The organism is Thalassotalea psychrophila (assembly GCF_031583595.1).
Lineage (GTDB): Bacteria > Pseudomonadota > Gammaproteobacteria > Enterobacterales > Alteromonadaceae > Thalassotalea_A > Thalassotalea_A psychrophila.
Window position 1 is genome coordinate 519,043 of sequence record NZ_CP134145.1, and the last position, 57,671, is coordinate 576,713.

Consider the following 57,671-nt stretch of genomic DNA (forward strand, 5'->3'; position numbering starts at 1 on the left):
TGAAGTGATAGTGGTCACTGGTTTTCGTAGCAGTGCTAGTCAGCAGCGTTTCAACAAAAGAAACTCAGATAATATTTCCGATTCTATTTTCGCAGAAGACATGGGTAAAATGCCTGATGAAAATATCGCCGAAGCCATGCAACGCATTACCGGTGTCGGAATCGACCGTGTTGATGGTGAAGGTTCTACTGTTACCATTCGTGGTATTGACCCAAGTCTTAACGTGATCACCTTGAATGGTCAAGTAATGACCAATGGTGGTGATGATAATGCTATTGATTTATCCACTATGTCGGCGGATATGTTAAAGTCGATTGAAGTTATAAAAAGTCCCAGTGCCGACCATGACGAAGGCAGTTTAGGTGGTTCAATTCTCTTAAAAACTTCTCGCCCTTTACAAGCGAAAAAAAGAAAAATTAGTGCCTCAGTGCAATTACAAAGTGATGAGTTAGCCGACGAACAAGATGTCTTGGCAAAACTTGGCTTTATAGATAATTTTGATAATACCTTTGGTGTTGCCTTTTCATTATTTTATGATGAAAAATCAACTCGCCAAGATTACTTTAACAGTACCCAGTGGAATGTTTTTGATCTTACCTCAGCGCAAAGCGCCCAAACAGGTAAAGACTTAGGTAGCATTAAAAGTTATGAGCCAAAACAGTTTGATTTAGGGATCAAGTTTAAAGAGCGAGTACGCGTAGGTGGCGGCGTAACGTTTGAATATCTACCTGACGATGTTAGTTCGCTGGTGTTAGATATGTCTTTTACTAGAAAAACTGATGATTCCATTAGCCATCAAACACGTGTTCAAGGTGTACGTACTGATGCTATTTATGACGAAGTTAGCGGTTCTGCAGTGGTCGCTAGTGCTAATGCTAACGGCAATGAATTGTCTAGACAAAAAGAAGTTGAAACGGATACTACAACGATATCTTTGGCTTATGATCGCGAATTTGGTGATTGGCTATTCACCACTAAGCTAGGTTACAGTTTAACTGAAGCAACAGATGTACTAAATCGTCGAATTACCTGGAAACCCGCCAAAACAGATGTCACCACTGATTGGCTCGGTGAAAATGGCGGTTTTCATGACATTCCAACCATTCAATGGCATACCGAGTCGGGTTGGTTTGACCCCGCTCAATTGGAACTAAATTCTTTTTTTGACGATGACAGAGATGTTAAAGATGAACTCGTTTCTATCAGTTTTGATCTCGAGCATGATTTGGACTTTGGCCCGCTAACGGCGATAAAATTTGGCGCTAAATATTTTGAACGTTCCAAAGATACTGCCGATACTCAAGGCAAAATTAAATATAGTGATATTAGTGACGGCGAAAAGGTTTACTTGGCAGATCATAGCCTTGATTTCCCCGTGGATGACTATTTTGACGGTATCGTTGATAATGTGATTCCTGGCTTTGACGTGCCAAATATGGACGAAATATATGATACTTATCTTCCTGAGGGGCATGAACCGATAGTTGATCCTAATAACACCCATTTAATAGATACTGAGGCCGCCGCTGCATATGTAAAACTAAACTATGCTTGGTTTGATGATCGACTGTTAGGTGATTTCGGTGTTCGTGCGGTTAATACCAAAATTTCCGCGGAAGGGCATGGCGGTATCAACTATCCAGATGAGATCTTAAGCGCGCCTATTTACGAAGAAAACGACTATACCAATATTTTACCCAGCTTTAACGGACGCTTTATCATTAATGAAGAGATGGTGTTACGCTTTAGTGCTGCGCAAGTAATGGCGCGCCCAACTTTTACTGAAGTTAGACCGGGTTTTGTCTTTCAAGCCACCAGTAATGTTTTGCGGGGAAATCGAGGTAACCCTAAGTTAGATGCATACGAAGCCAATCAGTTTGATATTTCTTGGGAGTGGTATTATGGAGAAACAGGCATGGTTTCGGTAGCCGCTTTCTATAAAGATATTACCAGTTTTATTTATAAAACCACCACAGAGTTATCTCAAAAAGAGGTTTTTGGTGACCAATTTGGTCCCGGACCTTGCCCAGAATATCTTGATACCATACCTGAAGGTGCAGATCCTGACGCCGCTGAACTTTGTCGAAGGGTTACTGATGTACCAGTGCGGGGATCTTCTAATGGTTCTAACGGTACCGTTGAAGGTATAGAGTTAAGTTACCAACAAGACTTTACTTTTTTACCGGGCTTTTTAAGCGATTTTGGTATTGTTACCAATTATACCTATACCGACAGTGAAGCGCCTTACTCAACGGAAGAAGAAGGCAGTGATGTCTATTTTGACGGCTTTCCGTTCTTAAATACCTCAAAAGATACCTTTAATAGCACCTTGTACTGGGAGAAAAATGGCCACTCGTTACGTCTTGCCTATAACTATCGCTCACCACGTTTAACCAATGCCGTGCAGTTAGAATCTTCACAGTGGACAGATTCACGTGAATCGTTAGATTTTTCCGGTAATATCGCGCTTACTAAGCAAATTAAGTTAACTTTTGCCGCTACTAACCTAACGAATGAAAGCAATCGTATGTTCGTCACCCGCACCATTGGCAAACAAGGGGAATATAGTGATGGTACTGCTTGGAACTTGCCAGGAGAAGGTAATGCCTTAACTAGTGATGCACCAGATTGGCGTACCGCGAGTTATCAGCATAATGGTAGAACTTACCGCATAGGTATTTCGGCAAAATTCTAGAAGAGATAAGTGAGTAGTTTCATATTACCGCGTTGATATGAAACGAACCATGTGCTTAAAATAATAGTAAGCACCATAAAAGTATTTCAATGAAATATAGATTGGAGAACGAACATGACAATTAATAATAAAAACAAGAAAAAATTGAGCAAACTAGCCTTACTTGCTCTGCCTTTTACCTTAACTGCGCTAAATAGCGCACAAGCCGCAGAGTTTCCGATATTTGGCGAAGATGAATTATATTATAACCATATTTCTTCCAGTGTTCGGGGTAGTAATTTAATCGTAAACCCCTCGTTTGATATCTTATCTTGCGCTGACTATGAAGCCGCGGTGTTAGCGGCAAGTGTTGAAGAGTGTACCGACGGACAAACATGGGGCTGGACAAACGCAACTCAACAAGGACAAGGTCAAGATAATGCTAACTATGCCCCTGTGAATGATGCTGGCGAGCAAGTGAATGTGAGTGGCGGCAAAATCGGTAAAGCAAGTATAAACAAAACTGTCACCCTGAGTCAGGCTGTTACTGTCGTTGAGGCTACAGAAATTTATGTTAAATATTACCTCTTGCATAATGATGCTGATGGTGGCACTGAACCTAAATCTTCAGTTTATTTAGTGGTAGATGGTGCCGAAGGGGCAGTAGTAAAACACTTTATCGAAGAGTTAACCGAGCATAATACCAATAATGACAGTACACCATCTTTTGCTTTTGATGTCAGTGATATTGTTGGCATTGAGTTAGTTGATGGCCTGTATACCGGTTCAATTAATTTGGAATTTGTTAATACTAACACTAAGAAAACACTCTTTGATAATGTGTTTTTAGGCAGTAATGCTGTACCAGCTGACGAAGATGAGGATGGTGTTCTTGATGACAAGGATGCCTTTCCTCGAGATGCAGCAGCCAGTATTGATACAGATGAAGATGGTATGCCAGATGATTGGAATGACGATAAAACCGCAGAAGATTCAACTTCAGAACCTGCTTTGGTTATAGATCTCGACGATGATAACGATGGTGACAGCGATGTTGATGAATTAGCTGCCGGTGCCGATCCACTGAGTGTAGATAGCCACTTAGCCGATATTGATGGCGATGGCTGGTTTAATGCCAATGATAATGAAACTGAGTTTCCAAACACAGATGCTTACCCTAGATTATCTTATGTGCATCAGTCAGGCTTAACCAATGTATTAGCCCCTAATGGCATAACTGATTATTCTCCCGATGCTGAAATTGCAATACTGGTAGAAAACAAGTTGAGTGCAGCGAACAACGAATGGGAATGGTTTACTGCAAAGGACACTACGGCAGTGGTTACTCATGAAGTTGCCAATGGCATCACTGGTCATGACGGCGAACTAACCAATGCCTATAGATTATCGATAGATGCTGGCACTACCGAAGGTAAAACAATCCAATTCGCTAGCCCGATCCTCACCACAGAAAATATTAATGTCAATATAGTCCGCGTTGCTGGTTGGATGAAAGTAACCGGCCCAGAAGTTAATGACACTGTCGATGCTGTTACTGTTCAAGTAAGATCAAATAACTCTACTGATAAAGAGGTAAGTGCTAATACTTGGACCTTTAGTGCTGAATCAGCAGATACGGCAATATACAACAAAGATCTTGCTGACAACAATGGCTGGCATTACTTTGAAAATCAATATTTGCTTGCTAATGACATTGAAGACATTAGAATTCAATTGAAAATAAAAGCGGATGTTGAAGGCGTTGTCGCGTTATTTGATAATTTAGAAATTAACTTTATCAATAACGGTGATTTAGACGAAGACGGTATTTTAGATGCTATCGATCGTGATGATGACAATGATGGTATTCTAGATGGACTTGATGATATGCCATTAGGAGAGTACGCAGGAAATAGTGATGATGATTTACTATTAAATGGCTATGATGATGACTTTGATGGTGATGGTATTGCCGATGCTTTTGACGACACTTTGCCAGCAGTTACCAGTGTAGATGCACCTTATGTTTATGATAATGATGTAGTAAGCATTGAGGTAATTGCATCAGCCCTTAATATTGATGACGCAGTTCTTACCTATAGATGGACCCTTAATGGTATTCTTTTACCAGAAGAAACATCATCAACCTTGAATTATAATGTAGTTGATATTTCAGGTGAGGATATTGCCTTTGAATTAACGGCAACTGCAGGTGGTGTATCGAGTAGTCAGTCATGGAGTCTGACAACCAACACTTGGCCGACAGTGGGTATCACCTCTGATAATAGCAGCGGCGAAGGGGTAACATTTACCGCAACGCCAAACGATATAGACGGTGATACGGTAAATATCGAATGGTTTGTTGATGGACTAAATGTTCAAGTAAGTCCGGGGGCTGAAAGTTTCACCTTGTACTATGCCGATTTTAATGACGAAGTATTACCTAGCATTGATGTCTATGCGATAGTAACTGATGTAAATCGCCCCGTTCATAGTGGAACATCTGATACAGTAACCGTTTTCATTCCGCTTAAAGAACCACTTGATCAACAACCTAATAGTGGTGGCAGTACCCAACTAGGGATGTTAGCGATGTTAGTTCTTGGCTTAACCAGAAGGTTTTCAGCGCGAACTAAACTGAAATAGAAATATAGGTTTCACCATATAAAGGTGATATCTAGTTCTTAAAAGAGCCACATGTTTTAAATACAGTGGCTCTTTTTTTATGTTCACGACTGCATGACCGCTCCTAGGCATCCATGCCTTCATGCCTTCATGCCTTCATGCCTTCATGGCATTAGTGCATCCATTCACGTCGATGCAGGAGGTAGAGCACTGTCGGGAACAAGTGCCGTGAATAACGCAGGAGCAGTTATCGAGGACGCCCTAGCCGAGGATGAACGGTTATGACCGTTCTTAGGCATCCTGCCTTCACGGCATTAGTGCCTCCATGCACGACATTTTAGTTCCAGACAAATCATAAGTACCTACGTCCATGTAGGCAATATCGCGGTGCCATAAAGTCACATAGATGTGACTTATTAGGAGCACATTATTCTGAGCATATTGTCAGAAAGGAGAATGATAAAGGCAACCAACCATAACAATACCAAGCAGCGGTAATATAATTAGTATAAATGTAGATTTAACTACTACTTAGCTGACATTTCTGAAGGTTCAACTTGAGCTAAACGTCTTATTTTTATTGTGCGAAAATGCACAAGATCGCCATGATCTTGTAACAAAATAGGACCTTTTTCCCATTCGCCAAAATTTGGCTTTTTAGCATATTTACTCTTAGCAACTAACTCGCGAAACTTTTGGCTATGACGGTCAAACTCAAGGGTTTGCAAACCATTTAACCAATGCTGAACTTTACCTTTGCGAACAACAATACGCGCACGATTCCACTTACCGATACCGTTAAAACGCTTTGTAGCTCCGTTACCCTCGGTTAAGTTAGCGGCAGTGATCAGGTCGTAAAGAGAACCAAGAGTACGGTTACCAGCTGTGCCTCTTTTAGCATCTTTATGATTTTTATCGTCTAAAATTTGAAACTCTAATCCTACTGCTGAGCCTTTGCCTTTAAGTGAGCTTGGGTCAACAAAATACTTGATACCAGAATTTGCACCTTTGGTAATATTGAAATCAATTTCTAATTCAAAGTCACTAAACTCTTCTAAGGTAACAATATCACCGCCATACTTGCCAGCCCCTGCGCCACCTGAAGGTAACACGCTGAACACGCCATCTTTAATCTGCCAACCCTTGTCAGGGAAATCATTGAGCTTTGCACCACGCCAGCCTTTAGTTGTTTTACCATCCCAAAGTAATTTCCAGCCTTCGGCCTTTTGGCTCGGTGATAACTGATTCGGGATATAATTTATCTCTGCGATACGATTACTCATTGACCAAAGTTCATTAGCCAAATCATCTGTTTTGACACGAAGATTACGCCAGCGAACTTGCTTGCCTACTTTTGATTGGTTTCGTCCAATGGAGTGCACTTGTAGTGCAATGAAGCCTTTAGCCGTTTCGTCGTCAACCAGATTTGCCGTGGCAATGCCGTTAACATAAGTTCGCAAACGTGTGCCAACGGCTTCGATACGAAACTTATTCCATTGCTCTGGCAGATAAGCTTGTCGCCCTTGTTCGTTACTACCCAGGGTGTATAACCATTTTCTGCGCGCCTCATCGTAAATCCCACCGGTCCAGGCACGAGCACTGGTATCCATTTCCATTTGGTAACCATGAACACGTCCGTTCATGTAGGTCTGATTGCTTAAACTTCTAAATTGCACACCAGAATTAAGTGTATTGTCTACTTTAGCTTCAAATTCCAAAATGAAATCGCCATAGTTGATATGAGTGGCAAGGAAGCTGTTTTTAGGCGTTAACACCGAAGTTCCAACAATGACGCCATCCTCAACTTGGAAAGTAGCCTTGCCGCCAATTTGATGCCAGCCATCAAGGTTTTTGCCGTTAAATATATCCTGCCAGCCTGCTTCAGGGCTTGACTCGACAGCAAAACAGGCAGAAATACCGCCGATAATATAAAAAGCAGTAACCACAATGAATTTTTTCATTATTCTAATTTCCAATTTATTTGCCAGTAACGAGTGTATGTTTATATTTATTAAAGCATTTTAGGGTTTTTGTTTCAAGAACAGCTGAAAAATTCACGTCAATGATAGGAAATAACCCCGTAAACTATTATAAAGGTTATGAAAAATCGCCGTTATCTTGCTTAGCTATATACAATTACTTTGATAAGTATAAAAGAATTCCATCTATTGAATTAAACTAGGCCAATTTAATTGTTCAATAGAAATATATAACCAGAGTTAACGTAGTCGATGTATATTGGACTTTGCATCTTGGTCTGCTTGTGTTCCCATGTTTTAGAGGGATTTAAGCTTGGCGGTTAGAGAGTCATAAGGTATTTAACTGCCTGCCTATTACAGTTAAAAAACATTTTCCGTGGATGGTTTTCCTTGCGGTAAATTCAGTTGTTTTACTGTACTTTGGTGGTATTTTAAATATAATGGAACAGTACCTGAGGTTTAAATAAATAATAAAAAGAGAAACTCCGTATGTTAAGAGTTTTCCTGCAACTGATAAAATTTACCGAAGTGAAAAGTTGTTAATGCAAAAACATTAATCTGTTCTATAAAGGAAAAGTAAATGAAGCACTTTAAAATAATAATCCTCTTAATAACGAGTAGCTTGGTTTTATCCGCTTGTGGATTTTCTGGAAATAGCGCTGAAAACGCTGATATGTCAAGCCGAGCTATTAAAGCAATAACTTACTATGTCTCGCCCATGGGGAATAACACCAACCTTGGAACTTCACCTGAAAAGCCATTTAAAGCGGTGCAGCATGCGGTCAACCAAATGTCGTCCGGTGATACCTTGATCGTTTTAGACGGTTTATATACCGGTACCTTAACCCTTAAGTCGGGTATTACGGTTCGTGCACAAAGCCCAAGAAAAGCTATTTTTAGTGGTGTAGAGCAATTAAATGTTACTTTTGAGCACCATGCTTCAGGCGTGTATAAAGCCAAAATTGAACAAAAAGTCAGTCAACTTTTCTTTGATAACCAGCCAATGAGTTGGGCGCAGTGGCCAAATACCCAATGGTCAGAAAACTGGATTGAAGATAAAAAGTGGGCGAGTGCAACCGATGGCACCGGACCTGGAGTGCTGACCTCTGAGGAATTTGAAAGTATTAAAAGCTTAAACTTAACTGGTAGCTATGCGTTTATTCGTTACGGTAAAGGCAATAGTAACTATAGCCGTCGTATTGAATCGTTCGATGGTAAGGTTTTACATTGGAATGATGATAACTTTTACAATAAAAAATACACGGGTGAAGACGGTCGACGTGGCTCAGTACAAGCGTTAAAAACAATGTCGAAAGACCACATCTGGCACCCGAATAAATCTAAGTTTTTTCTAGCAGGTAGTTTAGACTTGCTCGATGCTCCCGGTGAGTGGGTCGTTGACGGCGATCTCTTGTATCTCTATCCACTCGACGGCAAAGATCCAAACAAGGCAAAGTTACTGAGTAAAACCCAAGACTATTGCATTAACCAAAGCAATACATTAATGGATGTGACTATTTCTGGTATTGATTTTTTTGCCTGTTCATTAAAGCTCGACAATGAAGATAATACTAATATCGCATTACGTAATACTCACTTTAGCTATATTGGTGGTGAGTTACTATTTCCTGACCGAGTGAGTTCCGCGCGTTTAAATAAACCGATTGAACTTGTTGGCAAAGATATTTTAATAGAAAAAAGCTTATTTGCAGGTGCACAAAATACCGCACTTACAATAGCTGGCGAAAACCTTACTGTACGTAATTCTGTATTTATGGAGAATAATCGTCATGCGAACTTTGAAAGTAGATCAGTGATTGTTTTGCCTACAGGCAGGTACGACATAATTAATAACACTTTTTTCAATAACCATTCTGATGCTATTTCGATAAAATCAAAAGTAAAAGGCACTCCATCAGTTAGTCCGCAAGTCTCTTATAACAATATCTTTAATAGTGGTAAATACAACAGTGATGTTTCAGGTATTTACATGCCTTTGGGATCGCAAGCTTTTGCTGATGTGCACCATAACTGGATTCATAATATTAATGGCAATGCCTTTCGCCTAGATCTTGCTGGCAGTCAACTCAATTTGCATCACAATGTGTTTTGGGCCTCTAAACGCGGTATTAATGTTGAAGGGTATGGCGAATTTAACATTTATAATAATACTGATGTACTTAATCATACTGCAAGCCTTCTCACTCGAAATGTGTTGAATCATGGCCGACAAACCAAAGCTAGCCTAGATAAAACCTTTCCCCCCATTGATGATTGGAATGTTATTAATAACCTGAGCGAAGGGCTTGACGACAGAGTAGGACCGCGAGAAAAGGCGTTATACAGGGCTCAGTTCAAAAAAGGCAAAGTCTATGCGGAAAGAACGAAGAATAGTAATATGGCAATTGTCGATAGAGGTTCAATTCAAGGTAACTTGACTGGCAAACGTCGAGAGTTATTTATTAATAGCGAGTTATCTGCTTTAGACTTAATGCCAATTGATTCCCGCGTTCAAGGTGGTGTCGTTCAAACTGATGAATTAGTTGCACAAGGTGTTACCTCTCTCGGCAGCTACCGCGGCGCTTATGATTATAAAGAGGCAGGCTGGACTGCCGGAAGCGATTGGATGCCTTACGGTTTAGATGTCATTAAAACAGTGGCAGCGTCAGAGCAGTTTGCTAAAAAATATAACATGGTTTCCATTGTGCCGGAAATAAATACAGTGGCTCTGGAGCAAGGGGAATTGAGTAAAAGTGTAACACCAAATAATTAATAACTATTGCATTGAACCATCCATTGGATGTGAACAGCAGAGCTAATTGCTCTGCTGAATTTATTAATCAATATCGGTGATAGTTACAGATGTTCGAGTCCAATTGGCTAAATCTTTTTTCCAACCACTCACATCCCAACCATAGTCATTCCCTAATGCTATTGCTTGGCGTATATTCTTAACGGCTAAGTCGAGTCGTCTATCTGTAGGGGAATCCTTATGGGCTACCGCACGTAAATAAAGATAATCAGGTTGTAATTCTTCACCTTCTATTTGAGCTAATAACTTCATTGCTTGTTCAAAATTATGCAGTTCTTTATTTTCTGCTAATAACCTTAACTCGGCTGCTTTCTTAATTGCAGCAATATGGTTTTGTTGAGCGGACTTTTCAAGCCATAATAGTGCTTTATTTTCATCTTTTTCTATCCAAGGGCTGCTCAGTAATAACTGGCCTAATCTATATTCGGCTTGCATTAAACCTCTACTTGCAGCTTTGCTCAGCCAATAAGTAGCTTGTCGAATATCTGTTTGTTCACGATAGAGTTTTAAACCTAATTCGTATTGTGCATTTACTTGACCACCTTTAGCCGCAAGAGTTAACAGCTTGTTGATTTGCTCGTCTTCAGCTTCTAACCATGGAAAATACATGTAAAGCAGCGCTAATTTATATTGATGGCCCGCTTGATCACTGTTTTTTAATCTACGTACTTGTAATCTAGCCATTTGATAAATGTAAGGAAATTCTTGGCGAACCCTTTTGCGATCGTATGTTGAAATGCCTTGGTAAGCTCGGTGAATAAAGTGACTAGGCTGTTGATTAAATTCGGGTGATGGCATTGGGTTGGTATGCAAATTATACATCGCGAATCTTTCATCGCCAATGGCTCTTTTGACTTCACCATGGCGAAGTGAACCGTCTTGAGCGATATCAAAGTCAGCGACTAAAGAAGAGATACTTGCTTCTTGTAATTTATTGCCAAGACTTGCAATAGCGGGATCATCACCGAAGTCATCATCACCGAATTCATCATCACCGAAATCATCGTTGTAGCCTAATTCAGCATCTGTATCGGTGGAAATATCACTAAAGGAATATGTAATATCACTTAATGATGATTGCGGGTAAATTAACTGCTGCTCACCATAACGAATGACTTCATTGACGTGATCGGTGATCAGTTTTGGGAAATGTTTTTCTTTAATTGAAGCTAAGCCAAAGCGTTGTTGAAACTGGCTAATGCTACTAAGTACCAGCGCTTTATCCTTGGCAGAAATATCGTTTAATAACTGATCGTATATTTGTTGTGCATTTTTGTGCTTATGTTCAGCAGCTAAAGAAAACCAGATAATGGCTTTAAAGTTATTTATTGATTGTCCTAAGCCTTTTAAATGAATAACGCCCAATTGATATTGTGCTTCTGCATCACCTATCTTTGCAGCTTCCATATATATATCAAACGCGGCTTGATACTTTTTATGATAAAGCAGTCCATCAGCCTGTAATGAAGTCGCGGCATTAGCAGGTAAGCAATACATTACGCCTGCTAAGCTGATTATTGTTGATAAGACAACATTTCTAATTGATATTATTTTTTTCATAAGCTTCTTTAAAAATTATTTCACACCATAAGTAAATAAATAGGCTAATCATATTGGCTGTTTATATATAGTAAGCTATAAGGTTGGTCTTTAAAAGAGCCCCGTAATACTAAAGGTATTATTCAAGATTTATTTACTGATTTGTTTTTACATTCTCTTTGTTTATGTGGTGTTAAGGTTGGTTTGTTGTGATTGTAAAGTTGAGTAAAGATAGTCTTATAAAAACCTGTTGGTTGTTATGTTATATTTAGAAATACATCGGTAGTGGTAGTGTGTTATGGTCAAAATAATAAGTTAGGAAAATAACATGAAGCTTAATATAAAATATTTGTGCGCAGTTATAACTGGAGCAATACTTGCGGTGTCTTCTGTAAACAACTTCGCCTTTGCAAGCAAACAAAATAATGTTACTAGGGACAAACCCAATATTATCTTTATTTTTGCAGATGATTGGGGCTGGGGGGATATATCTAAACACGGTCATCCTGACATTCGCACACCAAACATTGACCGTTTAGCCGAAGAAGGCTCAGAGTTTTATCAGTTTTCGGTATCAAATCCGGTATGCTCTCCAAGTCGTGCGGGAGTATTAACAGGACAATATCCCGCAAGAAATAACGTTCATCGTCACTTTTCCAGTTTTGCTCATCACGATAATATGGGCATGGCCGATTGGTTAGATCCTAATGTTGTTAATATGCCAAAGGTGATGAAATCTGCCGGTTATAAAACTGCTCACTTTGGTAAATGGCATTTAGGTAATAACGGTGGTGCACCACAAGCTGTTGAATATGGTTACGATGAGGCGAAAGTGTTTAACGGTACAGGGCCGCAGACCACCTTTGTAGGGCTATTTGATGATGCTGTCGACTTTATGGCCCGTCATAAAGACCAACCATTTTTTATTAATCTATGGATCCATGAAACCCATTTACCTCACGACCCAACTAAAGAATCTTTAGAAAAATACCAGCATTTAAGTGAGCAAGATCGCGTGTATGCCGCCGTTGTTGATGGTGCAGACCAGCGCATTGGTAAAGTATTAAAAGCATTAGATGATTTAAATCTTGCTGAAAATACCTTGGTTGTATTTTCAACCGACAATGGCCCCGAGCATACCGGTAATGATAAACAATTAAACCATGGCAATGGAAAAAGTGACTATATGCAAGGTGATTATGCCTATGGAAAATATTACAGCACAGGTTCATCAGGAGGTCTTCGTGGTGGCAAGCGAGACACTTATGAAGGGGGCTTACGCGTGCCATTTTTGGTACGTTGGCCTGCTCAAGTGCCGGCGGGTATTACCAATACACAAACCATTGTTACCGCGGTTGACTTATTACCGACTTTTGCTGAGGCCGCGGGTGCAACTTTGCCTAAAGGTTATCAATCAGATGGGCAAAGTGTATTGGAACTATTAAAAGGTGGCACCATTGAGCGTGAAAAACCTTTATTTTGGGAATGGCGTTACGGCAAAAAAAATGGCCAAGAACCGATGCTCGCGGTGCGAGAAGGCGCATGGAAACTATTTGTACACCAAGATACTAATAGCGTAGAACTTTATAACGTGATGCGCGACCGTGCAGAAACCATGGATGTCTCCAAGCAACACCCGGAAATGATTAAGCGTATGAAAAAATTGGCGTTAGAGTGGAAAGCCACACTACCAACAGCACCAGCGGCTCACACACTTTCGCCTAATCGCGAGAACAAAGCGGCAAAGACGAAAAAACCTAAAAAAAACAAGAACAAGAAAAATATTAAAGCATAAACTGCTTTTATTTATCGTCAATAACAAAAAAATAGGTTTTCGCTAGTGTTTGATAAATCATTGCAACGAAGAAGATTTTTAAAATTTGCCGGTGGCAGCATTGCTTCTGCGGCCACTTTGCCATTAGTTAGTCACGCTAATAGCAGGCAAAATTCATTGTTAATATCAACAAATCAAGCTGACTATTATGTTGCTACCAATGGTAACGATGCTTGGTCTGGTACAACAGCTGCGCCAGATAATAAGCAATCTGATGGACCTTTTGCATCTTTGGCAAAGGCCCGTGATGCAGTTAGAACATTAAAGAAAAGCCGTATAAATCAAAGGCAACCGAGTAAAAATATAACCGTATTGATCCGTGGTGGTTTGTATCAATTAGATGAAACTGTTGTTTTTGGGGTAGAAGATTCAGGTATGGCTAAAGCGACTGTTACTTATGCCGCTTATCCTAATGAAAAACCAGTGTTTAGTTCAGGCAAAAAAATAACAAACTGGCAACCGCTAAGTGACGAGCTACCCTTGTTACCACAAGCCGCAAAAGGGAAAGTTTGGCAAGCTGATATTAGTGCTGAATTTTCACAAGGATTTACCACGCTTTATGACAGCAAAGGCCGATTGCAACGGGCGCGCTCAACAGGCTTTATTCCGCTAAAGGGTGGTACAAAGGATTCTATTAATGTGCCCGATGGCATAGTTAAAAATTGGTCTAATGTTGAAGACATCGAGTTAATTGTCAGGCCGCACCATGCCTGGATTGTAAATATTTTGCCTTTAAAGTCGGTAGATGCAAACAAGGGGAAAGCAACCACCAAGGTTGTCTCAACTTACGCGATGAACCATTTGCACTTTTTAAAAGAAACCGATAATGCTTGGTTTGAAAATATCCCTGAAGCGCTGAACTCACCGGGTAACTGGGTGGTAAATAGCCAAACAGGCAAAGTGTATTTATGGCCAAGAGGCGAAAAACCGAGTGACGATATTGTCACTCCTAAACTTATTGAGTTGCTCCGTATTGAAGGTCAAGTAGATACGCACGGGCCTAAAGATAATCCGGTTAAAAATTTACATTTTGTTGGTTTAACTTTTATGCACGGCAAGCGTTATAATTTGGAAAATGATGATGCTGGTTTGCAACACGATTGGGATTATCTTGATAAATCGAATGCTTTGGTTCGGCTGCGTGGCGCTGAGCATTGTCATATAGAACATTGTCATTTCAGCAACAGCGGCAGTGGTGCCGTGCGCGTTGATTTACACGGACAATATAATCAAATTAGTAATAACCATATAGAGTACCTAGGCGGTGCGGGTGTGTTGTTGGTGGGTTATGGTCCAGGCACAAAGGATGTGAACCATCATAACAAAGTGTACAACAATCATATTCATCATATTGGTGAAATTTATTCTCACTCAGCCGGAATTTTTGTGTGGCAAAGTGGCCAAAATAAAGTGGCCAATAACCTGATACACCATACCCATTATTGCGGCATGATCATATCAGGTTGTATGAGTCATTTTTTTGACAAAACAGATCTTCGAGAATTAACACGGACAATACGCTGGCATGAAGTGCCCGGCAATGCGCCAAGTGGAAAAGTTAAAGGGAAAAGCAAACGCCGTTTCAATCGTAGCAAAGCGTTGCCGTATTTGCACAGTGTCGACAATATGATCGAAAATAACGAAATCCATCATGCGATGATGTCGATGGGTGATGGTAATGGTATTTATATTCGAGGTGCTGGCGAGGGCAATGTTATTCGTCGTAATTATGTGCATCATTTAATACAGCCCATGCAAATGCAAGCAGCTATTCGCACCGATGGCGGACAAACCAGCACATTAATCACTGAAAACATCATTTATAAATGTACCTCGCAAGGGATCATCTTAAAAGTGAATAATAAGGCGGTAAACAATATTATTGCCGATATTATCGCACCACCGCGTGGCTATTATTTATCATTGCGTGAAGGTCCATCAAATGAGGCCGCGATAAAACATAATATTTTCTATTCAAGCTCTGCTAAATGTCAGTTTATTAACGAATTGCCGCCGGATAAAGCGGGTAAGTCTGAAGACAGACGCGGCCGAAAACTGGCACGTTCAAAAGATGCAGATACCGATAAGAATATTTATTTCTGTCAAAGCACACCATCAATAGGCGAGCAGTTTTTGGCAAAACAACAAGCGAATGGTGTCGACAAAGAAAGTTTAGCAGCTGACCCTGTATTTATGGATATTGCTAATGCTGACTTTCGCCTTCATCCACTATCTCCGGCACTTAGTCTTGGATTTACGCCGATTGATATGTCAAAAATCGGTTTGCAAAAATGATAAAAACAAATAACGCTAAAGTCCGCGTTAACGATAAGTATTAAAGCAACAGTAGAGAAAGGGAATAATGTTCCTGATAAAAAGCTCTAACAAATGCTCCAGAATATGAATTAAAACAATAAACAGAAAAGAGAATAATAAATGAAAATATACATGTTAATTTTTGTAATGTTAAGCATGTTTAGCTCGGTTACTTATGCTGATTCTGTAAAGGATGCTTGGCTTGAACTTGTCGGTGATAAATTCAATACACGAGCAGAGTTTGCTTTTGTTGAAAATAATCCAGAGCTTCCTAATGTGCTTATTTACGGTGATTCTATTTCTATTCACTACACACAAGCAGTTCGCGCAGAAATTGAAAACAAAGCCAATATTTATCTCTTGTATTTAAATGGTGGCGACTCTTCTTCATTTATTACTAAGATGACTAAGATGCATACTACTATGCAAAATTCAGCTTTATCAGATCCTTGGACATTTGAATGGGATGTTATCCACTTTAACGTGGGTTTGCATGATCTTAAATACACCAAAGATAGAAAGCTTGATAAAGCCAATGGAAAGCAAGTTAGTTCGATTGCAGAATATGAAAGCAACCTTAGAAATATCGTAAAATATCTTAAAACAATAGCGCTTTCAGCCAAATTAATATTTGCAACAACAACACCAATACCATCAGGAGAACCTGGACGCATTGTAGGGGATGCAGCTAAATACAATGCAGTCGCATTAAATGTACTCAAAGATCACCCTGAGGTGATCATTAACGATTTATATCACTTTATCAAACCTAATCACCAAAAGTGGTGGGCAGGTGTTGGTAATGTCCATTACAACCAATTAGGTAGAAAGGCTCAGGGTGGCAAAGTCGCAAGTGTGATCCTTTCTCAACTACCGCTACAAATAAATACGGATTAGGGCAATAATGAAAGTATCTAGAAATAGAATCACCACCGTACTTACTAGTTTATTATTATCATCTGCAGCGCTCTCATTACCGACTGTTGCTGAAGAAACAGCGAAAGATAAACAACAAACCATGGATGAGCTATGGGGCGACAGTAGCTTAGATAAAATAAAGCATGCTAGTGCAGTGCGTGGTGCCTGGTTTTCTCAAGACAAATATTCAATGTTTATTCATTGGGGCCTATATTCAATGCCTGCAGGTGAATGGAAAGGCAAAACCTACTACGGTATTTCAGAGTGGTTAATGTCAAATCGCGTTGCTGATATTGCTGTTGATGAATACAAAAAATTAGCTGAACAATTCAACCCAACGGACTTTGATGCAAAAGCTATTGTTAAAATGGCCGTTGATGCCGGTATGAAAAATATTGTGATAACCGCAAAGCACCATGAAGGCTTTGCTATGTATCATTCTAAAAGCAGTGCATATGATATTGAAGATGCTACACCATTTAAGCGTGACCCACTTAAAGAGTTAGCTGGCGCTTGTGCTGATGCTGGAATTGGTTTGGGATTTTACTACTCGCAGATGCAAGATTGGTATGAACAAGGTGGGGCACATTTACCTTGGAATAGCTCCAAACAAACTCGCAGTTTTGATAAGTATTTTGATGAAAAAGTGGTTCCGCAAGTAACTGAGTTATTAACTGAATATGGTGATATTCGCACCGTTTGGTTTGATACTCCAGGCTCTATGACAAAGGTGCAGTCGCAAAAACTCGTTGATTTAACCAGAAGCTTGCAGCCTAAAGCCATGATCAACAGCCGTATTGGTAACGGTGTGGGTGACTTTAAAACGTTAGGCGATCATAGTCTGTCACAAGTAAATCACCCTGGCCTTTGGGAAACAATTGATACTACCAACAATAGTTGGGGTTATGCTTGGTATGATAAAAACTGGAAGTCGGGTACTGAAATACTACATCGATTAATCTCAACCGTTGGCCGCGGTGGCAACTATATGATTAACATCGGCCCGACAGGTACAGGTGAAGTTCCAAAAATGGCTGAAAAGGGGCTGCTAAGTGCTGGTAATTGGCTAAAGCAGTACGGTGACACCATATATGGTGCAAAAGGCTCACCTTGGGGCCGTGCACAGGCTTGGGGCGACATTACCACAAAAGCAAACAAGCTGTACTTACATGTATTTGATTGGCCTGCCAATGGAGAAATCCAATTATCAAATTTAAGCAACAAGATTGTTTCTGCTGAACTTTTAAATGATACAAAGCAAAAAATAGTGAGTGAAAAGCAAAGCAATGGCTGGACAAGCATTAGCGTTCCTATTAAAAAGCCAAATGGTTTAATCCCTGTAATCGCGTTAACACTTGAAGGTGAACCAAAAGTTGATGGTACCCCAGGTATCGATCCTAGTATCAAAACAACACTAAATTCAGCATTTGCTAACTGTAATATCGGTTGTACAAATAAAGAAATTCGCTGGATGCAAAAATTTGGTGATTGGAACTATGCCAATAACTTGTTGAATTGGGAAGATAACGGCAAAGGAGAATGGAAAGTAGATGTGGCACAAGCTGGCGATTACTACTTTGAAGTGTCTTATTCAGCCGATGAGGTAGTTGATTTCAGTGAGTGGATTTTCTCATTTAATGGTGAAGAAATGATGTTACAAGCGCTTGATACTGGTGAGCGTAAAAACTCAAAGCGTCAGGGTAAAGGTCGTACTTTATATCGTTATAGAACGGATGCTGTGGGTGTTGTAAACCTGAAAGCGGGTAAGCAATCAATCACTGTTATTCCTAAAGGTAAAGTTGTTGGTGGTGGCATTAATTTAAATGCGATTCATTTAACACCTGCACAACTTTAATCAGTTCAACGTAGAGCAGCATGGCAAGGTAAATTATAAGATGTTTTATTCGACCGTTATCAAATTAGTTTTAGTATCCTTGGTATTCTTATGGTCAACTGCTCCACGGCTGCAAAATAATTAACAATAGTATCTCTAAAGTGCAACCTACATAGGTCGCACTTTTTTGTTTCAGGGAATAAATAACGTAGAACTGCCAAGGCTGACTTAAGTTCTGTTATTGCTGTTATATTCTTATTTTCGCTATAAACTGTATTGATAAAACTCTAAAAAACTTAGCAAAAAATGAAATCAATTACAGGCAGAAACATTCGTTGGGGTATTATCGGGCTTGGTGGTATTGCCCATAAATTTGCAACTGATCTAATCAACGTTGATGGTGCCGAGCTATATGCCGTGGCTTCAAGAACTCAAACCAAAGCAGATGATTTTGCCGACAAATATCAAGCAAAAGTTTCTTACGATAGTTATCAAAAATTAGTCGAAGACGAACAAGTGGATGCAATTTATATCGCCACCCCGCATGCCTTACACCAAGAAAACAGCCTGTTATGTTTAGAGCATGACAAAGCGGTTTTATGTGAAAAACCTTTTGCGATGGATAGTCAGCAAGTAAATACCATGATTGCTTGTGCACAAAAAAATAACACATTGCTAATGGAAGCGCTCTGGACATTTTTTCTTCCCCATTATCAATTTGTGTTAAAAGAGCTGGCCAATAAAACCTATGGCAATATTTTAAAACTGGAAGCAAACTTTGGTTTTGTTCGTGAATTTAATGACGAGTCTCGATTATTTAATAAATCACTCGGCGGTGGCAGTCTTTTAGACATAGGTATTTACCCAATATTTGCAGCCCTTTCAACTCTTGGCAAACCGAAGTCCATAAATGCACGGGCGAGTTATTTTGCCAATGGCGCAGACTCATCTTGTGCAATGGTATTTGAGTATGATCATGCAACAGCGCTTCTTGAAAGTAGCTTGTTAGAGCAAACGTCTAATCAAGCGATATTTTATTGTGAAACAGGCGTTATTAAACTTAACAGCCCCTTTCACGGACCTACAACGGTAACGGTTATTGCTAACAATGATGAAAAGGTGTTTGATTTCGGTTATTGCACTAATGGTTACAACACTCACGGTTATAATTATGAAATTGAGCATTTTAATGAGTTATTACGACAAGGGAAAACTGAAAGCAATATTATGAGCTTTAGTTTTAGCCAACTGTTAATTAATACTCTGGATGAAGTGCGGAGCATTATTGGCTTGAACTATTAATTGCCATAAATCATCAACTAGCAACGCACTGTTTTAGGGCGTCGGCACTCTTATCGTACAGACAATCTTAAGTCATTAAGTGTAACCTATTGTTTAATCGGGTTTTTATTTTTGGTTTGAATTTTGCAACTGCACTATTAATGCAAAGCTATTCATTCTCAGGATTCATCTATGTTGTTTGGGCGTAAAAACAGAAAGCCTATTTCTATTCCTAGTAAAAAGGTTGAACAATGGAAATACACCACGTGTAACTATTGCTCTACCGGCTGTTCTATTGAGATTGGTTTAGACACCAATAAAAAAGTTGTTACGACTCGCGGCCACGCCGGCGCGGATGTAAATCGCGGTAAATTATGCATAAAGGGCATTTTAGAACATGAGCTTTTTGACAGCCCAGGTCGAGGCAGTGAACCACTTATTCGTGACAAACATTATGAAGCCTTTGAAAAAACTTCATGGGATAACGCGTTAGACGTTACCAGCGACAAAATAAAATCTATTCAAGCGCAATACGGTAAAGATTCTTTCGCCATTGTTTCAAGTGGCCAGCTTATGACTGAAGAATTCTACACCCTTGGAAAATTAGCCCGAGGTTGTATTGGCACTAATAACTATGATGGTAATACCACGCTTTGTATGGCGTCTGCGGTTAGTGGTTATAAGCGCTCATTTGGCTCTGATGGCCCACCAGGTTGTTATGATGATTTTGAGCACACTCATTGCTTTATGGCGTTTGGTTCAAACTTACCAGAGCAACATCCAATAATTTACTGGCGCTTAAAAGAGGCACTGGAAAAACGAAAGTTCCCACTCATAGTGGTTGACCCACGAGTCACTATGTTGGCGCAATTTGCTGATATTCATTTACCCATTACACCTGGTACTGACTGTGTGTTAATTAATGCCATGATGTTTGTCATTATCAATGAAGGCTTACAAGATCAAGCCTACATTGATGCTCATACCCAAGGCTTTGATGAAGTAAAAGCCTTAGTACAAGATTATGATCCTAAATCAGCTCAGCACATTTGTGGAATTGATGAAGATACCATTCGTAATGTGGCGCGTATTTATGCCAAAGCACCTGCGGCAATGAGCATTTGGACGATGGGCATTAACCAGTCTACACATGGCTCAGATGGTGTAGCGAACATCAATAATTTAAACCTGATCACTGGCAATATTGGTAAGCCGGGTGGTACAAGTTTATCGATCACTGGTCAGTGTAATGCCATGGGCACCCGTGAGTGGTCATCGTGCTCTGGTTTGCCGGGGTATCGCTACTTAGAAAATGCTGATGATAGACAAGAGATAGCAGATTTTTGGGGTATCGACCCAGAGTTCTTTCCAAAAAAGAGAGGTTTGGCAGAAACTGATATTTTCCCAGCCATTGAAACCGGCGAAATTAAAGGAATGTGGATAGTAGCAACGAATCCTATGACGTCAATGCCAAATACAGCTCGTATTCGTAAGGCACTGGAAAAGCTAGATTTTTTAGTTATTCAAGATGTTTATGAAGACGTAGAAACCAATCAGTATTCACATGTGTATTTTCCAGCGTCGGTGTGGGCTGAAAAAGAAGGCTGTCATACCAATACTGAGCGTCGGGTAAATCTAATTAGTAATGTGTTACCTCCTTATGCAAATTCAAAACCTGACTTTTGGATCTTTAACGAAATGGCAAAGCGTTTTGATAACGGCAAGGTTATCAATTTTCCAGAAACACCAGAAGGTGCGTTCAATGAAATGAAGCAATTGTCGAAAGGTAAGGGGAGAACGCTGGATATTTCTGGCATGACCTATGAAAAACTGGTTAAAGCTAAAGGGATCCAATGGCCCTACCGTGAAAGGAAGCGTGAAGAGAACTGTGAACAAGACAATGAAGCCCCGGAAAGCCTAAAAGGCGATCCGCGGTTATATACCGATGGTAAATTTCAAACCAAGTCGGGTAAAGCGAACTTATTGCCTATTAAATTCTTTAATAACAACGAACAGCCGTGCCAAGACTTTCCATTTTGGTTAAACAGTGGCCGTGTAGTTGAGCATTTTCATACCCGAACTCGTACAGGAAAAATAGGCAACTGTAATAAATTTAGCCCAACAGCCTATATGGAAATGAACCCGGATGCGGCCAATGAACTTGGCATTACTCATCAAAGTTATGTACGCCTTACCAGTCGTCGCGGTGATGCGGTAGTTATGGTGCAGCTAACTCAGCGAGTACCGCGCAATATGGTATTTATTCCGTTCCACTTTTTTGATTGTGTAAATCGCTTAACGTTAGGTTTATTAGACCCGCATTCTCGCCAGCCTGCGTTTAAGCAGTGTGCTGTGCAAATTGAAACTGTCGATCAAGTAGAAGCCGCCCGTTTAAATGTTGAACGTCGTGCATTTTAATTATTGTAGAAAGGTAAAAGACTATGAATCAATCACTTAAAAACAGTCCTGAACTGCAATCAATAGAGCCTGAACTACAAGAAACAGTACAAAGCTTTGACCCGAAAACCATGAGTGTCGAAATTAAGATCGCAGCTAGGGCAAAACCTGAAGCAGGAAAAGAGCAAGAAGGTCGTTCAAATCATTGGGAAGTTCGCACCGAAGAGCAAGACTATGCGTATTTGCCCGAGCAACCAATTAAAGATAAAAATCGCTACGGGCAATTAATTGATTGTGTCGATATTTCTGGTTTACCGAAAGATAGATCAATGTTTATCAACGAGAATCCAGAAGTTGGCAGCAACCCTAATCGTAATAAACAGCACGGTTTCTTCTTTACTGCCGACAACTGTATTGGTTGCCATGCATGTGAATCTGCGTGTTCTGAAAAAAATGATAACCCGGCGCATTTATCGTTTCGTTCGGTGGGTTATGTAGAAGGGGGTTCATACCCAGATTACAAGCGAATGAATATTTCAATGGCATGTAACCATTGTGATGATCCGGTATGTTTAAAAGGCTGTCCAACTAAGGCATACACTAAACATGCTGAATACGGCGCAGTTCTTCAAGATCCTGAAACCTGTTTTGGTTGTGGTTACTGTACTTGGGTTTGCCCATACAATGCTCCGCAACTTGACCCAGTTAAAGGTCGAGTATCAAAATGTAATATGTGTGTTGATCGTTTAGAGGTTGGCTTAAAACCTGCGTGTGTTTCTGCCTGTGTCGGTAATGCACTAGATTTTGGTGTGATAGAAAATACCCCTGAAAATCGTGAGCAATGTAAAACCAGTATTCCGGGTTTCCCTGACCCTGAGATAACTCATCCAAACATCCGTTTTCAACAAACTAAATCGATGCCGGATGAAATGAGTCGTACCGATTCAATGCCAGTAAAATACCATAAAGACAAAAATGGTGACTACAAGCCAGTGGTCGATCAAAAACATGGCAAGGCAAAACATTGGAATTTTTCTCGTTTAAACAGTAGAGAAAATCCATTGGTATTATTTACCTTATTCGCACAAGCGGCATTCGGTACATTTGTTATTCCATTTTTAGCGGCATTGTTCGGTGTTGAAGCATTCAAAGGCTTTTTAAGCTCAGATATGTTTGTGCCACTTACCCTATTAGCATTGGCTTTTACCAGCTTCGGTTTGTTTATGAGTGTGACCCATTTAGGTAAACCTATGCGCTTTTATCGTGGTTTTAACAACTTACGTTATTCACCAATGAGTCGAGAAGGGCTAGGCTTGGCATTATTCAGTGCCGGTTGTGGTTTAACTGTGCTGTTTTCTATACCAAACAATGACTGGATAACGCAGCTAGTTAATACACTTTTAGGTGTAAACTTAGTTACCTTAACTGAACAATTACCGCTTGCCTCATTACAAACCGGAGCAGGAATATTTGCTTTGTTAGCTGGCTTTACTGGCATTTATTACATGAATAAATGTTATCAAATTAAGGCGCGCCCATTTTGGAATCACTGGCAAACAGTGACTTCGTTTAGTGGTAACAGCTTATCTTTGGGCGCTTTTGTTAGTGGTGTCGTGGTGATTTCTACCATGTTGGTACAATCGGTAGACACTACACTAGTTAAGCAAGCAATAGCGGTAATTGGCGGCGTATTTTTATTAGGTATGGTTATTGAAGCTCTCGGGTTAATTCGTCATAACTATGATTTAAACCGTAATGAGAATGAAGGCGGCGCAGCGCACTATGTACAATGTACTACCTTTGGTAAAACCTACTTATTGCGCAATTATTTGCTAGGTATCAACATTGTGCTAACTAGTGCCTTATTGGCCTATTCATTATTTGCAGGCGTAACTACGCTGGTATTAGTTTTGTGGTCACTATTGGCCTTATTAAACTGTTTCACTGCGATGGTTGGTCGGGCATTATTTTATATATTAGTGATCCCTACGACTATGCCTGGAGCGTTTTTCTGGAAAAACAAAGGCTTTGAAGAACATGCTCGTGAGATAGGTTTAGCAGATAACCCAACTACTGGTGTAGCACCTTTGGCGCATTAACTATGAAAAAGATGGAATTAACTCTAGAACAAACGATAAACAAAACTTGCTTAATTGGCCTAAGCTATTTTGATGCTGCGCATAATTTACTTAAACAAAGTATGCTCGCCGGGACAGTTACTGCGATAGATAAAGAAATGGGTATTACCGTTTCTTTATTATCCACAGCTGATACTAAAGACACGCAAAAAGCAGCAAATTTTATCTTGCCGGTGAATTTAGCTTGTTGGTTTATAGCCCCTAAAGGTGATTTTCATACTAGCCAGTCTGGCGTAAAAATTACTAACCCAGATTACTTGGTTACTTGGGATATTTATCAAACTAAAGCGCAAAAGCCAGAACAAGTAAATGATGGTAAACCGGTTGATGGTGAGCAGCAATGGTGGAAATGGCTACCCAGAACAGAGCCGCCACAAATAGGTTGATAAAGACTCATTAATGTATCCATAATGAAGCTATTAGTGAACACATGGAACATATATGAAGAGTAAATCAATACTGATCACCGGCTGCTCGTCTGGTATTGGCCTAGATTCGGCAAAAACATTATTAGCAAGAGGCTATCAAGTGTTTGCCACAGCCAGAAAGCAAGCCGATGTCGACAAATTAACTGCCCAAGGTTTGCAAGCAATACGCTTAGACCTTGGTGAGCTAAGTTCTATTGAACAAGCGCTGGCGCAGGTACTTGAAGTAACCGGTGGTACCCTTGATTATTTATTTAATAATGGCGCTTATGGGCAGCCGGGTGCTGTTGAAGATCTTACCACTGATGTATTACGCCAACAATTTGAAGCTAACGTGTTTGGTTGGCATGAATTAACCATCCAAGTGCTCAAAATTATGCGCGCCCAAGGGCATGGCCGTATAGTGCAAAATAGTTCAGTATTAGGTTTTGTTTGTATGCCATATAGAGGCGCCTATAACGCTTCAAAATTTGCTATCGAAGGCTTAACCGATACGCTCAGGTTAGAATTAAAAAATACTAATATTCAAATTAGCATTTTACAACCGGGTCCTATCGACACGCACTTTAGACAAAATGCACTGCAAGCGTTTAAGCAAAATATTGATTGGCAACATAGTATTCACAGCAATAATTATCAAAAACAGATTGATCGCTTAGCAAGTACAGAACCAGCCAGCGGCTTTACTTTACAAGCAAGTGCGGTAACTCGTTGTTTAATTCATGCTTTGGAAAGTAAACGCCCAAAAATTCGATACCGCATAACGTTTCCAACTAAATTGTTCGCCATTCTCAAACGCCTATTACCCAATCGTTGGTTAGATGTATTGTTAAATAAAGGTTGAGAGGTAGAAGGTCAAGGATTAAAGGATTAAAGGAGTCAAGGAGTCAAGGGGGGCAGGAAAAATTGACCGACCTAAACTATGCTTATTATAAGCCCAATTGCCTATGGTAAGCATTATGAAAATGTCACATATACATACGGAAATTCAAGCAGGTATTCTCAACTATTTATCAATTCATCCAAATGCCTCGGCACCTGCCGAAGATATTTGTTCAAACTGGTTAGCCAATGAAAATTTCGCCCATAATATTGAGCAAGTTCAAACCGCTCTTGATAGATTGGTTGATCATGGTGAAATGCATAAAATGTCTGACAGCAATTTGTATTCATTATGAGTATGCCAAGCCATATTTACGCGTAGTCAAAAAAATCAGTATTTGGTAAATATCACTAGTTTTAGTTTTATTGCTTTTTTACCTTCGCTACAGCCCTTTGTTTATAAAGGGCTTTATTGTTGGTATATATGTTGCTTTAAGTGAATGGAATTTACAATATATACACAAGGCATTTACATGAACGAGCAACAACTCAAACAATTTCGCTTATACTTTACTGGCGCTGTAACGATAATAATTTCGGCGTTATTAGTTTGGCAGTATTTTAATGGTGGCGTGCCAATCCATCACCCTTTACATCGTGCTGATATGCCAGGAATCTCAAATTGGTGGGGCGCAGTGTTATTACCAGCTCTATCTTGGTTTCTTCTCGGGCGAATTCATCAACGTATTATTGACTCTCCTAATAATAACAACGAACAAAAGTATCCAAGAGCAGTTATTATTGGATTTACTGCTGCGTTAATTTACGGTGCCGTATTTTCAACAAGTTATGCCTACGGCTTTTCAAGTGTAACTTCAATACTGTTTCCTTGGGTTTTGGTTTTATCGTTATTTTTTAAACTTTATAAAGAAGAGTGTGTACTAGCCGTTATTCTTAGTATGTCATTTGTATTTGGCGCTGTGCTGCCTACAGTATTCGCCCTAGTTGTTGGCCTTGTATCTGCTTTGATATATCACCTTGTGAATTTTATTTACTCGCGTACTTCTATCTTAATTATGAAGACAAGATAATCATTTTATTTAAGTCTTTATTTTAACAAGCAACGGGAGTTCATAGAGAAATTAAAAAAGTTTAGTGTTTAACCTTTACACTTTGAAATATAAGCTATTCTTTAAGGTTAGATACTAATACTTTGTAATTTATTTAGGTTACTTTTTAAGTATTAACGTTAAAGGCCTAATTAAGCATGACATCTGAAGCTGTAAACCAACAAGATAAACCTGCGAAAAAGAAATTCCTCAATAGCATCAATCACTTTCGAGGTGTTGCCATTATTTTTATTGTAATGGCGCATTGTTATCGCCCGGCTGGTTGGCAAATAGAGACGCTTGCTGATAAGTTTTGGTTTAACCTGATGATGAATGGCACCGTTTTCTTCGTCTTTATTTCTGGTTTTTTATTTCATCATGTTTTTTATAATCGCTGGGATTATGAAAAATATATGAAGAGTAAAACCAAGTATGTATTTGTTCCTTATTTCTTATTATCTTTGCCTTGGATTATTTGGCATTTACTTGCTGGGCCAGAGCCATCTTTGCATGTTCTACATGCCAATATTAGTGATACCTCTACCGCAGCAACCTGGTATGTATTAACCGGTAGGGCTTTGACCGCATATTGGTATATACCAATGGGGATGATGTTGTTTGCCCTATCCCCTTGGGTGATGGGCTTAATTCAACGCAAGTCGTTGCTACAGTTTGCTATTCCTTTGGCGATACTTGCCATGTTGATGCACCGACCAATTTCTAATTTAAATGCAATTCAATCTCTGATCTACTTTCTACCGGTATATTTAATTGGTGTTTGGACCTCAGTGGCTAGAGATAAAATATTTCCTGTTATCGATAAATACTGGTTGTTAATGTTGGTCGCCGCGGTTGGTTTAGCGATTGGACAAGCATTTTTTTATGGTGCAGGGGTGTTAAATAAACATGCCTTTGAGTTTACGGTTTTAGATCTGATGTTGCCGCAAAAACTACTTCTCACTTTTGTATTACTGGCTGTTCTGAATAAGTTTGAACATATTAGTATTACCTTTTTACAAAAATTAGCTGAAGTCAGTTTTGCTATTTATTTTATCCATCCATGGATAACAACACCTTGGTGGATGATTTATAACAGCCCAGATGTCTTTAATATGAAAGGGCAAGGGAATATCTTAACCACACTATTAGTGACTATGGGGGTCATTGCCATTTCTTACGTTATTGCTAAAATTTTTAAGAAAGTTTTAAAGCAACGCAGTCGTTACATTATTGGTTGGTAAGTATGAATATTTTTAACGGAGGTTATCTGATTTGCGTATAGGTATAGTTTGCCATCCAACTATTGGAGGCTCAGGTTTAATTGCTACTCAACTTGGTATTGGATTAGCGCGTATAGGTTATGAAGTGCACTTTATATCTCATGCTCGACCTTTTAAATTAGTCGATGAAAAAGGCATTTTTTTCCATTGTGTCGAGGGCATAGATTACCCCTTATTTGATGATCCACTTTATACGTTTGCCTTAACGGCAAAAATAGTTGAAATAGCGAATACTTACGATTTAGATTTAGTGCATGCGCATTATTCTATTCCACATTCGTTATGTGCATATCTCGCTTCAGAAATTACCCATAAGAAATTTCCAACTGTAACTACAATTCATGGCACAGATGTTACCGTTGTTGGGCAAGATAAACCGCTCTATCCACTAAATAGATTCAGTATTAACAAAAGTACAGTGGTTACTACCGTTTCTAATTTCCAACGACGATATACAAAAGAGCAATTCGATATTAGAAAGTCAATTGAGGTGATTTATAACTTTATTGATCTTGATGTTTTTTCACCAAAACATGCGAGCTTAGAGCGCAGGCGTATGTTAGCCAGTGACGATGAAAAAATATTAATGCATATCTCAAACTTTCGGCCGGTAAAAAATACCGAAGCGGTAATTGAGACCTTTCATATGGTGCAAGCTAAGGTAAATGCACGTTTAGTGTTACTTGGTAATGGCCCTGATTTAAATAAAATTAAATTGCTGTGCCAGCAGCTAGGCATAGCTGAAAAGGTCACTTTTTTAGGCGATGTTATGCATGTTGAAAACATTATTCCTAATGCTGACTGTGTCTTTCAACCTAGCTATCACGAATCATTTAGTATGGTGGCTTTAGAGGCCATGGCATGTGGAGTGCCTACCGTTACCAGTAATGCGGATGGTATCCCGGAAGTAGTAGAGCAAGGCAAGAGTGGTTTTATGTCAGAGCCAAACGACATTCTTGCCATGGCTAAGGATATTATCGATGTGCTAAGCGATACCCAATTACAACAGCGAATGGGCGCTTATGGCCGTAAACGAGCTGAGCAAAATTTTTGTTGGTCAGACAAAATTGCCGAATATGTAAAGTGTTATGAAAATGCGATTTTAAAATATCAACCGAAATTAATTGAATTTCCTAAAACAAAACAACAATAGGAAAAAATATGTTTGATAAAAAAAATAAAATGAGCATGTCGACCATGGTGCTGCTTTCCTTTGCGTTAGGCATTATCTTTGGCTTGTTTTTTGGTGAAATGATAGGTTGGATGGGGATCATTGGTGATGCTTTTATTAAGTTATTACAAATGACCATTATTCCGTACATCATAGTTTCACTGATATCTAGCCTAGGTAACTTGTCCTATGATCAAGCTCGTTCGTTAGGCGTCAAAGTAGGTAAGTTGATGTTGGTGATATGGGTAATCGGTCTTCTAGTGATGTATTTAATTAAATTTACATTTCCAGAATGGCAATCGGGTTCGTTTTTCAGTTTAACCGCATTAACTGATCCTGAATCTATTGATTTACTTGATTTATACATACCGGCAAATCCATTCTATTCGTTATCAAACAGTTATATTCCTGCCATCGTTGTTTTCTGTGTTGCCACTGGTATTGCGCTTATTTCTGTAGATGAAAAAGAGTCGTTAATGAAACCTATGGAGTTATTAGGCGCCGCGTTTAATAAAGTGACTCAATATATTGTAAAAATGATGCCGATTGGTATTTTTGCGATGACAGCTGCGACTGCAGGAACGATGGACTTAGCTGAGTTTCAAAAGCTGCAGGTGTATTTTGTTGCACATATAGTAATGACCATCATCTTAACTTATTGGGTGTTGCCGGCAATTTTAGCGACGATAACCCCATTTTCCTATCGTGATATAACTGGTATCGCCAAAGATGCGATGATTACTGCGTTTGCTGCCGGTAATATATTTATCATTTTGCCGTTATTAATTGAACGTACCAAAGAGCTGTTTCATAAATATAATTTGGGTGATGAAAATACCGACAACTATTCTAATATCATTATTCCTGTAGTGTTTAGTTTTCCGAATTTAGGCAAGTTATTAACCATAGTATTCGTATTATTTGCCGCTTGGTTCTCAGGTAGAGAGCTTGATTTTTTAACCTACCTACCTATGTCTATCAATGGGCTTATTAGCTTATTTGGCAGTGTGTACTTAACCATACCAATGTTATTGGACTCATTAGAGCTGTCCTCTGATTTATTTCAATTGTTTATGGTATCCAGTTTATTTACCAGTCGTTTTACATCGCTTTTAGCGGCAATGAATATTTTCATTCTTGCCGTGGGTGGTACCGCTATGTTGGCAGGTATTGCCAAGATAAGTATGAAACGTTTGGCGGTGTACAGCGCATTAACGCCGGTGGTTTTTGTGGCTATCTTTTCACTGACAAATATGTTGTTAAGCAGTTTCGTCGACACTGAATATGTTATGGATGAAGTCGTAACAAAAATGGAAACAGCAAACGAACTTCCTGAAGAAGTTAAAACTTACCTTTGGGATGATTTAGCGCCAACCATATCACCAAGATCGATTACAGATATAAAGAAAAATGGCTATTTAAATGTTGGCTATAACCCCAGACAAGTGCCTTTCTCATATTTCAATGCTAATAAAGAGTTGGTGGGCTTTGATATTGAAATGATGAAAAAACTCGCTTCTGAATTGGATGTTAAATTGGTTTTCATACCTTACGATGACGTTAATGCTGTTAAAGCATTAAACAGAGGTCAATTTGATATTGCCATTTCGGGGCTGCAAATGACTACAAAACGTATTCAAATGTTAAACTTCACCAACCCTGCCCTGACACTGCATTATTCTATCGTGGTGAAAGATCATCGTGCTGATGAGTTTTTAAATAGTGATTATTTAAAAACGGCTGAAAAAATCACCTTAGCATCGGTAGGAGAATATTCAATATCATCGCAGCTGATCAAAATGTATCCAAACGTTGAAATACAACGAATAGAGTCAGATAAAGAATTTTTTGATGATAAAAGCGGTAAGTGGGATGGCTTAATTATTAGTTTAGAAGCGGGTCAAGCCTGGACTATTTTATACCCTGAATACGTTGCGATTTATAATCGCGATGACATTAAATCTTTCCCTATGTCTTATGCTGTTGCTCAAGACAATATTTCATTACAAACCTTTTTGAACAGTTGGTTAACCATTCAAGAATCTTCTGGTCATATTGAAAAGTTATATGGCTATTGGATTTTAGGTGAAAATGCCGTGCCAAAACAACCTCGTTGGTCAATCATAAAAGATGTTTTACATTGGGTAGATAGTGAAAAAGATGATAAATAAGTTGCCATAACTTCGGGTTATTTACTTGTTAGCGTGGTGAAGTACAAATGCTTCACCACACTAACAGGTAAATATATTAGGTTTGTTAAGGTTGTAGAACTAATCTCGTAACAAGTGTAAAAAGTGCATATGCTTCTGGTATTGATCAATAACATCGTTGATTATTGCTATTTCAGACCAACCCATAATATCGTAATCTTGTCCGCCTTCCATCAAATGTACTTCCGCCCGGTAATACATTTCATCAATGTCACTTTCGTCATCGGTAGCAAAGTCAGGTTGTGTATGCATTGTTTTGTGCACGCCATAAGCAAAGTCATGTTCAGTACCATGATTTACTAAAATTTTAATGCCGTTTTGAGATTGTTCTATTTCAGCACTAATGCCATTATTCTCAAACTGCTCTTTCAATTTGGTGAAGGCCTTTAATACTTTTCCTTCGATGTATTTAGTCGCATTTTTTTTATCAGGGTGCGAGACCAAATTGTCTAATTTTTCGCGCCATTGATCCGCGTCTTGATAATAATTGGTCGGCATTGCATTGACCAATAAACTTTCTTTTTTTGCACTTTCTATTTGTAACGCTCGCAGTAAACCAAATATGGCAAGCAGTAACACAATAGAAAACGGCAATGCGGCAGCGATGGTCATGGTTTGCAGAGCACCTAAACCTCCAGCAAGAGATAGCACTGCGGCAACTACACCAACAGTAATCGCCCAAAATAACCGTTGCCATAATGGCGTGTCATTTCGACCATTTGAACACAGCATATCGATAACCATCGCTCCAGAGTCACATGAAGTGACAAAGAAAATAACAATCATAACTACCGATAAAACGGTAAGAGCGGTGGTAAATGGGAAACTTTCAAGAAAGACAAACAAAGCTACAGAGCTATTTTCGCCCACCATTTGTGCCAAATTGGCGTTAGTACCATCGGTGACCATAGCAATAGCGGTATTGCCAAAGATAGTCATCCATAACAAAGTAAATAATGTGGGAACTAACATCACCCCTAAAATAAATTCTCTAATGGTTCGGCCACGTGAAATACGCGCAATAAATAATCCTACGAATGGTGCCCATGCAAGCCACCATCCCCAGTAAAATATTGTCCAACCGCCAATCCAATCTTTTTTATCATAAGCGAATAAGTTAAACGAGTTGTGGACTAAATCTGATAAATAAGCGCCAATATTTTGTACATATACCTTTAATAGGAAAACGCTTGGTCCAAGGATAAAGATTAACGCTAATAACGCTATAGCTAGAAGCATATTAGTTTGCGATAAAATTTTAATGCCTTTATCTAGTCCGGTAGCTACAGATATTGAAGCGAGTGCCGTAATGACGATCATAATAATAATTTGATTTTGCGTACTAACATCTATACCAAGCAAATAATTTAAACCTGAGTTAACTTGCGTCGCCCCTAGCCCTAAAGAGGTCGCGACGCCAAATACGGTACTAACAACGGCGAATATATCAACAATATGACCAGGCCAGCCATAAATTTTATTACCAATAATAGGATGCAATGCTGAACGAAGGGTTAAAGGCAATTTATGTCGATAACAAAAATATGACAAAATTAAGGCGACAATGGCATAAATAGCCCAGGCGTGTAATCCCCAATGGAAAAAGGTTATTTTCATCGCTTCTTGTGCTGCTTCTAATGTATTTTTATCTGCTGTCGGAGGCGCTAAATAATGCATAACTGGCTCAGCAACACCAAAAAACATCAATCCTATACCCATACCTGCTGCAAATAACATTGCAAGCCAGGTAGAGAAACTGTAATCAGGATTAGCGTGATCTGGTCCAAGCTTTATTGCACTGATACTTGAGAGGCTCAAATATAGAGCAAATACGAGTATTATTGTTACCGTTAAAACATAAAACCAACTGCCGTTAGTCACAATAGCGCTTTGTAAATATGAAAAATTACTGGTTGCGGTAGTAGGATCTAGGACGGTGTAAATGATTAGTGCAAGAATAAAAAGTGAAGATGCTATGAACACCGGTTTGTTTAGCTTTTCTAAATTTAGGTTCATAAACACAACTGATAGTTGAATTATAAGGTACTTTTAGTCTAGCAGTTAAAAATAATTTATCTGTAAAACAATGTATTAACTGTTGTTAAGTAGCTTTAATTGTTGAAACCTACACAGAGGTTGCATAGAGAAGAAACTATTAATAGGTTATAAAATCGTATTTAAAATATATCACCTGAAAGAGATTCTGGTTTCGAATGACGGTTTCCATAAGGGCGCACTTGTTTAGTGCGCTTAACTGTTCAAGCTAGGGCATTAATTAAATCAAATAAATGCTACTTACTATAACCTATTGTAATTATTGGTTATTTAATTTGTGGCACTGTGCTTGCTCTATCTAGTTTATATCTCGGTTATTTAACCGAAATCGCTATTAGCGATATTTTAATGAACTAGGAAATCTCATTATGAGCTCAGGTACTCAAAGTAAGCAAAACGTTGTTGTTGTCGGTAATGGCATGGTTGGTCATCATTTTGTTGAACAGCTTAGTCAAAATTCAAATTACAATATTACTGTACTGTGTGCTGAGTCTCGTTTGGCTTACGACCGAGTTCATTTGTCGGAATATTTTTCTGGTAAAACTGCAGACGACTTAGCCTTAACAACCCCTGAAAACTATCAACAACTTGGCGTTAACTTTCACCTCGATGCGAAAGTTATCACGATTGATAAAAGCCAAAAAGTAGTAACTACTGAGCAGGGTGAATCATATAGTTATGACAAGCTTGTTCTTGCAACCGGCTCATATCCATTTGTTCCGCCAATTCCAGGAAAAGAGCGTGAGCACTGTTTGGTGTATCGCACTATTGATGATTTAGATGCGATTCAATCATCAGCTAATACCGGTAAAACAGGCGTTGTTGTTGGCGGTGGTTTACTTGGCTTAGAAGCAGCAAATGCGCTAAAAGAGTTAGGTTTAGATACACATGTAGTGGAATTTGCACCACAGTTAATGGGTGTTCAACTAGATCAGGCTGGCGGTCAACAACTGCGTAAAATGATCGAAGAGCTTGGTGTTACCGTGCATACCGAAAAGGCCACTAATGTAATTGTTGACGGTGAATCAAGTGTTCATAAAATGGAATTTGCCGACGGCAGCCATCTTGAAACTGATTTGATTTTATTCTCAGCGGGCATTCGCCCATATGACAACTTAGCCCGTGAATTTGATTTAACTATTGGTGATCGCGGCGGCATAGTAGTTAACAATCAGTGTCAAACGTCAGATGAAGATATCTACGCAATCGGTGAATGTGCCTTATGGAATAACTTCATCTTCGGTTTAGTTGCCCCGGGTTATAGCATGGCAAAAGCTGCTGCAAGCCATATAACTGGTGGTGAAGAATCATTCACTGGCGCAGACATGAGTACTAAGTTAAAACTTATGGGTGTTGAAGTTGGCTCTATTGGTGATGCTCATGCTCGCACACCGGGTGCACTATCATATACATACCAAAATGAACGCGATAATGTTTATAAAAAAATGGTAGTAAGCCAAGACGGTAAAACCTTGCTAGGTGCTGTGCTTGTCGGTGATACCAGTGAATATGATTCGTTATTGCAATACGCATTAAATGGCATTGAATTACCTGAAAATCCTGATGCTTTAATTTTACCTAGCAATGGCGGTGAAAAACCTACTCTAGGTGTAGATTCATTACCTGATACTGCAACTATCTGTTCATGTTTGAATGTAACCAAAGGCGATATTGTCGCAGCTGTTGAAGCTGGCGCTACCGATGTTGGTGCAATCAAAAGCGTGACTAAAGCTAGCACCGGTTGTGGAGGATGTTCGGCGCTTCTTAAAAACGTTGCTGAAAACGAGTTTGCTAAACGCGGACTAGAAGTGAAAAAAGATATCTGTAGTCACTTTGTCTATAGCCGAACTGAATTGTTTCATATCATTAAAGCTGAAAAAATTAAAAACTTTGATACCTTAATTGCTAAACACGGTAAAGGTATGGGCTGTGAAATTTGTAAGCCGGCTGTAGGGTCAATTCTCGCCTCAGTTTATAACGATTACATCCTGCAAGATGATCACTTACACCTGCAAGATACCAACGATACTTATCTGGGCAATATGCAAAAAGATGGTACTTATTCAGTGGTACCGCGCATGCCCGGTGGTGAAGTAACACCTGAAAAACTTATTGTTATTGGTGAAGTCGCTAAAGAATATAATTTATATACCAAAGTTACCGGTGGGCAAAGAATTGATTTGTTTGGTGCTCGCGTTGATCAATTGCCCGCTATTTGGAAACGCTTAATTGATGCAGGAATGGAAACAGGGCATGCCTATGGTAAGTCACTACGTACCGTGAAGTCGTGTGTGGGAAGTACTTGGTGTCGCTACGGTGTGCAAGACAGCATGTCGATGGCTATCTTCTTAGAAGAACGTTACAAGGGGTTACGCTCTCCACATAAAATTAAATTTGCTGTATCCGGTTGTACTCGTGAGTGTGCTGAAGCACAAAGCAAAGATATTGGCGTGATTGCTACTGAAAATGGTTGGAACTTATACGTGAGTGGTAATGGCGGCATGAAACCTCGCCATGGAGATTTATTTGCTACCGATTTAGACGATGCCACATTGATTAAATACATCGACCGTTACTTAATGTTTTATGTCCGTATGGCTGACAGATTACAACGTACTTCAGTATGGTTAGAAAGCTTAGAAGGCGGGTTAGAGTACATGCAAAAGGTGGTTAAGGAGGATCATTTAGGCATTAATGAAGAACTTGAACGACAAATGGATGCTGTTGTCGCCACCTATCAATGTGAATGGAAAACAACCGTAGAAAGTCCTGAAAAATTAAAACGTTTCCGTCAGTTTGTTAACTCAGACAAGCAAGATGTAAATATTCAATTTGTCACTGAACGCGAGCAAATTCGCCCGGCAACACTTACCGAAAAAGCGGCCAAAGGTCTGCTTATTGAAACGGTTGATGTTACCGCTGTAGAGCCGGCTTAATCAGCCGCACAGTTTTTAAGAAATGGGTTTATTAGGAATAAAATAATGACTGCAATTAATAGCACCAATACGAACTGGCACACGCTGTGTCAAAAAGACGATTTAGTAAAACATTCTGGCGTTTGTGCACTGTTAGATAACGAACAGCAAGTAGCAATTTTTTTAATTGATAATGACAAAGCTTTTACCATTAGTAACTGGGATCCAGCTGGTAATGCCAATGTACTTTATCGTGGTTTAATTGGTGATGAAGAGGGTGAAATTTTTGTGGCGTCACCGTTATACAAGGAGCGCTTTGTTTTAAGTGATGGCCGTTGTTTAGACGATGAATCTCTGTCTGTGACCAGTTATGCCACGCGCATTGAACAAGGCCAAGTACAAGTATTGGTTTAAAGATTAATGCACAAGTAAAAAATTTAGGAGAGTAGTTATGAGTAGTTCAAGTTTATTTAGCCCATTTTACAGCTTTACTCGTTTTGTAAAAATGAGCCTAGGCAACTTAAACAATAGCGGTGCTGAATATAACGCTCTATCAAATAAATCTAACCGCCAAGGGCAAGTTTATTTAATTGGTGGTGGCTGTGGCGATCCTGAATTACTTACTATGAAAGCGCACCGTATTTTGCAATCAGCCGATGTGATTATGGTTGATTGGCTCGTGAATCCAGACATGTATCAATATTTTCCAAAGCAAGCAAAGGTTGAATTTGTTGGTAAAAAATGTGGCAAGCACAGTATGCATCAGGATGAAATATGTCAAACAATGTTAGCGCATGCACAAGCAGGAAACACCGTTATTCGGTTAAAAGGCGGCGACCCAAGCATTTTTGGTCGTTTAGCCGAAGAAACCGAGATTCTGACCAAGCACCAAATCCCGTTTGCGATAATTCCAGGGATAACGGCGGCTAGTGGCTGTGCTGCCTACTCAGGCATCCCGTTAACCCATCGTGATTGCGCACAATCAGTAAGGTTTGTTACCGCTTCTTTAAAAGATACTGAAGCGGAAGCTAACTGGCGTAATATTGCCAATGAAAAAGATACCTTAGTATTTTATATGGGGTTAAATAAAGTGAGCCAAATTAGCCAACGCTTAATTAAATATGGCATGAAAGAGACAATGCCAATTGCCATTATCGACCAAGGCACACTTAAAGATCAGCAAGTATGCTGCAGCGATTTAACTAATATAGCGAACGAGATGAAATTTTATGATTTCAAAGGCCCCGCGCTAATTATTGTTGGTGAAGTAGTCAATAAGCGCCAAGCAATTGCAACACCAATGTTAAGCGCCAAACAGAGTGTTGAGCTACACACACAAAGTTAGAAAAAACACACCGTTCATATTCACTATATTTAGAAAAGTGCGCCGTCACCGCTCATTGCCATCCATGGCACCGCGGCATCAGTGCTTCCATGCACGTCATCCCGCAGTGCTTTTGTGCGGGACCTCCTAAATTGACAATGTGTGTAAATTCGGGCAATTTCTTTGCTGGCATAGCCATGCGTATCCAATAAATGCACGCCACTGCCTGATGAGGTCCCCGACCTCGCTTGAGCTCGACAACTGCTCCTGCGTAGTTCTACCTAAGTGCATCCATGCACAAGTCCTCGAGGATGACGGTGTACTTTCTCTAATTATCCTTATATAAATAGATCTCATTCAGCGTATTTTTATCTTCTAGTGACCATTAATAAGCACGCCATCTTCGTCTAAGGTATCTAATGGAGAAGCTAATTCATCGTCCCATCTTAACGGCGGTACCTTACCAAAAGATGGTTCATGTTCACCAAACGTGCATATAGGACCATAAGGGTATGTATCGGTAATGTAGTAACCATAAATGCCGTTTATATCGGTAGCACCATTACATTCATCTAAATTACCCGTGTTGCCATTATCAAATTCCCAATCATCTATGTATCTGCCTAACGGCACACCAAAAGGCTGGTTGGTAAAACTGAAATCAAAATCGGTTGGTCTGTTAATAACATCCCATGGCGTTGGTGGCGTGCCATGATCTTTAAATGGGGGGGTATCAGTGTAAGGCACACGTGATTGACCAAAACCGTTGATGTCAGGATTTAATCCCCAGTTTTTTAGTACGTAACCAGATTTCGCTTTAACTAAGTTGCCTTCGGTATTCACAAACCATTGGCCATAAATTGGAAAGCCGTCTTTGGCGTAGCCTATTAAAGGTGAACCTTTTGCATCAGGTGCATGATCATGTTCTTCATCGTCTTGTAGCGGGTGTGTCATTGCGTGATAATGATAAGTACCTTCAAAGCCATGGCCGAAATATTCGTCAAAAATAGCAGCCATGTTTTCAGCTTCAGGCTCTTGTAATGTGTAAGCTGGAATTTCAAACCACACCGAACCTGGACCACAGCCTGTGGCATTACCTGCTGGGTTTACCCGAGCATGGTCAGGGTTATAACAAAAACCAGAGTCCATCGCGATACCTATACCATTAAGTAATATTCCGTCATAGTCCATAAAGTTAGTCGGGTTTCTGTCGGTATCGTCTGCTACTAATGGCTCAGATAATTTTGGATGCACAGGAATGTAAGTAATTTGCAAATCGTCATGATCGATTTCGGTTACCCAAACATTAATTTGATTAGGGGCACCTACACCCCAGCCAAAATCATGGTTAGGGATCATGTTATGAGTCATTCGACAATGCGTAGCTAATTCAGGATCTAAGGTTGGCTCTACACTTTCATAATTCCAGCCTCCTGATATATGTGGATTGTCGGGATCTTGAATGTACTCACCTTCTACAATAACTAAATCAATAAAGACTTTGCTCTTAGTATCGGTTCCTGGAAAGTAAGGCGCGCCATCGGCTTCGTTTGACTTATCAATCATACCTGCAGAACCGTAATTACCTTCATTATTATCTGAAGCGTAAACGCGGCAGTCGGGGTTTCTATTAAGCAAAACCGCATTCAGCATACCTTGTTCGGTTTCATTCAGATCAGGATTGTTGGTATAACTGTCAGGTTTAGGCTCTGGTTCAGGCTCCGGTTCTGGTTCAGGCTCCGGTTCTGGTTCAGGTTCAGGCTCTGGCTCAGGTTCAGGCTCTGGCTCAGGTTCAGGAACTGGATCAGGAGTTGGGTCTGGAACGGGGACTACAATATCTATAGGCTCTTTATCTTGTGCTGAACTACTACCTCCACAAGACATCAGTGTGCTAGTACAAACTAATATCGCGAATGGTTTGAAAATATATGACAGTGTAGTTCTATTCATTGTGAAAACCCTTAGAGCTAATTTAGCAGGTAGGCATAAGACTATCTTAGCTCTACCTTTATTAAGGTGGCATACCAAGCAGAATAAATGAATACTATGGTGCGTAAATTTTTTGTAAAGGCTATGATCATCAACTTATTACATGATATAAAGTTACGAGTAAAAAAATAATATAAAGCAGTTTGGAATTACAATAATTAAGATGAATAAGGTAAACGGAGTAATTAAATGCATAGGATTATTATCCCTAATATTGCTAACTAGCTCCTGTAGTATTCAAACTAAAGAGCTGGATGTAATCCCGGATATTGAAAACTCTTTCATTGATGAAGGTAAAGTTGAACTTGCAACAAACTGGTGGCAGTCATTTGAAGACGCTAAATTAAATGAACTTATTGCCATTGGTTTAGAAAATAATCAATCATTAGCATCAAGCTTAGCCAAAGTAAAAAGTGCAACCGCAGGTTTAACTGTAAGCCAGTCCAATAAATATCCCGATTTAAATTTAACCGCCAGTAGTCGAAGTGATTTTGACAATATGGATAAAGCAAATAGTGCATCTGTTGGTTTAACTTCTTCATGGGAACTAGATTTATGGGGGCGAATAGCCTCTCTTGAGCAAAGAGCTGTTTGGGATGTTGTGGCACGGCAAGCGCTTTACAAGGCAAGAGCTAATGCCGTTGCTGGCTCTATTGCTAATGCTTGGTTTGGCTGGATAGCTGCAACTGACAAACAAAGACTTTTTGCCGATCAATATAAACGGACCAACTCGGCCTTAAAGGTCATTAATCGCCGTTTTGCTCTGGGCAAAAATTCAATAACAGACATATGGCAACAGCAAAGGCTATTAGAATCAATTGTTACGCAACAAACTGTAAACGATGCCCGCTTAGCTATTTTTGCCAAGCAATTGGCATTGTGGCTCGGGGTGAAATCGTCACAGTTATCGCAATTAACACAAACCTCATTACCAAAGGTTCCACCATTGCCGAGTATCGGGCTGCCTTTAAGTGCTTTGCAATATCGTCCTGATATTCAACAAGCCTTTGCCGAATTGCAAGCATCCAATGCCTCAATGGCTGCTGCGGTTACCGACAGATTTCCAAGAATTACGCTAAGAGCCAGTTACTCAACTAATAAAAATAATGTCCAAGATTTATTTGATGATTGGAGTGGCTCGTTAATTTCATCATTGGTGTTACCGCTATTTGATGCAGGCGCGAAAAAAGCTGTAGTTAAACAAAAAGAATATGATCTACAAGCGAGCTTTGCCGATTATAAGCAAACCTGGTTAGAAGCAATTTATGCAGTCGAGACATCGTTAATTACTGAACAACAATTAACAAAAGTGGCAAACAATATAGACCTGCAAATGTTATTAGCTAAAAAAACTGAACGGGTCATATCGTCAAAATATTTAAATGGTAAAGCCAGTTACTTAACATTACTTAAAGCGCAAGAGACCAGTCTCAATCTTGAGCGACAAGTGGTTGATGCGCAAAAAGAATTAATAAATAACCGAGTGAGCCTGTACCGTGAATTAAGCCATGGAAACTTTACTCAAGCCAGTGATGTAGAAGAAAAAGAGACTAACTTTTCTGCTAAAACAATAATCGATGAAAATACCTAATGAATAAATTTACCTCTTTACTGAAAAAATCGATACCGTTAGTCCTTGTAATTATCAGTATTCCGTTAGCACTTTACCTTTTAGATTCTGGAAAAATGGAACAGCCTGCATGGAAAAAGGATAATAAAAAGAGGCAAAGAATAGTACGCGTTGTTGATTTAACAAAAGGTTCAGTTATACCTAAGTGGAATTCTTCAGGCTTAGTTAAAGCCAATGAATCAGTCAATATATTGGCTGAAGTTTCAGGAAAGATTGCCGAAGTTAACCCTATTGCTCGACCAGGTGCGCTTTTAGACCGTGGTGCATGGTTGGCTAAAGTTGATAACATTGATTACGCATTAGCATTGCGCACTCAACAAAGCCAATTAGTGCAGGCGCAGGCAAGTTTAGAGTTGGAACTAGCTGATCAAATACTGGCCAAAGAAGAGTTAGCCTTATTAGAAGGTGTTGACCAAAATAGTCTACAAACCACATTAGTTTTGCGTGAACCGCAGTTATTAATGGCGCAGGCAAAATTAGATATTGCTAAAACCAATGTTGAAAAAGCCGAAATTGCACTACAGCGCACTAATGTTGTTATGCCTTTTAAAGGGAAAATTGTCAGTAAATCAGTAGGGCGAGGCAGTCGAGTAGGACAAAATAGTAATTTATTTAAAATTGTAAATGTTGACACTTTCTGGGTTGAAGTAAAAATTCCCCGTACCTTCCTAGGATTATTTGATAGCAATCATGATGCCATTTTAACTCAACCTAAACTGTGGGGCGAAGACGTAACCCGTACGGCAAAGTTTGTATCGGTGTTGCCAGAATTAGATTCTCGTGACAGGCAAGTTAAAGTGTTATTGGCTATTGATAACCCTCTGTCATTAAATGCTAATAATTCGGTTGATGTAAGTAATCCTCCTATATTTATTAATGATTTTTTAAGTATTGAATTACAAGGCAATGAAATCACTGATGCCTGGGTTATTAAAAGTAATTTGTTGCAACCCGGTGATTTTATTTGGGTGGTTGATAAAGGCAATACTCTGCAGAAACGATCTGTTGATGTGTTATTCAAGGGGCGAGAGTCAATTTACATTAAAGCGGGTTTTATTGAAGGTGACAGAGCGTTAAGTGAAAAACCGGGTATTGTCAGTGTCGGTTTACCGGTTAAAGCAATAGATATAAATATGCCTCGAAAAGTAAAACCGATCTCAAAAGATGAAAATGAAGTTTTAGATAAAAAAGAGCAAAAGCGCCTGCAACGAGGCAAATTATAATGAGCTTTAACCCAATGACGTGGATGATCCGTCACGGTATTGCACCTAATTTATTAATGTTCGCTTTGCTGCTTGGTGGTCTGGTTATGTCGGTGGTTATTCGGAAAGAATATATGCCTGAAACAACCCTTGATAGCATATCCGTAACGGTTGCCTACCATGGCGCAGCGCCAAGTGAAATGGAAAATTCTATTGCCGTACCTATTGAAGACTCCCTTGATAGCTTATCGGGCATAAGAAGTATTAAAACCAGTATTTTTGCCGGATGGGTGAAGATTCGTGGTGAGCTTGAAGCTGGCGCTAATGCACAGCAAGTTTATCAAGACGCACAACAAGCGGTAAATCGTATATCATCATTTCCATCGGGCATGGAAAGACCTAGAGTTAACCTTGGCAAACGTGTTATCGATGTTATGGAAATTGTTGTGCATGCTGATCTTGATAAATTTAGCGTTAAGAGGGTAGCCGAACAAATACGCGATCGTATTTTACAATCGCCTTATATATCACAAGTGACTTTAAGAGGTATGCCTCGTGAAGAAATCCATGTTGAAATTCCGCAAAGTACGCTACAAGCCTATAATTTAACGCTAACGCAAGTCTCATCAAAAATTAAACGCGGCGTAATTGAGCAGTCAGCCGGAAAAATTAAAGCTGATAATGGTGATATTTTATTATCTATAGATGAACGTACCTATTGGGCTGATGAACTTGCTCAAATGCCCTTGTTATCATCTGAACAAGGGGATCAATTATTACTAGGCGATGTTGCGACAGTAAGTGAAGGCTTCGCTGATGAGCGTTACTTAGTTACCTATAATAAGCAGTTATCCGCGCGCTTAAATATTTACCGAGTAGGGGAGCAAAGCCCTAGTGATATAGCTGACTCAGTAAAAGGCATGTGGTCAGAACTTGAAGAAATGCTACCTCCTAATGCTGGCCTTTCTATTGTTGATGACGATGCCACAAATTATCAAAAACGTTTAGGGTTATTGCTTAATAATGCCTTTTTGGGGTTATTGCTTGTACTCATTCTAATGAGCTTGTTTTTAGAATTTAGATTGGCATTTTGGGTTGTTGCGGGTATTCCAAGTGCTTTTTTAGGTGCTATTTTATTAATGCCTAGCTTTGATGTTTCTATCAATATGGTGTCAATGTTTGGATTTATTATTGCGTTAGGAATTGTGGTTGATGACGCCATTATTGCCGGGGAAAATATTTATTCCCATATGGAAGAGGGAATGTCGTATTCTGATGCGGCCATTTTAGGGGCAAAAGAAGTTGCCAAACCGCTAACCTTTGCCATTTTAACCAACATTGTTGCTTTCTTACCTTTGTTATTATTACCCGGTTTTATGAAGTTACTCTTTGGCGCAATACCGGTAGTAGTAGTGCTTTGTTTTGTCGTTTCTTGGGTTGAAGCATTATTCATTTTACCTTCACACCTTGCCAACATAAAAGATAAAAAGCCTAATGTAGTGACTGCAAAATTTAAGGCCCTACAAAAGCAATGTGATAAAGGCTTACAAAACCTTATAACGCATTATTACACACCGTTATTAAAGAGGTGTTTAGCTTGGCCAAGTTTAACCTTAGCCATTGCGACTTTATGTTTTGTTTTAGTTATCGCTTATGCTTTTAGTGGAAAAATGGGCTTTGGGCTATATCCTAAAATGGATGGTCGTTGGGTTAAAGCTAATTTTGAAATATCTGAGAGTGAACCGTTAGAGCGAGCAATACAGCTAAGAGATATCTTAGAAAAAAGTAGTCAAAAAATGCTTCAAGAAAACAATGCTGAAGACATTTTAGTTAGTACTCGCAGCATGATCACCGATACTGGAGTGGAAGTGAGCTTACTGCTAGTTGAAAGTGAAGAGCGAGCAGTTAGTACTGAAGAAGTACGCATGTGGTGGCGAGAAAGCTCAAAAGAACTCAATAAAAAAGGCAAGTTACGCTTTAGTGGTGCACGTCGTGGCAGTAGCGCCGTAGCAGCTACTTCAGTGACCATAGAATTACGTCATAGCGATGCTGATGTGTTACTTGCCGCATCGCATGATGCGGCGTTATTTCTTGAAGGTATTGATACTGTCGTTGCCACAGTTAACTCCATGGAAGAAGGTAAACCTGAATGGAAATTAAAATTAAATGAAAACGGACGTTCATTAGGGTTAGATGCCGCTGATTTAGCTGCGCAAATGCGCGCTTCTTTATATGGTGCAAAAGCACAAAGACAGCACCGTTTGAGAAACGAAGTAACCACCTTAGTTCGCCTACCTAGGGCCGAGCGAGAAGTCGCTAACAATATAGAAAGCTTACTTATACAAACTAAAGGCGGAGGGTACGCTCCTTTAGGCAGTGTCGCTACTATTGAAAAGGTATTAGCGCCTTCACGAATAAATAGACGCAAAGGTCAACGTGTAGAAACTGTTGGCGCAGAAGTTTTACCGGAAGAGGCTATACCCGCGGTTACACAAGCGGTTAAAGGTCATTTAGTTGCCGAGTTAGAAGGTCGTTATCCTGGCTTAACGATTCATTTTGGTGGTAACCAAGAGCAAATCGCAGAAAGTGTGTCGAGTTTAGAGCTAGGCACTGGATTTGCTTTAGCCGCAATTTATATTCTATTGGCTATCGCGTTTAAGAGTTATGGCCAGCCTTTACTCATTATGGCGGTTATTCCTTTTGGCGCCGTTGGCGCAATATTAGGCCATATGTTCTTAGGGCTTAGCTTAAGTATTGTCAGTTTAATGGGAATGCTAGCACTTGCTGGTGTGGTTGTTAATGACAGTTTGATCCTTGTTGAATTTGCCAATAAAAAAACAGCCAAAGGCATTAATTCATTAGACGCAATCATTCTTGCCTGTCAACGCCGCTTCCGACCGATAATCCTAACAACGCTAACTACATTTGGTGGATTAGCGCCTATGGTGTTTGAAACCTCAAGACAAGCACAGTTTGTGGTACCTATGGCTGTTTCTTTAGGTTTTGGAATTTTATTTACTACCTTTGTTTGTTTATTGGTTTTACCTTCTTTATATATTGTGTTTAATCGGGAAAAACAGGAGGTGACACTAACAAATGAAGTTGAAAATACTACTGAGTTAGCGACGAAAACTGTGCTATAAAGACTGTATTAATAATTTACGTTTCAATAAAATATGCAAGTTTCAAATACTTGTATATTAGCCCTATATGAATACATCTATAGTTAATGCATTACCTATTCAAGCTGTAAAAGCTCCAATGCTAACAGCATTAGAAACTTACCCTGCAATTATATTATCTGCCCCGCCAGGAGCTGGTAAGTCGACGCAACTGCCTTTGTGGTTGTTGAAAGCAGAGTTATTTAAACATCAAAAAATTATTATGCTACAACCTCGCCGGATTGCCGCTAAATCAGTCGCAAATCGTTTAGCCCAACAGCTTGGTGAAAAAGTAGGTGAAACCGTTGGTTATCGCATGCGTAATGACACCAAGGTATCTAGCAATACGCGCTTAGAAGTGGTGACTGAGGGGATATTAACTCGACTAATACAAAATGATAATGAGCTAAGTGATATTGGCTTAATCATTTTTGATGAGTTTCATGAGCGCTCTATTCATGCTGATTTAGCTTTTGCTTTGGCTCTCGACATCCAACAAGGCCTGCGTGAAGACTTACAGTTATTATTAATGTCGGCCACTTTAGATAATGAATATCTTGCCAAATTTTTACCTGATGCAAAAGTACTCGGTTGTGAAGGCAGAAGCTTTCCAATTGAAGTCAGCTATCAAGCGCCAAACATTGAACGTAATTGGCGACAACATGCAATAAGTGTAATACGCCATCATACGGGTAATGAAGTCGGCTCAATTCTCGTTTTTTTACCGGGCACTGCCGACATCCGTTTTATCTATAATGCCCTTATTGAACAACTGCCGAGTGATGTTGACTTGTTTGCCTTGTATGGCGACTTAGATATGAAGCTACAACAACGAGCGATTAATCCTGCAGTATCAGGACGACGTAAACTGGTGTTGGCCACCAATATTGCCGAAACATCGTTAACCATCGATGGTATCTCGATGGTTATTGATAGTGGTTATGAAAAGGTAGCGCGCTTTAACCATGACAGTTTAATTAATGAATTAACCATGCAAAAAATCAGCAAGGCATCAGCAATTCAACGAGCCGGCCGAGCCGGGCGAGTGCAAGCTGGCAAGTGTGTGCGCTTATATGCAAATGATGATTTTCAGCGCCGAACTGAACATGCAGCAAGCGAGATCAGCCAAGCGGATTTATTACCATTAACCATAGATGTGGCGAATTGGGGTGTAAGTAAATTTGAACAATTGAGCTTTCTAGAACTGCCTATTAACTCTCGCGAACAACAAAATTGGCAGTCTTTGCAAGCCCTCGATATAGTCGATAGCAATAATAGGTTAACCAAACATGGCCAACTAGTGGCAAATTTTCCTTGTCATCCAAGGTTTGCCCATATGATGATTAAATCGTTAGATGTAGCTGCTGATAATGTTCACGCTAAACATTGCTTATCGCTGGCATGTATTTTGGCGGCAATGCTAGAAGAACGTGATATTTTTAATCGTGACAGGGCAAATGATAACTGTGATATTCAAGCTCGCCTATATCAACTTGCCAATAGCAATAAAAGTAAAGCAACAGGCATTGAATATCGTATTATTAAACAAGCGCAAAACTTAGCCAAAAAACTTAACAGTATAAGTTCGAATAAGTTTTCATTGAGTTTAAATGATAACGATTGGCCCATGGCTTATTGTGGATTATTACTAGCATTTGCCTATCCTGAACGAATATCCATAGCGCGAAAATCCATTGGTAGCTATTTGTGTGCTAACGGTAAAGGCGCGGTGTTATCTAATAATGATAAGCTAAACGGCGAACCATACTTAGTGTGTGCAAAGCTACATAGCTATCAACAAAAATTGCAAATTACCTTAGCGTCAACTATTGAAGAAAAGCATATATATCAATATTTTAATTCGCACATTAGAGAAGTTGATGTATTAAGTTATGATGATAAAAATCAAAAAATTAACAGTGAAAAGCAAACTCGTTTATTTAAATTGATACTCAAACAAGAACCTGCAAAAGCTGCGGTAAATAGCGAAACTTTAACTACGTTATGGTGTGACTTTATCCGTCAAAAGGGGTTATCTATATTAAAGTTTAATAGCCATACTGAAAACTTTATTACCCGAGTTCGCTGGCTCAATAGCTATTGTAGTGAATTAAACTTACCTGACTTTTCAGAACAAGGCCTATTGGATAAACTAGAAGTATGGCTTGCTCCATATGTGTTTGACGTGAAGAAACTAGCGGCATTACAAAAACTGGATTTGAGCGAGATTTTAAATAATTCATTAGATTTTGAGCAGCAAAAACTAGTGAAACAGTGGGCGCCTAAAAGTTACACTAGCCCTGTTGGTAGAGAATTCACTTACCAATATAGTGAGCAACCTCAGCCAAAGTTGGCTTTACCTATGCAACAAGTGTATGGTTTAAGTAGCTCTCCCTATGTTGCTAATGGGCAAGTTGCGGTATTATTAGAATTACTTTCTCCTGCAAAAAGACCCATTCAAGTGACACAAGACTTAGCAAGGTTTTGGCAGGGCAGTTATAAAGATGTGCAAAAGGATATGAAAGCCAATTACCCAAAACATTTTTGGCCTGATGATCCTGCCAACGCAAAAGCAACAACAAAATTAAAAAAGCATCTAACCAATAAATAACTAAAGCGGCAGAATACAGACCGACAATGGCATCTAGAAAAATAATAAAAAAGAAAGAAAAGGGTTTTACTAAAGGTAAAGCTAAAAGCAATAAAGCCCCAAGTAAAGGCTTTGCTCATTGGTGTGCTATAACTTCAATAAAGCTATCAATAATTTTCATTGTAAGTATTGGCTTATACAGCATTTATTTAGATGGTAAAGTTAGGCAAACCTTTGATGGGCAACGCTGGCAAGTGCCTGCTCAAGTATTTGGACGAGTGCCAACTATATTTAATGATCAAAAAGTTAATTTTGATTTCCTCGAAGATGAATTAAAGCAACTCAATTATAAACGCGTTTCTATTGTTAGATTTCCCGGTGAATTTACCCGAAAATCTACCAAGTTAATTATTTATCGACGAGAATTTGATTTTGGCTCAGGGTTAGAGCCAGCATCATTAATTTCAATCGAGAAAAAAAGTGGTGAAGTATTTCGCTTAATTCAAGATAAGCAGCTGGTTCATCAAGTAAAACTTGAACCAATCTTAATTGACCGCATTTTGTCGGCTGAAGGCGAAGACCGAGTTGTAATTGCATTAGAGCAAATTCCTCAGCAGGTGATAGACACCTTATTACTTATTGAAGATAAAGACTTTTACCTCCATCATGGTGTCTCACCTACGGGTATTTTACGCGCCTTTTGGAAAAATTTATTAGCCGGCGAAACAGTACAAGGTGGTAGTACCTTAACCCAGCAACTAGCAAAAAATATGTATTTAACTCGTCATAAAACCTTATGGCGAAAAGTGAATGAAGCAATTATGTCTATCATTCTTGAAATACGATATTCGAAAGATCAAATTTTAGAAGCTTATTTGAATGAAGTTTATTTAGGCCAGCATTATGCCAACGGCATTCATGGTGTCGGTTTAGCTTCTCAGTTTTATTTTGGTAAGCCGATAAAGCAGCTAAATAACTCTGAAGTAGCCTTATTGATAGCGCAAATTAAAGGGCCATCGTTTTATGACCCATGGCGTAAACCTGAACGTGCAACTGAACGCCGAGATTTGGTGTTAAGAGTGATGTTTGAAAACCATAGCATTGATACCGCTGAATACAAACAAGCGCTAGCCACACCACTAAACATTCGCCCAGATCGTCGCTTTGCCAAACAAACCTATCCAGGTTATATGCAATTGGTACGCCGTGAACTGAAAAACATGGGCGCTAATAGTGCCATGCAATCTGGTATCCGTATTTTTACCGGCTTTGATTTACAGCGTCAATCACATGCCGAACAGGCCGTAATTGAACAGCTTAGCATTCTCGAAAAAGCAAAAGGTAATGACAAACTTGAAGCGTCAGTTCTGGTGAGTGACATACGCACAGGTGAGATTCAAGCTGTCGTTGGAGGTAAAGAGGTCAAGTACTCTGGTTTTAATCGTGCATTAGATGCTAAACGTCCAATAGGATCATTAATTAAACCGGTAGTTTACTTAACCGCTCTTGAGCAGTTCAACCAATATACTTTGGCATCACCGTTAAAAGATGAACCTATTTCATTAAAGAGTTCAAAAGGTAAGTTTTGGAAGCCAAAAAATTATGATGGTAAGTTCAGAGGCCAAGTATCGCTACTTGATGGTTTAGTAAATTCGTTAAACGTACCTACCGTTAACTTAGGCTTAAAGGTTGGCGTTGATAACGTTTCAGTCACTCTCGCAAATCTTGGTTTCAAAGGTAAGGTACCAAAAGTTCCAAGTATGTTACTTGGTGCTATAAACATGTCTGCCTTTGAAGTGAACCAATGGTACAACACTATTGCTAATGGCGGTTTATATAACCAGTCATTTGCCATTATCAAAGTAGTATCTTCACAAGGAGATGTACTGTGGAGCAAAGCTAACGTTGTTGATGTAAGGTTGTCACAACAAGGAGCCTATTTAATTGACTTTGCCTTAGCTAAAGTTGCACAAGAAGGCACGGCTAGATCATTAGCTTGGCGTTTTCCAGAGCAAATCCTTGCCGGTAAAACTGGTACCAGTAATGATTCACGAGATTCATGGTTTGTTGGTTATGATAGAGAAAGTGTTGTCACTACCTGGATAGGCCGAGACGATAATAAACCTACAGGTTTAACTGGCAGTAGTGGCGCTTTAACTGTATTTGCTAATTACCTTAAGAAACAAGGTAGCAATAGTCGTTTCGATTTAGTCCCTGAAGGAATTGAATTTACTACATTCGAATTAGCAACGGGTAATGCGGTAATTGGAGATTGTGCAAATGTTGCTGATTTCCCTGCAATTAGTGATGGTATTTTTTACTCAGATCAATGTTTAGAAAAACGTAAACCACCACCAAATTGGTTAGAAAAACTGTTTGGCTTAGATAGTGATTAGAAGGCCATATTAGAGTTAATTGTTGAACTTTATTTTTGTCAGTAAATGCCACTTTGGAGACAAAATAAACTAGAAAATATACACCGTCATGCCGGAGGAGCACTAGCGACATCCGGTACCTCCTCCAGTTATAGCGTGCATATAATGATTTGATTTTATTATTTTTTAGAACCACAGCATGCGTCGGGAGGTCCCGCGTCTCGCTTTGGCTCGCGCAGGATGACGGCGTATTTTTTTCATTTATAAAACCGTCTCCAAAGTGGCATTAGCTGACTCGAACAACAATTAGCGCTGATAGAGCCGATTAGAATGTGTCTGCAGGTGAACCCAAGTCACATTTTACACTTTAGCTTATGGCCTAGCATAGAGTCTCGACCACGCTGATTAGTTACCCATAGCCTTATCATAAATGGTGGGTTATGGTGTACGTGCTAGCAATCAGAATAATATGAATGAAGCTTATTCGGGATTGTCTGAGGATTAATTGTTACCTTAATTATGAGAGGTAACAATTAATCAATTGAAGTTCTGCTTTTCTTAGGGGATTCACTTTTTTTGAAATAAATTTTCTCTAGTAATGCCAAAACGTTCAGGCTCTTTCATTACATCTCTTATAGTGCTGTAATGTGGGAAACCGTGCCAACCTAAGTCTTTTTCTCCATGGCGTGTTAAATCGCAAGTAAAGCCTACTAAAAAGCACCAATCTGAAGCGCCATAATGTGCAAGCCCCCATGAAAATCCTTGTCCATCACCATTATTTAAAAACTTATCTGGTATATATGCGCCTCCTGCGGGAGGGATATCTTCAAGCGTCGTGACAACCTCAAAGTCTATGCCATTCTCAGAATATTGGATGGTACCTTTTTCAGGTCCCGCCCAATCAACGATTGCCGCCATGCCTGTTTTCCACGGAAATACCCACGTTTCATGACCACTATTAGAAACAGGATTAGCCTCATGTTTTACGTATGGCCCTTCAGGGTGAGCAGCTACAGCCAACCCCCATTTGGAATCGGTAAACATTTTTTCACCAATAGCATGTCCTTTATAATACAAATAGTATTGCCCGTTAAATTTAATAATTCCGGGATCATGAATTGCACCGCTATCCCATGAACCAAGCTCTAAAGCAGCTCCCCAGTTAGAGTCACCGTGTTCGTTAGGGTTAATAAGTTTACCATCTCGACACGGCTCTAAAATAGGCTCTGCTAATTTTGTCCATGGCCCATCAGGGCTTACAGCTGTTGCCATACCGACAACGTTTAGCGGGTCATTATTTCGTTTAGCTTGATAGCATAAATAATATTTATCATTGGCGACCAATATTTCCGTAGTAAAAACACTGTATTCATCCCACGCACCTTTTGGGCCTCTTTTAACTGCTGGCCCTTGCTCTTGCCATGCAATGCCATCATCACTTGTTGCATACCAAATATCTGCATTTAACCAGCTTGATTGTTGACACTCATTACGGGTATACCAAATAAAATATTTTCCTTTAACTTTAATAATAGTACTAGGATCGCGACGGTTTACGCCTTTTTCATACCCTAAACCTGTTACTGGTTGATAACGAAAACGGGTATATAGTTCATTTTCACTATCATCAACTTGATGACGTTGCATTGCTGCACTCATATTTTTGTCTAACTTATTCACCTAATTATTCTCCATACAACTTTAATTTTATTTCTGCGCGTTTTTCTTCATCTAGGGTGTAAAACATCATAATCATGCCTGCAACAATAAAGATAATGCCCGGTAATAAGGTACTGATAAAGTTTATACTTTCGACGACTTCAGGGGGTTGTTGAGCAATATTAGCGACATAGCCAGTTTCACCCATGATCCAAAGAGCTAATGCCCCTCCGACACCTAGTCCTACTTTTAGGGTAAATAGAAATAAGGCAAAAAACAGTCCTGACATATTTTTGCCCGTCAGCGTGACTTGATAATCAACCACATCACTCAACATACTCCAAATAAGTGGCACCATGCTTAATGATAGAAATGAAACCGCAGTACCTAATATTAATATCGATGAAAAAGCATCGCCTGGTAGCCAGTAAGGGATAGCAGTAAGTACACCACAAACAAACATTAGTACCTTGTAAGCACGTACTTTATCGAACCTTGTCCACATTAATCCTGACAATGCAGCCCCTAATGTTGCACCGACAGTTCCCCAAGTAATAAAAGTTGTCATCATATGTTCAGCGTTTATCAGAACTTCTTTTACATAATAAACAGTAGGGGTTGCCTTTAACGTTAAAATGATAAAAAAGAGAATGTTTCCTAAAAAAAGTATCACTAATTGTTGGTTGCTAAAGGCTTCTTTAATGCTGCTAATAAGGTCTTTAACTCCCATTTTTTCTTCTTTTTTCAGAGCAGGAGCAGGGTAAATTTCCTTAACGGTAAAGAAGCAATAATATAAACAACCGACTATCAATAAAGCAAAAACCATTGCTGTATAAAAGAAACCTTGTTGCTCGTTACCTTGTCCAAATAAGCCGACTAAAGATAGTGTGCTGTATGAAACAAAAACTGATGCAAGCATGCCTAGGCCAAATCGAAAAGATTGCAGCATGGTTCTTTCGTCTGAGTCACGTGTTAAAAATCCGGCCATTGCAGAAAAGGGGACATTGACTAACGTATAAGCAAGGGTAAGTAAGGAAAAACTTACATAAGCATAAACAAGCTTACCTGTTTCATCGAGATCTGGCGTATAAAATAACATGATGAAAGTTATTGCTAATGGAATAGTGCCATAAAGAATAAATGGACGACAGCTACCATGTTTAGTGCGAGTTCTATCAACCAATAAACCTACTAATGGGTCGGTTATCGCATCAAATATTCTTAGCATTAAATACATAATAGCAACATGACTTGCACTTAAACCGTAAACATCCGTATAAAAATACGCAAGCCATATCCCCATTGTATGCCAAATAATGTTATTGCCAAAATCTCCTATACCATAGTTAATTTTTGTAGTTCTTGGCAAAATATCTTTATATGAACCTGAGGGAGTAACCACTTCAGTGCATGTCGTCATTGTTTATTACCTTTGATTGAAATGTTTTTAATATTTAAGATAAATAAGAAATTAAATATTGTTAACAATTTACAAACCAATGTAACAATTGAATAACACGCTGTAAACATTTTTTATTTAAATTACTATCAATTTGATTTTAATTTGTACACCTGAATTACTGAGGGAATATTGTCTTATGTTCGTGTAAGGTAGAATTAGTTAGAGGAGCAAACCTCAGAAGCTTCCTCGCATGGAAAGCCTGCTTTGGTATATATACCCGTTATCTTTCAAGATGCAGGTTTCTGCACTTTGAATGGTAACGGGTATAGCTCAATTAACCCCCAACTTTTTAATTCAGGTATCTTCACGCTAGTGATTCCATTTTCGTAGCTGATATCTAAATGAATGACTGGTTGTCCTGCTTGAGTATAGGTGGCGCCAACAAAACCTGAAGTAACATCAGTATATAAACTGTCGTTAATAGTTACGGTTAAATTGGTTTTTGGGTTTAGGCTACTAGTTATGGCATTGTAGTCTCTGTTTACCAAATGCATAATGCGCGGTGCATTGCTCATTGTTGCATTTAAGCTTGCATTTTCTCTAGGGAACAGCGCAACCTGTGCAACATCAACGGATACCTCTTTTGTTAATAAATCAGTTATTGACGCCGTATCTGACCACTTTACAACTTTATTTCGATAAGAATTAAGCTTTGCTGTTTGTGAGGCGCTAAGTGCTGCGCCATTAAAGTCAGTTTTTACAATCACGTTAAAATTGTCCATGGCATGGCTTTGATCACTATCGGTTAAATATTTTGGCCACCAGCTATCACCAGCGACTAATAATTTATAAGGGATATTTTGTTCCATGAGATCTGAGGCTGCCAAAAATATATCTAACTCATCGTATTGAGTTTCACGGTAGGCTTGGTGACTATATACTAAGCCAACGTTAGCGACCGTTTCATAGCCATCAAACATGAAAGACTTTTCCTTTATCCAAGCATAAATATAATCGTAATCCCCTATGGCTGGATCGTAATAACGCTGTAATGCCCCCTGATAAGCCCACATATGTTCAGGTGCCATAAAAACTTGGCCATTAGCATACGCTAATGCTATCCATGTACGCACTAAATCAACCGCTTCAGGATTATCAACCATATAATTCCAATCAGGATAAGGCAGTGCGGTTAAAGCTAAAGGTTTATTAATGGCTTCTGCTAGTTTGTACATCAGCATTACGTCACCATTAATTTTCTGTTCGATGGCACGATGGTTAAATTCTTGCACATAGAAATCAAATTCATCATTAAAGGGCATTCTTATCCCATTCCAATAGGGATCAAGTATCGGTGAACTGGTGCCTACTTCAATATAGCCAACTCCTTCTTGATAGGGATAACCTTTTGCCTTGGCGACTTCATCAGTGTATTGAACTAATTCAGCTAAGTAGTTATTGTTCCAATCTTGTAAAAAATGGCGATATTCATTGTTTAACGGAATTTTATTGGGAATATTGGTGGTTTCAGCCTCATATTGAGTCGCGGTATATCCAGCAGTTTTTAAAAAGTCACCGTAGTGAAATGTTGATATATTAGTAATACCAAGTGCAATTAATTCATCATTACTAAAGTTTTTGACCAACCAATTATTAAAATTAGTCATACAATGTTCACTAAAATCCCCACCTAAATAGTATTGTGCGGGATTAGAATGTTGTGAATCAAACAAGATAGCATCGACTCTATTAATGACGTTTTCATTATCATAAAAAGCAACATCTTGAACCTGCCATTCAATATACTCGCGAAATAACGGATGATGGGTGGAAAAAAAATAATGACCTGGAAACCATTTTATTTCCAGATTTGAGCCATCGAGTCGTTTAACCATCGCTTGTTGGAAAGTTTGAGGGTATTTTGATGTCATCCCATTCCAAATAACATCCCATTCTATGCGTGAAACCCAACTAACATCAGCAAGATCATGATTAATAGTGTCAGTAACATAACTATTCATTGTTGTTGGTAAATTTGTTTGAAAGTCAAAATTAGCAAAAGAAGGAGGTAGGAACCCCCACATAGTGGCATCAACATGATAATCAGTATATTTGCCATGGTCGTGGTTTGAGATTTCATTTCGAAGCGGTTGAGTGAAAAAAATACTGGATTTTTTAATAAAAGATTCAGGTTCTATCGCGATAGTTTCTATTTTGACTGGTAACTCTTCGAGCTTATTTTTATCTTGTTCCACGCAAGCGATTAACAACCCAATAATGACAATATAACTCAGTTGTACCGCTTTCACTTTTTCACCTTACTGTTAGTTTTTTAAATACCGTCAATACTTCATCGATTTATGCCTGCATCAACTTAGCTATTTACTTTCTAGCAAAATTAATGCGAGTCATTGTTAATTTTCTTGAAGTCTTATTTTTTACATACCCAACGACCATTGTCAACAATGAACAATTGCCGCACTAAATAGGGACTTATATAAATGAAATACGAGAACAAAAAATAAACTATGTAAATTGTTGACAATTTGTAAAAAGGACGTTATAAATTAATTAAATCTAATATTGTTAACAATTAGCAATCTAATTGTTTTGTTTTGACAATGTTTAATTTGATACGTTACTATCTAAAACTAGCACTGAGTTTATGGGATGAATAAAGTTCTAGTTTGGTTTTCTAAATAACTATATAAATAACAGGCAAAGCCATGAAACAGTTCTATCGAAATAAGTTAAACCTTGCGTGTATAAACGCTATAGCTGTACTAATCCTTACTGCACCATCAGTCCTTGCGGCTGAAGAAACAAACGAAGAAAGCACCGACGAAGTCGAAGTTATTGAAGTAACCGGTCTTCGTGGTTCGTTATACGAAGCGGTTAATCGTAAACGGTTCAGCGAGGTGGTGTCTGATACTATAGTGGCTGAAGATATAGGTAAAATGCCCGATAGAAATATTGCCGAAGCATTACAACGCATTACTGGTGTGGGTATAGCTCGAGATAACGGAGAAGGAACTTCAGTAACTATACGTGGCATTGCCGACAATCTAAACCTTACTTTAATTAATGGTCAAACAGTAGCATCAGCAGGTGATGGACGAGGCATAGATTTTAGTAGTATGCCTTCCTCTATGATCTCTGCCATAGAGGTATATAAATCGCCTATGGCAAAACATATGGAAGGTAGTATCGGTGGTACGATTAATATCTTAACGGCTCGACCTCTCGATGTTGGTGAAGCTAAAGGCACGGCTTTTGTTGAAGCTGTTTATAATGAAAATAATGAAGAGACCTCTCCCGCTTTTACTTTTTCTTATATGACGCCACTAAGTGATACATTTGGTATTGCTGCCGCGGTATCACATGAACAAATAGATACTCGAACAGATTCTATGTCAAACTGGAGTTGGGAAGAATCTGAGCAAGGCTTTTACCCAACTCGTTGGGGCGTTTCTGCCCAAGGTCGTGAGCGCGAACGCAGCTCTGTTTTAGTAAACCTTCAATGGCAACCTCGTGATAATATTGATAGCTACTTAGATGTAACCTATAGCAAAGTGGAAGATGATTTTCTAACCCATTCATTTACCAGTTGGATTCCTTATGGCTATGGGGCGATTGATGCAGACTCTGTTGTTACGGATCCTAGTACCAATACCATGACTGAATTTGCCGTTGATAACTTATATATTTCTCCTGTTGATGAAAACATTGGCGCAGATATTGATACGCTAACTGTACAACTTGGTGCTGAAATGGAACTAGAAAAATGGACCCTTTCATTTGCAGCTGGTTATTCCAAAGCTGAAACCGAACAGCTGACTCAACAATTGTATAATTTTGACCATTGGTGGTTAAATGGCGATCAACATGATGCGTTATTTAAGCTTGGTTCTGACCGTCAATACTCTTATTTACCTTCGGGAACAGAATATTACGATGCCAGTAAAACAGATAACCATGCTAATGAAACATATGAACAAGATGGCT

Annotated in this window: 33 protein-coding genes and 1 pseudogene (2 of these 34 only partly in view); 26 read left to right on the top strand and 8 right to left on the bottom strand. The window is 39.2% G+C overall.

The window, feature by feature from the left end; translation table 11 throughout:
* Positions 1-2,695 carry the 3' portion of a TonB-dependent receptor gene (locus tag RGQ13_RS02260; protein ID WP_348391935.1) on the top strand. Its footprint begins 239 nt before the window's first position, so only the last 2,695 of its 2,934 coding nucleotides appear in the window; its start codon lies off the left edge, out of view; the stop codon is at positions 2,693-2,695.
* Between the two features lie 114 nt (positions 2,696-2,809).
* Positions 2,810-5,320, top strand: a complete 2,511-nt coding sequence (locus tag RGQ13_RS02265; protein ID WP_348391936.1) for a hypothetical protein — start codon at positions 2,810-2,812, stop codon at positions 5,318-5,320.
* A gap of 506 nt (positions 5,321-5,826) precedes the next feature.
* Here RGQ13_RS02265 and RGQ13_RS02270 read toward each other — a convergent pair.
* Positions 5,827-7,260 (bottom strand): 3-keto-disaccharide hydrolase, encoded by a 1,434-nt coding sequence (locus RGQ13_RS02270; protein ID WP_348391937.1) that lies wholly within the window; start codon positions 7,258-7,260, stop codon positions 5,827-5,829.
* 598 nt (positions 7,261-7,858) lie between these two features.
* On the opposite strand from RGQ13_RS02270, the gene RGQ13_RS02275 reads away from it, so the two are divergent.
* The gene (locus RGQ13_RS02275) at positions 7,859-10,051 is read left to right on the top strand and encodes a right-handed parallel beta-helix repeat-containing protein (protein WP_348391938.1); all 2,193 of its coding nucleotides are present in this window, start codon (positions 7,859-7,861) and stop codon (positions 10,049-10,051) included.
* Positions 10,052-10,114: 63 nt separating this feature from the next.
* Here the strand turns inward: RGQ13_RS02275 and RGQ13_RS02280 are convergent, their stop codons facing one another.
* Positions 10,115-11,650, bottom strand: a complete 1,536-nt coding sequence (locus RGQ13_RS02280) for a tetratricopeptide repeat protein (RefSeq protein WP_348391939.1) — start codon at positions 11,648-11,650, stop codon at positions 10,115-10,117.
* 307 nt (positions 11,651-11,957) lie between these two features.
* Between RGQ13_RS02280 and RGQ13_RS02285 the strand changes: the two genes are divergently transcribed.
* The 14 genes from RGQ13_RS02285 to RGQ13_RS02350 all read left to right on the top strand — a co-directional run bounded on the left by RGQ13_RS02285 (position 11,958) and on the right by RGQ13_RS02350 (position 31,325).
* Positions 11,958-13,424 carry a sulfatase-like hydrolase/transferase gene (locus RGQ13_RS02285; RefSeq protein WP_348391940.1) on the top strand — a complete coding sequence of 489 codons (1,467 nt, stop codon included), beginning with the start codon at positions 11,958-11,960 and terminating at the stop codon, positions 13,422-13,424.
* A 45-nt stretch (positions 13,425-13,469) separates the two neighbouring features.
* Entirely contained in the window at positions 13,470-15,758 is a 2,289-nt protein-coding gene (locus tag RGQ13_RS02290) for a right-handed parallel beta-helix repeat-containing protein (RefSeq protein ID WP_348391941.1), read from the top strand.
* A 141-nt stretch (positions 15,759-15,899) separates the two neighbouring features.
* Positions 15,900-16,676, top strand: coding sequence for an SGNH/GDSL hydrolase family protein (locus RGQ13_RS02295; protein WP_348391942.1), 777 nt, complete (start codon positions 15,900-15,902; stop codon positions 16,674-16,676).
* A 7-nt stretch (positions 16,677-16,683) separates the two neighbouring features.
* Positions 16,684-18,552 (top strand): alpha-L-fucosidase, encoded by a 1,869-nt coding sequence (locus RGQ13_RS02300; protein ID WP_348391943.1) that lies wholly within the window; start codon positions 16,684-16,686, stop codon positions 18,550-18,552.
* A gap of 285 nt (positions 18,553-18,837) precedes the next feature.
* Positions 18,838-19,833 (top strand): Gfo/Idh/MocA family protein, encoded by a 996-nt coding sequence (locus RGQ13_RS02305; RefSeq protein ID WP_348391944.1) that lies wholly within the window; start codon positions 18,838-18,840, stop codon positions 19,831-19,833.
* 171 nt (positions 19,834-20,004) lie between these two features.
* On the top strand, positions 20,005-22,230 hold the full coding sequence (locus RGQ13_RS02310; RefSeq protein WP_348391945.1) for a molybdopterin oxidoreductase family protein: 2,226 nt from the start codon (positions 20,005-20,007) through the stop codon (positions 22,228-22,230).
* A 110-nt stretch (positions 22,231-22,340) separates the two neighbouring features.
* A complete protein-coding gene (locus tag RGQ13_RS02315; RefSeq protein WP_348393367.1) occupies positions 22,341-24,308 on the top strand; it encodes a DmsC/YnfH family molybdoenzyme membrane anchor subunit in 1,968 nt (655 codons plus the stop codon).
* Positions 24,309-24,310: 2 nt separating this feature from the next.
* Positions 24,311-24,733 carry a hypothetical protein gene (locus tag RGQ13_RS02320; protein ID WP_348391946.1) on the top strand — a complete coding sequence of 141 codons (423 nt, stop codon included), beginning with the start codon at positions 24,311-24,313 and terminating at the stop codon, positions 24,731-24,733.
* Between the two features lie 55 nt (positions 24,734-24,788).
* Positions 24,789-25,616 carry an SDR family oxidoreductase gene (locus tag RGQ13_RS02325; protein ID WP_348391947.1) on the top strand — a complete coding sequence of 276 codons (828 nt, stop codon included), beginning with the start codon at positions 24,789-24,791 and terminating at the stop codon, positions 25,614-25,616.
* Between the two features lie 115 nt (positions 25,617-25,731).
* A complete protein-coding gene (locus RGQ13_RS02330; RefSeq protein WP_348391948.1) occupies positions 25,732-25,950 on the top strand; it encodes a hypothetical protein in 219 nt (72 codons plus the stop codon).
* Positions 25,951-26,127: 177 nt separating this feature from the next.
* Positions 26,128-26,685, top strand: coding sequence for a hypothetical protein (locus tag RGQ13_RS02335; protein WP_348391949.1), 558 nt, complete (start codon positions 26,128-26,130; stop codon positions 26,683-26,685).
* 176 nt (positions 26,686-26,861) lie between these two features.
* Positions 26,862-27,944 carry an acyltransferase family protein gene (locus tag RGQ13_RS02340; protein WP_348391950.1) on the top strand — a complete coding sequence of 361 codons (1,083 nt, stop codon included), beginning with the start codon at positions 26,862-26,864 and terminating at the stop codon, positions 27,942-27,944.
* A 31-nt stretch (positions 27,945-27,975) separates the two neighbouring features.
* The gene (gene bshA / locus RGQ13_RS02345; RefSeq protein WP_348391951.1) at positions 27,976-29,136 is read left to right on the top strand and encodes an N-acetyl-alpha-D-glucosaminyl L-malate synthase BshA; all 1,161 of its coding nucleotides are present in this window, start codon (positions 27,976-27,978) and stop codon (positions 29,134-29,136) included.
* An 8-nt stretch (positions 29,137-29,144) separates the two neighbouring features.
* On the top strand, positions 29,145-31,325 hold the full coding sequence (locus RGQ13_RS02350; protein WP_348391952.1) for a cation:dicarboxylate symporter family transporter: 2,181 nt from the start codon (positions 29,145-29,147) through the stop codon (positions 31,323-31,325).
* 99 nt (positions 31,326-31,424) lie between these two features.
* Here RGQ13_RS02350 and RGQ13_RS02355 read toward each other — a convergent pair whose 3' ends face one another.
* Positions 31,425-33,380 carry a BCCT family transporter gene (locus RGQ13_RS02355; protein WP_348391953.1) on the bottom strand — a complete coding sequence of 652 codons (1,956 nt, stop codon included), beginning with the start codon at positions 33,378-33,380 and terminating at the stop codon, positions 31,425-31,427.
* Positions 33,381-33,787: 407 nt separating this feature from the next.
* Between RGQ13_RS02355 and nirB the strand changes: the two genes are divergently transcribed.
* The 3 genes from nirB to cobA are packed head-to-tail and all read left to right on the top strand — an operon-like array spanning position 33,788 to position 37,679.
* Positions 33,788-36,355 (top strand): nitrite reductase large subunit NirB, encoded by a 2,568-nt coding sequence (gene nirB / locus RGQ13_RS02360; protein WP_348391954.1) that lies wholly within the window; start codon positions 33,788-33,790, stop codon positions 36,353-36,355.
* A 45-nt stretch (positions 36,356-36,400) separates the two neighbouring features.
* Positions 36,401-36,748 carry a nitrite reductase small subunit NirD gene (nirD, locus tag RGQ13_RS02365; protein WP_348391955.1) on the top strand — a complete coding sequence of 116 codons (348 nt, stop codon included), beginning with the start codon at positions 36,401-36,403 and terminating at the stop codon, positions 36,746-36,748.
* Positions 36,749-36,785: 37 nt separating this feature from the next.
* On the top strand, positions 36,786-37,679 hold the full coding sequence (gene cobA, locus RGQ13_RS02370) for a uroporphyrinogen-III C-methyltransferase (protein ID WP_348391956.1): 894 nt from the start codon (positions 36,786-36,788) through the stop codon (positions 37,677-37,679).
* 354 nt (positions 37,680-38,033) lie between these two features.
* Here cobA and RGQ13_RS02375 read toward each other — a convergent pair whose 3' ends face one another.
* Complete coding sequence (locus RGQ13_RS02375; RefSeq protein WP_348391957.1) at positions 38,034-39,608, bottom strand: YHYH protein; 1,575 nt, start codon at positions 39,606-39,608, stop codon at positions 38,034-38,036.
* A 253-nt stretch (positions 39,609-39,861) separates the two neighbouring features.
* Between RGQ13_RS02375 and RGQ13_RS02380 the strand changes: the two genes are divergently transcribed.
* The 5 genes from RGQ13_RS02380 to mrcB all read left to right on the top strand — a co-directional run bounded on the left by RGQ13_RS02380 (position 39,862) and on the right by mrcB (position 50,626).
* Entirely contained in the window at positions 39,862-41,238 is a 1,377-nt protein-coding gene (locus RGQ13_RS02380; RefSeq protein WP_348391958.1) for a TolC family protein, read from the top strand.
* On the top strand, positions 41,238-42,500 hold the full coding sequence (locus RGQ13_RS02385; RefSeq protein WP_348391959.1) for an efflux RND transporter periplasmic adaptor subunit: 1,263 nt from the start codon (positions 41,238-41,240) through the stop codon (positions 42,498-42,500). Before RGQ13_RS02380 ends, RGQ13_RS02385 begins: the two co-directional genes overlap by 1 nt.
* Positions 42,500-45,622: an efflux RND transporter permease subunit gene (locus tag RGQ13_RS02390; protein WP_348391960.1), complete on the top strand. Its 3,123-nt coding sequence runs from the start codon at positions 42,500-42,502 to the stop codon at positions 45,620-45,622. Before RGQ13_RS02385 ends, RGQ13_RS02390 begins: the two co-directional genes overlap by 1 nt.
* Before the next feature lie 67 nt (positions 45,623-45,689).
* Positions 45,690-48,251, top strand: coding sequence for an ATP-dependent helicase HrpB (gene hrpB / locus RGQ13_RS02395; RefSeq protein WP_348391961.1), 2,562 nt, complete (start codon positions 45,690-45,692; stop codon positions 48,249-48,251).
* A gap of 26 nt (positions 48,252-48,277) precedes the next feature.
* Entirely contained in the window at positions 48,278-50,626 is a 2,349-nt protein-coding gene (mrcB, locus tag RGQ13_RS02400) for a penicillin-binding protein 1B (protein ID WP_348391962.1), read from the top strand.
* Positions 50,627-50,958: 332 nt separating this feature from the next.
* Here the strand turns inward: mrcB and RGQ13_RS02405 are convergent.
* From RGQ13_RS02405 to RGQ13_RS02420, 4 genes and pseudogenes are all read right to left on the bottom strand, one after another.
* Positions 50,959-51,045, bottom strand: a pseudogene (locus RGQ13_RS02405) (DUF3565 domain-containing protein); the annotation flags it as partial.
* A gap of 127 nt (positions 51,046-51,172) precedes the next feature.
* Positions 51,173-52,285 (bottom strand): glycoside hydrolase family 117 protein, encoded by a 1,113-nt coding sequence (locus RGQ13_RS02410; RefSeq protein WP_348391963.1) that lies wholly within the window; start codon positions 52,283-52,285, stop codon positions 51,173-51,175.
* 4 nt (positions 52,286-52,289) lie between these two features.
* On the bottom strand, positions 52,290-53,684 hold the full coding sequence (locus RGQ13_RS02415; RefSeq protein WP_348391964.1) for a glycoside-pentoside-hexuronide (GPH):cation symporter: 1,395 nt from the start codon (positions 53,682-53,684) through the stop codon (positions 52,290-52,292).
* Between the two features lie 269 nt (positions 53,685-53,953).
* Positions 53,954-55,975: a hypothetical protein gene (locus tag RGQ13_RS02420; RefSeq protein ID WP_348391965.1), complete on the bottom strand. Its 2,022-nt coding sequence runs from the start codon at positions 55,973-55,975 to the stop codon at positions 53,954-53,956.
* Positions 55,976-56,392: 417 nt separating this feature from the next.
* Here RGQ13_RS02420 and RGQ13_RS02425 point away from each other — a divergent pair, with 417 nt between their 5' ends.
* Positions 56,393-57,671 carry the start of a TonB-dependent receptor gene (locus RGQ13_RS02425; protein ID WP_348391966.1) on the top strand. 1,694 nt of this gene lie beyond the right edge of the window, so 1,279 of the gene's 2,973 nt are visible here — the first part of the coding sequence; its start codon is at positions 56,393-56,395; the stop codon falls past the right edge of the window.

Excerpts from the sequence above, each read along its gene's own strand:
- RGQ13_RS02275 (WP_348391938.1), top strand. The coding sequence starts at position 7,859 with ATGAAGCACTTTAAAATAATAATCCTCTTAATAACGAGTAGCTTGGTT.
- RGQ13_RS02320 (WP_348391946.1), top strand. The coding sequence starts at position 24,311 with ATGAAAAAGATGGAATTAACTCTAGAACAAACGATAAACAAAACTTGC.
- RGQ13_RS02285 (WP_348391940.1), top strand. The coding sequence starts at position 11,958 with ATGAAGCTTAATATAAAATATTTGTGCGCAGTTATAACTGGAGCAATA.
- RGQ13_RS02330 (WP_348391948.1), top strand. The coding sequence starts at position 25,732 with ATGAAAATGTCACATATACATACGGAAATTCAAGCAGGTATTCTCAAC.
- RGQ13_RS02295 (WP_348391942.1), top strand. The coding sequence starts at position 15,900 with ATGAAAATATACATGTTAATTTTTGTAATGTTAAGCATGTTTAGCTCG.
- nirB (WP_348391954.1), top strand. The coding sequence starts at position 33,788 with ATGAGCTCAGGTACTCAAAGTAAGCAAAACGTTGTTGTTGTCGGTAAT.
- RGQ13_RS02390 (WP_348391960.1), top strand. The coding sequence starts at position 42,500 with ATGAGCTTTAACCCAATGACGTGGATGATCCGTCACGGTATTGCACCT.
- RGQ13_RS02385 (WP_348391959.1), top strand. The coding sequence starts at position 41,238 with ATGAATAAATTTACCTCTTTACTGAAAAAATCGATACCGTTAGTCCTT.
- RGQ13_RS02300 (WP_348391943.1), top strand. The coding sequence starts at position 16,684 with ATGAAAGTATCTAGAAATAGAATCACCACCGTACTTACTAGTTTATTA.
- RGQ13_RS02355 (WP_348391953.1), bottom strand. The coding sequence starts at position 33,380 with ATGAACCTAAATTTAGAAAAGCTAAACAAACCGGTGTTCATAGCATCT.
- RGQ13_RS02415 (WP_348391964.1), bottom strand. The coding sequence starts at position 53,684 with ATGACGACATGCACTGAAGTGGTTACTCCCTCAGGTTCATATAAAGAT.
- RGQ13_RS02315 (WP_348393367.1), top strand. The coding sequence starts at position 22,341 with ATGAGTGTCGAAATTAAGATCGCAGCTAGGGCAAAACCTGAAGCAGGA.
- nirD (WP_348391955.1), top strand. The coding sequence starts at position 36,401 with ATGACTGCAATTAATAGCACCAATACGAACTGGCACACGCTGTGTCAA.
- RGQ13_RS02280 (WP_348391939.1), bottom strand. The coding sequence starts at position 11,650 with ATGAAAAAAATAATATCAATTAGAAATGTTGTCTTATCAACAATAATC.
- RGQ13_RS02375 (WP_348391957.1), bottom strand. The coding sequence starts at position 39,608 with ATGAATAGAACTACACTGTCATATATTTTCAAACCATTCGCGATATTA.
- RGQ13_RS02305 (WP_348391944.1), top strand. The coding sequence starts at position 18,838 with ATGAAATCAATTACAGGCAGAAACATTCGTTGGGGTATTATCGGGCTT.
- RGQ13_RS02335 (WP_348391949.1), top strand. The coding sequence starts at position 26,128 with ATGAACGAGCAACAACTCAAACAATTTCGCTTATACTTTACTGGCGCT.
- RGQ13_RS02350 (WP_348391952.1), top strand. The coding sequence starts at position 29,145 with ATGTTTGATAAAAAAAATAAAATGAGCATGTCGACCATGGTGCTGCTT.
- hrpB (WP_348391961.1), top strand. The coding sequence starts at position 45,690 with ATGAATACATCTATAGTTAATGCATTACCTATTCAAGCTGTAAAAGCT.
- cobA (WP_348391956.1), top strand. The coding sequence starts at position 36,786 with ATGAGTAGTTCAAGTTTATTTAGCCCATTTTACAGCTTTACTCGTTTT.
- RGQ13_RS02265 (WP_348391936.1), top strand. The coding sequence starts at position 2,810 with ATGACAATTAATAATAAAAACAAGAAAAAATTGAGCAAACTAGCCTTA.
- mrcB (WP_348391962.1), top strand. The coding sequence starts at position 48,278 with ATGGCATCTAGAAAAATAATAAAAAAGAAAGAAAAGGGTTTTACTAAA.
- RGQ13_RS02270 (WP_348391937.1), bottom strand. The coding sequence starts at position 7,260 with ATGAAAAAATTCATTGTGGTTACTGCTTTTTATATTATCGGCGGTATT.
- RGQ13_RS02310 (WP_348391945.1), top strand. The coding sequence starts at position 20,005 with ATGTTGTTTGGGCGTAAAAACAGAAAGCCTATTTCTATTCCTAGTAAA.
- RGQ13_RS02340 (WP_348391950.1), top strand. The coding sequence starts at position 26,862 with ATGACATCTGAAGCTGTAAACCAACAAGATAAACCTGCGAAAAAGAAA.
- RGQ13_RS02325 (WP_348391947.1), top strand. The coding sequence starts at position 24,789 with ATGAAGAGTAAATCAATACTGATCACCGGCTGCTCGTCTGGTATTGGC.